At 60.3% G+C, this 57,671-nt stretch carries 44 protein-coding genes (1 of these 44 running past the window's edge); 22 read left to right on the top strand and 22 right to left on the bottom strand.

Going from position 1 to position 57,671, the window contains the following annotated elements; translation table 11 throughout:
• The first annotated feature begins 143 nt into the window (after window positions 1–143).
• Window positions 144–1,166, top strand: a complete 1,023-nt coding sequence (gene rlmF, locus SOP95_RS09265; RefSeq protein ID WP_274074295.1) for a 23S rRNA (adenine(1618)-N(6))-methyltransferase RlmF — start codon at window positions 144–146, stop codon at window positions 1,164–1,166.
• A gap of 76 nt (window positions 1,167–1,242) precedes the next feature.
• Here rlmF and SOP95_RS09270 read toward each other — a convergent pair whose 3' ends face one another.
• Window positions 1,243–1,524, bottom strand: coding sequence for an HU family DNA-binding protein (locus SOP95_RS09270; protein ID WP_007905514.1), 282 nt, complete (start codon window positions 1,522–1,524; stop codon window positions 1,243–1,245).
• 395 nt (window positions 1,525–1,919) lie between these two features.
• Between SOP95_RS09270 and yejK the strand changes: the two genes are divergently transcribed.
• Window positions 1,920–2,924, top strand: a complete 1,005-nt coding sequence (yejK, locus tag SOP95_RS09275) for a nucleoid-associated protein YejK (RefSeq protein ID WP_274074294.1) — start codon at window positions 1,920–1,922, stop codon at window positions 2,922–2,924.
• Window positions 2,924–3,274, top strand: a complete 351-nt coding sequence (locus SOP95_RS09280; RefSeq protein ID WP_323606902.1) for a glutaredoxin family protein — start codon at window positions 2,924–2,926, stop codon at window positions 3,272–3,274. Before yejK ends, SOP95_RS09280 begins: the two co-directional genes overlap by 1 nt.
• Before the next feature lie 110 nt (window positions 3,275–3,384).
• Here SOP95_RS09280 and SOP95_RS09285 read toward each other — a convergent pair whose 3' ends face one another.
• From SOP95_RS09285 to SOP95_RS09315, 7 genes are all read right to left on the bottom strand, one after another.
• Window positions 3,385–4,320, bottom strand: a complete 936-nt coding sequence (locus SOP95_RS09285) for a glutathione S-transferase family protein (protein ID WP_323606903.1) — start codon at window positions 4,318–4,320, stop codon at window positions 3,385–3,387.
• An 88-nt stretch (window positions 4,321–4,408) separates the two neighbouring features.
• Window positions 4,409–4,720: a GIY-YIG nuclease family protein gene (locus SOP95_RS09290; protein WP_323606904.1), complete on the bottom strand. Its 312-nt coding sequence runs from the start codon at window positions 4,718–4,720 to the stop codon at window positions 4,409–4,411.
• Window positions 4,721–4,760: 40 nt separating this feature from the next.
• The gene (locus SOP95_RS09295) at window positions 4,761–5,231 is read right to left on the bottom strand and encodes a nuclear transport factor 2 family protein (RefSeq protein WP_274074290.1); all 471 of its coding nucleotides are present in this window, start codon (window positions 5,229–5,231) and stop codon (window positions 4,761–4,763) included.
• 100 nt (window positions 5,232–5,331) lie between these two features.
• Window positions 5,332–6,630, bottom strand: coding sequence for a CynX/NimT family MFS transporter (locus SOP95_RS09300; RefSeq protein WP_323606905.1), 1,299 nt, complete (start codon window positions 6,628–6,630; stop codon window positions 5,332–5,334).
• A complete protein-coding gene (locus SOP95_RS09305; RefSeq protein ID WP_323606906.1) occupies window positions 6,620–7,279 on the bottom strand; it encodes a FadR/GntR family transcriptional regulator in 660 nt (219 codons plus the stop codon). The genes SOP95_RS09300 and SOP95_RS09305 overlap by 11 nt, the downstream gene beginning before the upstream one ends.
• Window positions 7,280–7,428: 149 nt before the next feature.
• Entirely contained in the window at window positions 7,429–7,770 is a 342-nt protein-coding gene (gene grxD / locus SOP95_RS09310) for a Grx4 family monothiol glutaredoxin (protein ID WP_274074287.1), read from the bottom strand.
• Window positions 7,771–7,867: 97 nt separating this feature from the next.
• A complete protein-coding gene (locus tag SOP95_RS09315; protein WP_323606907.1) occupies window positions 7,868–9,973 on the bottom strand; it encodes a molybdopterin oxidoreductase family protein in 2,106 nt (701 codons plus the stop codon).
• 462 nt (window positions 9,974–10,435) lie between these two features.
• On the opposite strand from SOP95_RS09315, the gene argF reads away from it, so the two are divergent.
• Both argF and SOP95_RS09325 read left to right on the top strand, forming a co-directional pair.
• Window positions 10,436–11,356 carry an ornithine carbamoyltransferase gene (argF, locus tag SOP95_RS09320; RefSeq protein ID WP_274074285.1) on the top strand — a complete coding sequence of 307 codons (921 nt, stop codon included), beginning with the start codon at window positions 10,436–10,438 and terminating at the stop codon, window positions 11,354–11,356.
• Window positions 11,353–12,462, top strand: coding sequence for an ABC transporter ATP-binding protein (locus tag SOP95_RS09325; protein WP_323606908.1), 1,110 nt, complete (start codon window positions 11,353–11,355; stop codon window positions 12,460–12,462). Before argF ends, SOP95_RS09325 begins: the two co-directional genes overlap by 4 nt.
• Before the next feature lie 109 nt (window positions 12,463–12,571).
• On the opposite strand, the gene ybaK is transcribed toward SOP95_RS09325, so the two are convergent.
• On the bottom strand, window positions 12,572–13,042 hold the full coding sequence (gene ybaK / locus SOP95_RS09330) for a Cys-tRNA(Pro) deacylase (protein WP_274074283.1): 471 nt from the start codon (window positions 13,040–13,042) through the stop codon (window positions 12,572–12,574).
• Between the two features lie 341 nt (window positions 13,043–13,383).
• Between ybaK and SOP95_RS09335 the strand changes: the two genes are divergently transcribed.
• The 11 genes from SOP95_RS09335 to SOP95_RS09385 all read left to right on the top strand — a co-directional run bounded on the left by SOP95_RS09335 (window position 13,384) and on the right by SOP95_RS09385 (window position 25,719).
• Complete coding sequence (locus SOP95_RS09335; protein ID WP_323607003.1) at window positions 13,384–14,235, top strand: MIP/aquaporin family protein; 852 nt, start codon at window positions 13,384–13,386, stop codon at window positions 14,233–14,235.
• A 76-nt stretch (window positions 14,236–14,311) separates the two neighbouring features.
• Window positions 14,312–15,817 (top strand): glycerol kinase GlpK, encoded by a 1,506-nt coding sequence (gene glpK, locus SOP95_RS09340; protein WP_323606909.1) that lies wholly within the window; start codon window positions 14,312–14,314, stop codon window positions 15,815–15,817.
• 95 nt (window positions 15,818–15,912) lie between these two features.
• Window positions 15,913–16,668, top strand: coding sequence for a DeoR/GlpR family transcriptional regulator (locus SOP95_RS09345; RefSeq protein WP_274074281.1), 756 nt, complete (start codon window positions 15,913–15,915; stop codon window positions 16,666–16,668).
• Between the two features lie 247 nt (window positions 16,669–16,915).
• Window positions 16,916–18,454: a glycerol-3-phosphate dehydrogenase gene (glpD, locus tag SOP95_RS09350; protein WP_274074280.1), complete on the top strand. Its 1,539-nt coding sequence runs from the start codon at window positions 16,916–16,918 to the stop codon at window positions 18,452–18,454.
• A gap of 358 nt (window positions 18,455–18,812) precedes the next feature.
• Window positions 18,813–19,727, top strand: a complete 915-nt coding sequence (locus SOP95_RS09355; protein WP_008056636.1) for a glutamate/aspartate ABC transporter substrate-binding protein — start codon at window positions 18,813–18,815, stop codon at window positions 19,725–19,727.
• Window positions 19,728–19,921: 194 nt separating this feature from the next.
• Entirely contained in the window at window positions 19,922–20,668 is a 747-nt protein-coding gene (locus SOP95_RS09360; protein ID WP_274074279.1) for an amino acid ABC transporter permease, read from the top strand.
• Window positions 20,668–21,339 (top strand): amino acid ABC transporter permease, encoded by a 672-nt coding sequence (locus SOP95_RS09365; protein ID WP_274074278.1) that lies wholly within the window; start codon window positions 20,668–20,670, stop codon window positions 21,337–21,339. The genes SOP95_RS09360 and SOP95_RS09365 overlap by 1 nt, the downstream gene beginning before the upstream one ends.
• Window positions 21,336–22,070 carry an amino acid ABC transporter ATP-binding protein gene (locus SOP95_RS09370; RefSeq protein ID WP_095197146.1) on the top strand — a complete coding sequence of 245 codons (735 nt, stop codon included), beginning with the start codon at window positions 21,336–21,338 and terminating at the stop codon, window positions 22,068–22,070. The genes SOP95_RS09365 and SOP95_RS09370 overlap by 4 nt, the downstream gene beginning before the upstream one ends.
• A gap of 72 nt (window positions 22,071–22,142) precedes the next feature.
• Window positions 22,143–24,044 (top strand): sensor histidine kinase, encoded by a 1,902-nt coding sequence (locus SOP95_RS09375; RefSeq protein ID WP_274074277.1) that lies wholly within the window; start codon window positions 22,143–22,145, stop codon window positions 24,042–24,044.
• Window positions 24,041–25,369, top strand: a complete 1,329-nt coding sequence (locus tag SOP95_RS09380; protein ID WP_274074276.1) for a sigma-54-dependent transcriptional regulator — start codon at window positions 24,041–24,043, stop codon at window positions 25,367–25,369. The genes SOP95_RS09375 and SOP95_RS09380 overlap by 4 nt, the downstream gene beginning before the upstream one ends.
• A 20-nt stretch (window positions 25,370–25,389) precedes the next feature.
• Complete coding sequence (locus tag SOP95_RS09385; protein ID WP_323607005.1) at window positions 25,390–25,719, top strand: GlpM family protein; 330 nt, start codon at window positions 25,390–25,392, stop codon at window positions 25,717–25,719.
• Window positions 25,720–25,728: 9 nt separating this feature from the next.
• On the opposite strand, the gene SOP95_RS09390 is transcribed toward SOP95_RS09385, so the two are convergent.
• Window positions 25,729–26,763 carry an alpha/beta fold hydrolase gene (locus SOP95_RS09390; protein ID WP_274074275.1) on the bottom strand — a complete coding sequence of 345 codons (1,035 nt, stop codon included), beginning with the start codon at window positions 26,761–26,763 and terminating at the stop codon, window positions 25,729–25,731.
• 207 nt (window positions 26,764–26,970) lie between these two features.
• Between SOP95_RS09390 and SOP95_RS09395 the strand changes: the two genes are divergently transcribed.
• Window positions 26,971–32,169, top strand: a complete 5,199-nt coding sequence (locus SOP95_RS09395) for a dermonecrotic toxin domain-containing protein (protein ID WP_323606910.1) — start codon at window positions 26,971–26,973, stop codon at window positions 32,167–32,169.
• A 42-nt stretch (window positions 32,170–32,211) separates the two neighbouring features.
• Here SOP95_RS09395 and metE read toward each other — a convergent pair whose 3' ends face one another.
• Window positions 32,212–34,524 carry a 5-methyltetrahydropteroyltriglutamate--homocysteine S-methyltransferase gene (gene metE / locus SOP95_RS09400; RefSeq protein ID WP_323606911.1) on the bottom strand — a complete coding sequence of 771 codons (2,313 nt, stop codon included), beginning with the start codon at window positions 34,522–34,524 and terminating at the stop codon, window positions 32,212–32,214.
• Between the two features lie 106 nt (window positions 34,525–34,630).
• Here metE and metR point away from each other — a divergent pair, with 106 nt between their 5' ends.
• A complete protein-coding gene (metR, locus tag SOP95_RS09405) occupies window positions 34,631–35,551 on the top strand; it encodes a transcriptional regulator MetR (RefSeq protein WP_323606912.1) in 921 nt (306 codons plus the stop codon).
• 11 nt (window positions 35,552–35,562) lie between these two features.
• Here metR and SOP95_RS09410 read toward each other — a convergent pair whose 3' ends face one another.
• Genes SOP95_RS09410 through SOP95_RS09420 form a run of 3 tightly spaced genes read right to left on the bottom strand, consistent with a single transcriptional unit; the run spans window position 35,563 to window position 37,159 of the window.
• Window positions 35,563–36,060: a GNAT family N-acetyltransferase gene (locus SOP95_RS09410; RefSeq protein ID WP_323606913.1), complete on the bottom strand. Its 498-nt coding sequence runs from the start codon at window positions 36,058–36,060 to the stop codon at window positions 35,563–35,565.
• 2 nt (window positions 36,061–36,062) lie between these two features.
• Complete coding sequence (locus tag SOP95_RS09415) at window positions 36,063–36,701, bottom strand: LysE family translocator (protein WP_274074270.1); 639 nt, start codon at window positions 36,699–36,701, stop codon at window positions 36,063–36,065.
• 23 nt (window positions 36,702–36,724) lie between these two features.
• Complete coding sequence (locus tag SOP95_RS09420; protein WP_323606914.1) at window positions 36,725–37,159, bottom strand: NUDIX hydrolase; 435 nt, start codon at window positions 37,157–37,159, stop codon at window positions 36,725–36,727.
• 120 nt (window positions 37,160–37,279) lie between these two features.
• Between SOP95_RS09420 and SOP95_RS09425 the strand changes: the two genes are divergently transcribed.
• Window positions 37,280–38,899 carry an FMN-binding glutamate synthase family protein gene (locus tag SOP95_RS09425; protein WP_323606915.1) on the top strand — a complete coding sequence of 540 codons (1,620 nt, stop codon included), beginning with the start codon at window positions 37,280–37,282 and terminating at the stop codon, window positions 38,897–38,899.
• 24 nt (window positions 38,900–38,923) lie between these two features.
• Here SOP95_RS09425 and SOP95_RS09430 read toward each other — a convergent pair whose 3' ends face one another.
• From SOP95_RS09430 to SOP95_RS09440, 3 genes are read right to left on the bottom strand one after another with little or no spacing between them, the layout of a single operon-like run.
• Complete coding sequence (locus tag SOP95_RS09430; protein WP_323606916.1) at window positions 38,924–40,432, bottom strand: glucosyltransferase domain-containing protein; 1,509 nt, start codon at window positions 40,430–40,432, stop codon at window positions 38,924–38,926.
• Window position 40,433: 1 nt separating this feature from the next.
• Window positions 40,434–41,375 carry a glycosyltransferase family 2 protein gene (locus SOP95_RS09435; RefSeq protein WP_274074266.1) on the bottom strand — a complete coding sequence of 314 codons (942 nt, stop codon included), beginning with the start codon at window positions 41,373–41,375 and terminating at the stop codon, window positions 40,434–40,436.
• The gene (locus SOP95_RS09440) at window positions 41,372–41,746 is read right to left on the bottom strand and encodes a GtrA family protein (RefSeq protein WP_274074265.1); all 375 of its coding nucleotides are present in this window, start codon (window positions 41,744–41,746) and stop codon (window positions 41,372–41,374) included. Before SOP95_RS09440 ends, SOP95_RS09435 begins: the two co-directional genes overlap by 4 nt.
• Window positions 41,747–41,998: 252 nt before the next feature.
• On the opposite strand from SOP95_RS09440, the gene SOP95_RS09445 reads away from it, so the two are divergent.
• On the top strand, window positions 41,999–43,126 hold the full coding sequence (locus tag SOP95_RS09445) for an OpgC family protein (protein WP_274074264.1): 1,128 nt from the start codon (window positions 41,999–42,001) through the stop codon (window positions 43,124–43,126).
• 470 nt (window positions 43,127–43,596) lie between these two features.
• Here the strand turns inward: SOP95_RS09445 and SOP95_RS09450 are convergent, their stop codons facing one another.
• Window positions 43,597–45,018, bottom strand: a complete 1,422-nt coding sequence (locus SOP95_RS09450) for an amino acid permease (RefSeq protein ID WP_274074263.1) — start codon at window positions 45,016–45,018, stop codon at window positions 43,597–43,599.
• Between the two features lie 482 nt (window positions 45,019–45,500).
• On the opposite strand from SOP95_RS09450, the gene SOP95_RS09455 reads away from it, so the two are divergent.
• Complete coding sequence (locus tag SOP95_RS09455; protein ID WP_323606917.1) at window positions 45,501–48,623, top strand: transglycosylase domain-containing protein; 3,123 nt, start codon at window positions 45,501–45,503, stop codon at window positions 48,621–48,623.
• Window positions 48,624–48,726: 103 nt separating this feature from the next.
• Window positions 48,727–53,817 (top strand): NEL-type E3 ubiquitin ligase domain-containing protein, encoded by a 5,091-nt coding sequence (locus SOP95_RS09460; protein ID WP_442967736.1) that lies wholly within the window; start codon window positions 48,727–48,729, stop codon window positions 53,815–53,817.
• A gap of 51 nt (window positions 53,818–53,868) precedes the next feature.
• Here SOP95_RS09460 and SOP95_RS09465 read toward each other — a convergent pair whose 3' ends face one another.
• The 4 genes in view from SOP95_RS09465 to SOP95_RS09480 are tightly spaced (at most 50 nt apart) and all read right to left on the bottom strand, a layout consistent with a single transcriptional unit that may run on beyond the window.
• The gene (locus SOP95_RS09465; protein ID WP_323606919.1) at window positions 53,869–55,119 is read right to left on the bottom strand and encodes a hypothetical protein; all 1,251 of its coding nucleotides are present in this window, start codon (window positions 55,117–55,119) and stop codon (window positions 53,869–53,871) included.
• A 50-nt stretch (window positions 55,120–55,169) separates the two neighbouring features.
• Window positions 55,170–55,670 (bottom strand): CS1 type fimbrial major subunit, encoded by a 501-nt coding sequence (locus tag SOP95_RS09470; RefSeq protein WP_323606920.1) that lies wholly within the window; start codon window positions 55,668–55,670, stop codon window positions 55,170–55,172.
• Window positions 55,671–55,674: 4 nt separating this feature from the next.
• Window positions 55,675–56,415 (bottom strand): molecular chaperone, encoded by a 741-nt coding sequence (locus SOP95_RS09475; protein WP_323606921.1) that lies wholly within the window; start codon window positions 56,413–56,415, stop codon window positions 55,675–55,677.
• A gap of 42 nt (window positions 56,416–56,457) precedes the next feature.
• A protein-coding gene (locus SOP95_RS09480) for a hypothetical protein (protein ID WP_323606922.1) crosses the window boundary here: on the bottom strand, window positions 56,458–57,671 show its 3' portion. The gene runs 43 nt beyond the window's last position; only the last 1,214 of its 1,257 coding nucleotides appear in the window; its start codon lies beyond the right edge, outside the window — the gene reads right to left on this strand; the stop codon is at window positions 56,458–56,460.

The following is a 57,671-nucleotide window of genomic DNA, read 5'->3' on the forward strand; positions in this document are numbered from 1 at the left end:
CAGGCTGCGATCTTTTGATCTTGCTTTTAAAAACAAAATCAAAAGATCGCAGCCTGCGGCAGCTCCTACAGGGGGCACACCGATTGTGACAGGATGTGGGACAATGCCCGCCACTTTCAGCCATACCCGAATCGATCACACCCATGACCGCCCCCCGCACACCCAGACCTGCGCGCAAGAAGCCCGAATCCGCGACCCCGGCCAAGGCTGTGGAGCCACGTGAAAAGGCCAGCCTGCACCCGCGCAATCGCCACCAGGGTCGCTACGACTTCCCGGCACTGATCAAGAGCACGCCGGAGCTGGCGAAGTTCGTGATCATCAACCCGTACGGCAAGGAAAGCATCGACTTCGCCAGCCCGGACGCGGTGCGGGTGTTCAACCGGGCGCTGCTCAAGGCGTTCTACGGCATCGCCCACTGGGACATTCCCGCAGACTACCTGTGCCCGCCGGTGCCGGGTCGTGCGGACTATGTGCACTTTCTCGCAGACCTGTTGGCCAGCATCAATAACGGCGTCATCCCCCGCGGTGCGGCCGTGAAGGTGCTGGACGTGGGCATGGGCGCGAACTGCGTGTACCCATTGATCGGTCACAGCGACTACCGCTGGCAGTTCCTTGGCTCTGAGATCGACGCCACCGCCATTGCCGCCGCCAAGGCCATCATCCAGTCCAACGGCTTGAACAAGGCCATCCAGGTTCGCCAGCAGGGCAACCGCAAGCATATTCTGCTGGGTCTGCTGGAGAGCGCCGAGCGCTTTGACCTGACGATGTGCAACCCACCCTTCCACGCCTCGCTGGAGGAAGCCACCCGGGGCAGCAGCCGTAAATGGCGCGCGTTGGGCAAGGCCGATCCGAAACGCAAACTGCCGGTGCTGAATTTCGGCGGTCAGGCGGCGGAATTGTGGTGCGAAGGCGGCGAGGCACGGTTCGTCACGCAACTGATCAGCGAGAGCGCGCAGGTGGGCCAGCAGGTGTTGTGGTTCAGCACCTTGGTGTCGAAGGCCTCGAACCTGCCGGCGATTCAGACCGCCCTGAAGAAGGCCGGTGCCCTGCAAAGCCAGGTGGTGGAAATGTCCCAGGGTCAGAAGCAGAGCCGATTCGTCGCCTGGACCTTCAAGACCCCCTCCGAACAGCAGGTATGGCGCGAACGTTGGGCGCAGAAAAGCTGAGCCACTGCCTGGTAAATCGCGGACACAAAAAAACCGTGCCCGGATCGCTCCGGCGCACGGTTTTTTTTAACAAGTCTTACTTGTTAACAGCGTCGGTCAGGCCTTTGGCCACAACCAGCTTGATCACTTTCTTGGCAGCGATTTCGATGGCAGCGCCAGTCGAAGGGTTACGGCCAGTACGGGCAGGACGCTCAGTCACTTTCAGTTTGCCGATACCTGGCAGAGTGATTTCGCCGCCGTTTTCCAGCTGATCAGCAACGATTTGGCCCAGTTGGTCCAGAGCGTTACGCGCGGTAGTTTTCGGCGCGTCGATAGCTTCAGCGATGTCGGCGATCAGTTGGTCTTTAGTAAGAGCCATGTAGTGTTCCTTCCCTATCAAATTCATATGGATTGCAGAGTGCAGTGTCAGCCATCGAGCCCGATCTTCTGGATCTGGCACCCTCGGTTGAATAACCACGGGATCGGGGTTATAGATTCCGAAATCAGGGTTTGGTTCGACCTGACAAATGCTGAATGCACGCTTAACGCAGTGACTACGCGTAAGACCGGGCAAAACTAGCACAGAGACGGGGAAATATCCGCCTCTAGCTACCCAATTGGTCAGCTTTATTGCTCTAAATCGGGAAAAAAACGCATAAGCACCACCGGTCGCCCTGGAAATGCCCTTCGCACCGCGCCAAATCCAGTGGTTGCGGTACACTGGGCGCTTTTTCGGGGAGCGCGCCCTCCCGTCTTCAATCAGCCGAGAAGCCCATGCCGATCCGTCATTGCATCGTCCACCTGATCGACAAAAAACCCGACGGCACACCAGCAGTTCTGCACGCTCGCGACTCCGAGCTGGCCGAGTCGAGCGCCATCGAGAACATGCTTGCCGACCTCAACGAAAGTTACAACGCGAAACAAGGCAAGGCCTGGGGTTTCTTCCATGCTGAATCCGGGGCGCATCCGTTCAGCGGCTGGCTGAAGGAGTACTTCGAGGGCGGCAAGGATTTCACCGCCTTCAGTCGCGTGGCGGTCGAGCACCTGCAAAAACTGATGGAAGAGTCCAACCTCTCGGTCGGCGGCCACGTCCTGTTCGCCCACTACCAGCAAGGCATGACCGATTACCTGGCCATCGCCCTGCTGCACCACAGTGAAGGCGTTGCGGTGACCGAACAGCTGGACGTGACCCCGTCCCGGCACCTGGACCTGGGCCAATTACACCTGGCGGCACGGATCAACGTGTCCGAGTGGCAGAACAACAAGCAGTCCAAACAGTACATTTCGTTCATCAAGGGCAAGAACGGCAAAAAAGTCTCGGAGTATTTCCGCGACTTCATCGGTTGCCAGGAAGGCGTCGACGGCCCCGGCGAAACCCGCACCCTGCTCAAGGCCTTCAGTGACTTCGTCGAAAGCGAAGACCTGCCCGAAGACGACGCTCGCGAAAAAACCAAGACCCTGGTGGACTACGCCAGCAGCCAGGCAAAGCTCGGCGAGCCCATGGGCCTGGAAGAGTTGTCCGGGTTGATCGACGAAGAACGCCCGAAAGCCTTCTACGACCACATCCGCAACAAGGACTACGGCCTGTCGCCGGAGATCCCGGCCGATAAACGCACCTTGAACCAGTTCCGCCGCTTCACCGGCCGTGCCGAAGGCCTGTCCATCAGCTTCGAAGCGCACCTGCTGGGCTCGAAGATCGAGTACGACGAAGAAGCCGGCACCCTGATCATCAAGGGCCTGCCGACCTCGCTCACCGACCAGCTCAAGCGCCGCAACTGATGCTGGGCAGCGTACTGAAGAAATGCCTGCTGATCCTGCTGGTGGTCGTGGTCTATCAGAACTGGGGCAAGATCGAGCGGGTGTTCAACCCTTCGCAAGTGGTGTCCGAGCAGACCCAGGCCAAGGCCAACGTCGTGCTCTACGCCACCGAGTGGTGCGGCTACTGCAAGCTGACCCGGCGCTTTCTCGATCAGAAGGGTATCCCTTACAAGGAGTTTGATATCGAGAAGGATGCCGAGGCGCGCGAGGCCTATCAGGCGCTAGGGGGCGGTGGGATTCCGATCATCGATGTGAACGGGACGTTGATTCGCGGGTATGACCCGGATGCGATTCTGGCAGCCTTGAAATGACCTGTAGGAGCTGGCTTGCCAGCGAATGCGGTGGTTCAGCCGGTACATTTGTCGACTGAACCACCGTCTTCGCTGGCAAGCCAGCTCCTACAAGGTCGTGTATGGCGGGGTTATTGTGCTTCGATGCGGAAGCCGAATCGCGGAACGTGCACATGCACCACGCCGCTGCGCTCGTCTTCTCGACGCACAATCAATTCCTCGCTGCCAGCGAACAGCAGCTTACCCGAGACAGGATCGACGCCGTAGTCAGTGGCGGCGATCACCACTTGCTGCCCCACCTTGAAACCATTCGGTTCTTCGAACGCTTCATCCGGCAATGCAGCAGGCATCGCATCGCGGGCCACGTTCAGCGCTTCCTCGGAAGTCATGTCACTCGGCGCACCGTGGCCAAACCCCAGCACCCGCGCCAACCACGCCGAGACCGCCGGATAGTTATCCACAAGCGGCGAGGTCACGGGCGTTGCCTTGAGGAACCACAGCGGGTGAGCCATGGCAAAGTCGGCAATCGACGGCTCGCCGAACAGGTAATCCCCCTCTTCGCGCTGCAGCTGCTGCTCCAGGCGCGCCATGATCGTCGGCCATTGGTGCCTGGCCTGCTCGGCGGACAAGCGGGTGGCACTGCCGCCACTGAACAGGCCCGCCCGGTCGGCGATGAACGCCTTGATCGCTTCCGGCGGCATATTGCCGAAACGCACCGCTATCGATTCCGGCTGGAACACCAGGCTGACCGCATGCTGGAACACCACCGAATCGGCCCACGCCGCGAAGGACGCGGCGATCATTTCCTGCCCCTCGGGGAAGAACGCCGGCAGGGTTTTTTCCTGCTCAAGGCGACGGGCGATCATGGCGGTGTCGCAATAGATGTCCGCGCCGATCTGCAACACCGGAGTCTTGCGATAACCACCGGTCAAGGCGGTGAGATCGGGCTTGGGCATCACGGGCGAGATCGTCACCGAGCGCCAGGACAACCCCTTGAAACCCAGGAGCAGCCGGGCTTTTTCGGCGAAAGGGGACGTCGGGTAATGATGCAGAATCAACTCGGACATGCTCGGCTCCGCCGCAAAGATCAGGAATCCGCAGCTTAGCGCGCATTCGCAGGGCAGCCTACAGATCCACCTGATGGGAACTTATCAGTCAGATTGATAAGCCGGCGGCGGCGCTGGCCACCAGACATTCCTTCGCGCTCTTCCTGAGTTTCTTGATCAGCCGCTCCTGGCGCAGCGCGTCGCTTTTATCGCGGCAGAGTTCGGTATAGACCAGCGCCACGGCCGGGCTGGAGAGAAAAAAGCGCGCGCCCTTACCGCTCTGGTGAGTGGCGAAGCGGCGCACAGGATCGTCACTGATCCCGCAGTAGAGCGATCCGTTGGCCGCCCGCACGAGGTAGACGAACCAGGGTTTGCTCACCGGTGAATCGGCGTCGGGAGGATTTTCGCTGAGGGTGGTCACGGCACGATCGAGGCTTGAAAGGAAACAAGCCGCGATCTTATCAGCGACTGGCCTGGAATGCCTTCAGCCCCTTTCGGGCCTGCGCGCGGACGGCGTTGCGCACCAGCGGACTCCAACCCAGCAGCAGGCCTTTGAAACCCAGCGCCTGACGCGACCACTTCCACAAATCAAAGTGATCGTGATGCTCGCAAATCTTGCCGTCGCGAAAGACGAATCGTGCCTGGATGTCGTTGACCACGGTGTTGCCAGTCTGGCTGAACAGGTACGTCGCCACCCAATGAGCAGCACCGGTGCGCTCATCTGCACGAACGTCATCGAAGGTCAGGGAAAAATCCTTGGCCCGGGTGGTCAGCATCCGCCACATATCACCCGCATCGCGCCCGCGAAGCTCGCCGAACGCCGGATCACTGAACACCACGTCATCGGTATAGCAGGCGCTCATGGCCTCGGCATCCAGCCGTTGGAAGGCTTGGTAGAACTGGGTGATCAATGCGCTGTGGGCATCACTCATGGGCAGGCTCCGTTCAATCGATGGATGGCCTGCACGATAGTCTGCAAATACGCCGAACACTATCGGCATTCGCCAGGCGAATACCGACAGTGCGCAGGGGTCAGACCTTTTCGCTTTCGACTTGTACGTACAGTGCGCGCCCGGCACCGAGGCCGGCGATGATCGCACCCAGGCCGATGACGCCGAAGATCCAGCCCACGGCGTTCCAGCCACCGGTCCAGTCATGCACGATGCCGACCGCGAATGGCCCCATCGACGCCAGGGTGTAACCGAAGCCCTGGGCCATGCTCGACAGGTTCGCCGCCACATGGGAGTCCCGCGAGCGCAGCACGATAAGGGTCAACGCCAGGCTGAACGTGGCGCCCTGCCCCAGGCCCAGCACGATCGCCCAACCCCACAGGCCTTCGATCGGCGCGTACAGGCAACCGAACAGACCACCCAGGGTCAGCGCCATGACGATCACGATCGCCAGGCGCTGGTCCTTGCCGCGCGTCGCCAACCAGGGCGCGGCGAGGGAGCTAACCAACTGAACGATCACCGAACCCGAGAGCACCAGGCCGGCCTGGGTCGGGGTCAGGCCACGACCGATCAGGATCGACGGCAACCAGCCGAACACGATGTAGGCCAGGGACGATTGCAGGCCCATGTACAAGGTCACTTGCCAGGCCAGCGGGTCGCGCAGCAGGCCGCGAACCCGATAGGCCACGTTGTGCGCGCCGTGTTTCTGCCCGACCTGGGGCAACCAGAAAATCGCCGCGACCAGCGCGGGAATCACCCAGAAACCGAGGCCCATTGCCCAGCTCTTGTCGAAGTGTTCGCTCAGCGGCACCGTCGCGCCCGCCGCCATGGCCGCACCGAGGCACAGGGCCATGGTGTAGACACCGGTCATGGTCCCGGCCTGTTTGGCGAAGTCACGCTTGACGATGCCAGGCAGCAATACACCGATCACACCGATGCTGGCGCCGGCCAGTACGCTGCCGGCGAACAGGCCGATCTCGCCAAAGGAACTGCGCAGGATGATCCCGCCCGCCAGGGTCAGGAGAATGCCCAGCACCACCCGCTCCGCGCCGAAACGACGCGCCAGCACTGGCGCCAGCGGCGCGAACAGGCCGAGGCAGAGCACCGGCAAGGTGGTCAGCAACCCGGCCTGCGACGCCGACAGACCCAGGCTTTTCGACACCTCGCTGAGCATCGGCGCCATGCTCGACAGCGCCGGGCGCAGGTTCAGCGCCACCAGGATCAATCCCAGCAGCAATATCCACGGCCGAACCAGGAGCGGCTGGGTTTGCTGGACCTGTTCGTCATCGGCCTCGGCGTCGATCAGCAACTCTTCCAGCTCTGCCGTGCGCTTGGGGGATGTGAGATCTCTGGACATGGTGTTCTCGGTTTCAAGGTTCATTGATCAACTGCCTCGACAGGGCCTTGGCCCGTTCCGGGTCGCGTTGCTCCACGGCATCGAGCAGTTCGACGTGCAGGTCGAAGACCTCCTGGCGCCGTGGCGTGATGTTCAGGCAGTGGCGCAATTGCTCGCCGACAACGCTGGAGAAATAGCGATACAGCTCGCTGAGGGTCGGGTTGTGCGCGGCGTCCACCAGGCGGCGGTGGAACACCAGGTCACAGGCAATGTAGGTATCGAGATCGCCGTGATAGTGGCTGCCGCTGACGCCCAGTGCCTCGCGCAATGCCACCAGGTCCTCATCGGTACGACGCAGGGCGGCCAGCCCGATGGCCTCGACTTCGAGGATGTGCCGGGTTTCCCGCGCCTGCTCGAGCGAGCAGCGGGACAGCGCCTTGAGGGTGTCCAGCGGGTCGACCAGGGCCCGCAGGTAACTGCCGTCGCCCTGGCGAATCTCGATCAACCCGGAAAACGCCAGCACCCGCATGGCTTCGCGCACCGTGTTGCGGCTGATGCCCAGTTCGGCGGAAAGCTCGGGTTCGGTTGGCAGGCGCTGCCCCACCGTCCAGGCGCCCTGGTTGATGCGCAAGCGCAGCTGCTCCAGGGCCTGATCGACCAGGGAGCGTTTAACTAATGGAGCAATGTCTGACATAGGATTCGCCCTGTCATCCAATCATAGGATGAATTTTCTGACATGTTAGTCAGCTTCATCCAATAGGACAACCCTCCCCGCTCCCACAATTTGCAGGCGAAAAAAAACCCTTCACGAATAACCGTGAAGGGTTTTTCGATGCCCGAGTATCAGGCTTCGGTCTTGGCTGCCGCAGCTTTGGCCGCCGCGTCCTTGATCAGGGACTGCAGCGAACCGTCAGCGGACATCTCAGTCATGATGTCGCTACCGCCGACCAGCTCGCCCGCTACCCACAGTTGCGGGAAGGTTGGCCAGTTGGCGTATTTGGGCAGGTTGGCGCGGATTTCCGGGTTCTGCAGGATATCCACGTACGCAAATTTTTCGCCACACGCCATCACGGCCTGCGATGCTTTCGCGGAGAAGCCGCACTGCGGGGCATTCGGCGAGCCTTTCATGTAAAGCAGAATGGTGTTGTTGGCAATCTGCTCTTTAATCGTTTCGATGATATCCATGGAGCACCTCGGCTGAACTTTCCGACTCATGGGTCGGCACGGTGGCGCATTGTAACGGAAAGCCGAGCGCCCTGCTCGGTCTCTCCGTCAGATGCGATCAGGCCGCTACCACGGTCACCGGCACACCGTTCAACGCCGCGTTACCCGACAATTCATCGAGCTGACACTCGTCGGTCAGGTCATTGGCGCTGGAACCCGGCTGGCCGCTGGCGATGCTCATTTGCACCCCCGGCCGCGCGTGGCCCCAACCGTGCGGAAGGCTGACCACTCCTTTCATCATATCCAGGCTGGCCAGGACTTCCACCTCGATGACCCCGACCCGCGAACTGACCCGCACCCGCTGCCCGTCGGTGAGCCCGCGACTGGCCAGGTCCTCTGGATGCATCAACAACTGATGACGCGGCTTGCCCTTCACCAGACGGTGATAGTTATGCATCCACGAGTTGTTGCTGCGCACATGTCGCCGGCCGATCATCAACAACTCATCGGTGGTCGGCGCCTGCAATGCGGCGAAGCGCGCCAGGTCGGCGATTATGGCGCCGGGGGCCGCCTGGATTCGCTGGTTGGCGGTTTTCAGCCGGGACGCCAGGTTGGATTTCAGCGCGCCCAAGTCAATCCCATGAGGATGATCGAACAGGGTGGCCAGCGACAGCTTGTGCGGCGACGCATCGCCGTACGGCCCCATGCGCAGACCGCGGTCGATCATCTGCGCCGGGGCGATGGTGGGCTTCAACTCCTTGCCCGTCCTGATCGCGAACGCCTTGGCCAAGCCGACAAAAATCTCCCAGTCGTGCAAGGCGCCTTCAGGCTTGGGCAGGATGGCGCGATTGAAACGGCTGACGTTGCGCACCGCGAACATATTGAAAGTGGTGTCGTAATGATCGTTTTCCAGCGCCGAGGTCGACGGCAGGATCAGGTCGGCATAACGCGTGGTTTCATTGATGTACAGGTCAATGCTGACCATGAACTCCAGGCCGTCCAGCGCCTGTTCCAGCTGGCGGCCATTGGGCGTGGACAACACCGGGTTGCCCGCCACGGTGATCAACGCGCGAACCTGCCCTTCGCCTTCAGTCAGCATCTCTTCGGCCAAGGCCGACACCGGCAGTTCACCCCCATACTCGGGACGCCCGGACACCCGGCTCTGCCACAGATTGAAATGCCCGCCCGAGGTCGAGGCCACCAGATCCACCGCCGGCTCGGTGCACAAGGCACCACCGACGCGGTCGAGGTTGCCGGTGACCAGGTTGATCAACTGCACCAGCCAATGGCACAGCGTGCCGAACGCCTGGGTCGAGACGCCCATGCGGCCGTAGCAAACCGCGCTCGGCGCTGCGGCAAAATCCCGGGCCAACTGGCGGATCTGCTCCGCAGGCACCGCGCACAATGGACTCATGGCTTCGGCACTGAAACCTGCCACGGCTTCGCGTACCTCATCCAGACCGTCCACCGGCAAATGACTGTCGCGGGCCAGGCCTTCGGCGAACAAGGTATTGAGCAAACCGAACAAAAGCGCCGCATCGCCGCCGGGACGCACGAACAGATGCTGGTCGGCGATCGCCGCCGTTTCGCTGCGACGTGGGTCGACCACCACCACTTTGCCGCCCCGGGCCTGGATCGCCTTCAAGCGTTTTTCCACATCCGGCACTGTCATGATGCTGCCGTTGGAGGCCAGCGGATTGCCGCCGAGGATCAGCATGAAGTCGGTGTGATCGATGTCCGGTATTGGCAACAGCAGACCGTGGCCGTACATCAAGTGACTGGTCAGGTGATGGGGTAACTGATCGACCGACGTCGCAGAAAACCGGTTGCGGGTTTTCAGCAGGCCAAGAAAGTAATTGCTGTGGGTCATCAACCCATAGTTGTGCACGCTGGGGTTGCCCTGGTAAACCGCCACCGCGTTTTGCCCGTGGTGCTCCTGAATCGCCGCCAGGCGTTCGGCCACAAGGTCGAAGGCGGCGCCCCACTCGATCGGCTGCCATTCGCTGCCCACCCGCAGCATCGGTCGATGCAGGCGATCCGGATCGTTCTGGATGTCTTGCAGGGCCACCGCCTTGGGGCAGATATGGCCGCGGCTAAACGTATCCTGGGAGTCGCCCTTGATCGAGGTGATCTGCAGGTGGCCTTCGAGCTCAGTGGTTTCGATGGTCAGGCCGCAGATGGCTTCACACAAATGGCACGCACGGTGATGGAGAGTCTTGGTCATGGCCAGTCTCTGTCTTGTTCTGGGCGGGCAATAGCGACCGCGGGAACAAAACTATGGCGCCTGCCCTGCCACCGCGCCAGCGACGTTCGTCTTGTGAATCGGCGGCCATCAGGCCTGCCGATAACCGCCGGCAATCAGCTCGACGGCAGTCCTGGCGGCACCTGGAAACCGACTGTCCCAACACCATTACCGTCCCGCTTGTTTGCAAACCTCCACGGCGCCGGTGTACAAATGCTTGGCTGCAGTCAGGAAACAGGCTTCAAAAGCGCTATCGCGGTCACCCCATAGCCCCTCCGAATCCCCTAAAAACCGTAGCCCTATTGGTAAGACGCGACATTTAATTATAAGATCGCGCCTTCCCCTATTTCGTCGCCCCGTGCGGCTTACGCCGCAGGTCTCGCCCGTTGTTCCGTTAAACAAGGCTTTGAGCATCTGCGGTTTGTAGCAAAAAGGTAGTCAATGATGAGCGCAAGGCACTTTCTCTCCCTGATGGATTGCACGCCCGAAGAGCTGGTCAGCGTGATCCGTCGAGGCGTTGAGCTCAAAGACCTGCGTAACCGCGGCGTACTGTTCGAGCCCTTGAAAAACCGCGTGCTCGGGATGATTTTCGAAAAGTCCTCGACCCGCACCCGAATTTCCTTCGAAGCCGGCATGATCCAGCTCGGTGGCCAGGCGATCTTCCTGTCGCCTCGCGATACCCAGCTGGGCCGTGGCGAGCCGATCGGCGACTGCGCGATCGTCATGTCGAGCATGCTCGACGCCGTGATGATCCGCACCTTTGCCCACAGCAACCTGACCGAATTCGCCGCCAACTCCCGCGTGCCAGTGATCAACGGCCTGTCCGACGACCTGCACCCGTGCCAGTTGCTGGCCGACATGCAGACGTTCCTCGAACACCGTGGCTCGATCCAGGGCAAGACCGTGGCCTGGATCGGCGACGGCAACAACATGTGCAACAGCTATATAGAAGCGGCGATCCAGTTCGACTTCCAGTTGCGCGTTGCCTGCCCGGAAGGCTATGAACCCAATCCAGAATTCGTGGCCAAGGCCGGCGATCGGGTCACCATCGTTCGCGATCCGAAGGAAGCCGTGCGGGGTGCACACCTGGTGAGCACCGACGTCTGGACCTCCATGGGCCAGGAAGAGGAAACCGCCAAGCGCCTTCAGCTGTTCGCCCCGTATCAGGTCAACTGCGCCCTGCTCGACCTGGCCGCTGACGACGTGCTGTTCATGCACTGCCTGCCAGCACACCGTGGCGAGGAAATCAGCGTTGACCTGCTCGATGACAAACGCTCGGTGGCCTGGGATCAAGCCGAAAACCGTCTGCATGCGCAAAAAGCCCTGCTCGAGTTCCTCGTCGAACCGGCGTACCACCACGCATGAGCCAGCCATTACTGCTTAACCTGCGCAACCTCGCCTGCGGCTATCAAGACCAGCGCGTGGTGCAAAACCTCAACCTGCACCTGAACGCCGGTGACATCGGCTGCCTGCTGGGCTCTTCAGGCTGCGGCAAGACCACCACCCTGCGCGCCATCGCCGGCTTCGAACCGGTGCACGAAGGGGATATCCAGCTGGCGGGCGAGACCATCTCCAGTGCCGGTTTCACCCTCGCGCCGGAGAAACGCCGGATTGGCATGGTGTTCCAGGATTACGCGCTATTCCCGCATTTGACCGTGGCCGACAACATCGCCTTCGGCATTCGCAAGCATCCGAACAAGGATCGCGTCACCGAAGAACTGCTCGAGTTGGTCAACCTGAAAAACCTCGGCAAGCGCTACCCCCACGAGCTTTCCGGTGGCCAGCAGCAACGGGTCGCCCTGGCGCGTGCATTGGCGCCCGAACCGCAATTGCTGCTGCTGGACGAACCCTTCTCCAACCTCGACGGTGAATTGCGCCGCAAGCTCAGCCACGAGGTGCGCGACATTCTCAAGGCCCGTGGCACCAGTGCGATCCTGGTGACCCACGACCAGGAAGAAGCCTTCGCAGTCAGCGATCATGTCGGCGTGTTCAAGGAAGGCCGGCTGGAGCAGTGGGATACGCCCTACAACCTCTATCACGAACCGCTGACGCCCTATGTGGCCAGCTTCATCGGCCAGGGTTACTTCATCCGCGGTCAGCTGAACAGCCCGGAGTCGGTGCAGACGGAGCTCGGAGAATTGCGCGGCAACCGTGCCTACACCTGGCCGGTCGGCGGTGCCGTGGATGTATTGCTGCGTCCGGACGATATCGTTTATGCGCCCGACAGTGCCTTGAAGGCGCGGATTGTCGGCAAGTCTTTCCAGGGCGCCTCGACGCTTTATCGCCTGCAAATGCCGACGGGCGCGCAACTGGAATCGATCTTCCCGAGCCATGTCGATCATCTGGTCGGCGCAGAGGTCGGCATTCGTGTCGCGGCGGAACACCTGGTGCTGTTCCAGGCGTCCGGCAGCATGGCGGCGCAGATTCCGCCGGTTGATTCAGGGGTGCGGCGCTACAGCCCCGCGCACTGATCCCCCCTGTAGGAGCGAGCTTGCTCGCGATGGTGGTCAACGATAACGAGGGCTGCCTGAATGCACGCGGTGCCCTGACGTCCATCGCGAGCAAGCTCGCTCCTACAGTTCAAGCACGGCCAATCTCGGCAAATTTCGCCTGGGTATGCTCCGCCAGCACCGCCGGTGCCAGTTCGACTTCCAGCCCCCGCCGTCCCGCACTGACAAAGATGCTCGCCAACGGCTGCGCCGAGCTGTCGATAAAGGTGCGCAAGCGCTTCTTCTGCCCCAGCGGGCTGATACCCCCCAATAGATAACCGGTGGAGCGCTGGGCCGCCGCAGGGTCGGCCATTTCGACTTTCTTCACCCCGGCCGCATGCGCCAGCCCCTTCAAGTCCAGGCTTCCGCCAACCGGCACCACCGCCACCAGCAACTCGCCTTTCTCACTGGCCGCCAGCAGGGTCTTGAACACCTGCGCCGGGTCCAGTCCGAGCTTCTCCGCGGCTTCCAAGCCATAGGAAGCCGCCTTCGGGTCATGTTCATAACTGTGCACGCGGTGTTCGGCCCGAACCTTTTTCAGCAAATCCAATGCGGGTGTCATGACAGCTCCAGACTGGGTGGCAGTGGAAAAATCCTGCGCCGGATTCTAAGACATTGATCCAAAAAAGGCTCTATCGCCGAACCGTTGCAAAAAAGCGCCCCGGCCACTCGCTGACGCGGTCATTCACACAACTTATAGATTATTTGTGACCGATGGTTCACTTTCGACCTTTGACAGCAGCGTTTCTTGTCTATATTTTTTCGTTTCTGAATCTGAATGAAAAGTCCTACCGCAGTGCCCAGCTGTAAAACGGGAACAGGATGGGGATCCTGCCTCAATCAAGAACGCGCTTTGACCCTGCTGGAATGAAAGCGTCAGACAAGAAAAACAATGAGGTTTCAATGACAACTGCTCTACAACAACCGTCACTCTCGAGCCAATGCATGGCCGAGTTCCTGGGAACTGCGCTGCTGATCTTCTTCGGCACTGGGTGCGTTGCCGCGCTCAAGGTCGCGGGTGCCAGCTTTGGCCTGTGGGAAATCAGCATTATCTGGGGTGTCGGCGTGAGCATGGCGATCTATTTGACCGCAGGGGTTTCCGGCGCTCATCTGAACCCTGCCGTGAGCATCGCGCTGAGCATTTTTGCCGACTTCGAAAAGCGCAAACTGCCTTTTTATATCATCGCCCAGGTGGCTGGCGCCTTTTGCGGCGCCTTGCTGGTGTACACGCTGTACAGCAACCTATTCTTCGATTTCGAACAAACTCACCAAATGGTTCGCGGCTCCGCAGCCAGCCTTGAGTTGGCGTCGGTGTTTTCCACATTCCCCAACCCAAGCCTGTCCACCGCCCAGGCATTCCTGGTCGAAGTGATCATCACCGCCATCCTGATGGGCGTGATCATGTCGCTGACCGATGATAACAATGGCCTGCCCAATGGCCCGCTGGCACCGATCCTGATCGGTCTGCTGATTGCGGTGATTGGCAGTTCGATGGGGCCACTGACCGGTTTCGCGATGAACCCGGCACGGGACTTCGGCCCTAAACTGATGACTTTCTTCGCCGGCTGGGGTGAAATTTCCTTCACTGGCGGCCGCGATATTCCGTACTTCCTGGTTCCGGTATTTGCACCGATTGTCGGTGCCTGCCTGGGGGCTGCCGCCTACCGCGGCTTGATTGCCCGTCACCTGCCTGACGCCGCACCTGCTACAAAGGATGCAACACCAGCCATTGACGGCAAGCCCAGAACCTCTTGATACCCTTGGCGCGCGACCCTGCCCCTTTTGCTCGCGCGCCAGGCTTCACTCCCCTATTTCGTCCAAGGCAATCGACATGACCGACTCTCAGAACAAGAACTACATCATTGCCCTCGATCAGGGTACGACCAGCTCGCGCGCGATCATTTTCGATCGCGACGCCAACGTGGTCTGCACCGCCCAGCGCGAGTTCGCGCAGCATTATCCGCAAGCCGGCTGGGTCGAACATGACCCGATGGAAATCTTCGCCACCCAGAGCGCGGTGATGGTCGAGGCCCTGGCGCAAGCGGGACTGCACCACGACCAAGTCGCGGCCATCGGCATCACCAACCAGCGTGAAACCACCGTGGTCTGGGACAAGAACACCGGCCGACCGATCTACAACGCGATCGTCTGGCAATGCCGACGCAGCACCGAGATTTGCCAGCAGCTCAAACGCGATGGCCACGAGCAATACATCAGCGACACCACGGGCCTGGTCACCGACCCGTACTTCTCCGGCACCAAGCTCAAGTGGATTCTCGACAACGTCGAAGGCAGCCGCGAACGCGCGCGCAACGGCGAGCTGTTGTTCGGCACCGTCGACAGCTGGCTGATCTGGAAATTTACCGGCGGCAAGGTGCACGTCACCGACTACACCAACGCCTCGCGCACCATGCTCTTCAACATCCACACCCTGGAGTGGGATGCGAAGATGCTGGAAGTGCTGGATATTCCGCGGGAAATGCTGCCGCAAGTGAAGTCGTCGTCGGAAATCTACGGCCACACCAAAAGCGGCATCGCCATCGGTGGTATCGCCGGCGACCAACAGGCCGCGCTGTTCGGTCAGATGTGTGTCGAGGCCGGGCAGGCGAAAAACACCTACGGCACCGGTTGCTTCCTGTTGATGAACACCGGTGACAAAGCCGTGAAATCCAACCACGGCATGCTCACCACCATCGCCTGCGGCCCCCGTGGCGAAGTCGCTTACGCGCTGGAAGGCGCAGTGTTCAACGGCGGCTCCACCGTGCAATGGCTGCGCGACGAGTTGAAGATCATCAACGATGCCCACGACACCGAATACTTCGCCAACAAGGTCAAGGACAGCAACGGCGTGTATCTGGTGCCGGCCTTCACCGGCCTCGGCGCGCCATACTGGGACCCCTATGCCCGTGGCGCGCTGTTCGGCCTGACCCGCGGCGTTCGCGTCGATCACATCATCCGCGCCGCGCTGGAGTCGATTGCCTACCAGACTCGCGACGTGCTCGATGCAATGCAACAGGACTCCGGCGAACGCCTCAAGGCCCTGCGTGTGGACGGCGGCGCGGTGGCGAACAATTTCCTGATGCAGTTCCAGGCCGACATCCTCGGCACTCAGGTCGAGCGCCCGCAGATGCGCGAAACCACAGCACTCGGCGCCGCTTACCTGGCGGGCCTGGCCTGCGGTTTCTGGGGCAGCCTGGACGAACTTCGTGGCAAGGCAGTGATCGAGCGCAAGTTCGAGCCGACGCTGGATGAAACGGCGAAGGAAAAACTCTACGCAGGGTGGAAAAAAGCGGTCAGCCGCACCCGCGATTGGGCAGCTGAAGACGAAGCTGAATAAACCGCGATACAGGCTCGTATCTGTATGTAACTGGTAGGGAGCAGATTCCTGCGGCATCATGGGCAAATTTTGCACGGCAGCCCAAAGGACGCCCCATGAATCTGCCTCCCCGTCAGCAGCAAATCCTCGAACTGGTCCGTGAACGCGGTTATGTCAGCATCGAGGAAATGGCCACGCTGTTCGTTGTTACCCCGCAGACCATCCGCCGCGATATCAATCAACTGGCGGAAGCCAATCTGTTGCGCCGCTACCACGGTGGCGCGGCTTACGATTCCAGTGTTGAAAACACCGCCTACGCCATGCGCGCCGATCAGATGCGCGATGAGAAACAGCGCATCGGCGAAGCCATCGCCGCGCAGATCCCCGACCACGCCTCGCTGTTCATCAATATCGGAACCACCACCGAATCCATTGCCCGCGCCCTGCTCAACCACAATCACTTGAAGATCATCACCAACAACCTGCATGTGGCCTCGATGCTCAGCGCCAAGGACGACTTCGACGTGCTGCTGACCGGGGGCAATGTGCGGCGTGACGGCGGTGTGGTCGGCCAGGCCAGCGTCGATTTCATCAACCAGTTCAAGGTCGACTTTGCCCTGGTCGGCATCAGCGGCATCGATGAAGACGGCAGCCTGCTGGATTTCGATTATCAGGAAGTGCGGGTATCCCAGGCGATCATCGCCAACGCCCGCAAGGTGATTCTCGCCGCCGACTCCAGCAAGTTCGGGCGCAACGCCATGATCCGCCTGGGGCCGATCAGCCTGATCGATTGCCTGGTCACCGACCAGGAGCCGGTGCCGGCGCTGACCCAGTTGTTGAATCAGCACAAGATTCGCCTGGAAGTCGTTTAACCCTTCTCAACATCAAAAGATCGCAGCCTTCGGCAGCTCCTACAGGTTTTGCATATCCCTGTAGGAGCTGCCGAAGGCTGCGATCTTTGCTTTTATGTTCGAATATTTTCCTTTAACCGCCCTTCGATCAGTTTTTTCAATCGAATGCGACTGGCTGTGGGCGTCTTTATGGGCTAAGATTTTCGCAAATGAACATTAATGTTCGAATTCAAATACAGAAAATCAAAGAATTCCGAGGCCTTAGCCGATGCCCACTACTACTTTGCCTACGCCGCCTCTCGCCGAGGTCTACGATATCGCCGTCATCGGTGGCGGCATCAATGGCGTAGGGATCGCGGCAGATGCCGCCGGTCGCGGCCTTTCGGTGTTCCTTTGCGAAAAGGATGATCTGGCCAGCCACACCTCGTCGGCCAGCAGCAAGCTGATCCACGGCGGCCTGCGCTACCTCGAACATTACGAATTCCGCCTGGTTCGCGAAGCGCTGGCCGAGCGCGAAGTGCTGCTGGCCAAGGCCCCGCACATCGTCAAGCCGATGCGCTTCGTGTTGCCCCATCGCCCGCACCTGCGCCCGGCCTGGATGATCCGCGCAGGCCTGTTCCTTTATGACAACCTGGGCAAACGGGAAAAACTGGCGGGTTCGAAAAGCCTGAAGTTCGGCCCGGACAGTGCGCTGAAAAGCGAAATCACCAAAGGTTTCGAATACTCCGACTGCTGGGTCGACGATGCGCGTCTGGTGGTACTGAACGCCATGGCAGCCCGGGAAAACGGCGCCCACGTCCACACCCAGACCCGTTGCGTCAGCGCGCGCCGCACCAAAGGCCTGTGGCACCTGCACCTGGAACGCGCCGATGGCAGCCTGTTTTCGATCCGCGCCAAGGCGCTGGTGAACGCGGCCGGCCCCTGGGTCGCCAAGTTCATTCGTGACGACCTGAAAATGGAATCGCCGTATGGCATCCGCCTGATCCAGGGCAGTCACCTGATCGTGCCGAAACTGTACGAAGGCGATCACGCGCACATCCTGCAAAACGAAGATCAGCGCATCGTCTTCACCATTCCGTACCTCAATCACTTCACCCTGATCGGCACCACCGACCGTGAGTACACCGGCGATCCGGCCAAAGTGGCGATCACCGAGGCGGAAACCGAGTACCTGCTGCAAGTGGTCAACGCCCACTTCAAGAAGCAGATCAGCCGCGACGATGTCGTGCACAGCTATTCCGGCGTTCGTCCGCTGTGCAACGACGAGTCCGACAACCCGTCGGCCGTCACCCGCGACTACACCCTGGCGCTGTCGGGCAGCGGCGAGGAAGCGCCCCTGCTGTCGGTGTTCGGCGGCAAGCTGACCACTTACCGCAAGCTGGCCGAATCGGCGCTGGCGCAACTGGCGCCACACTTCCCGCAGATCAAGCCAGGCTGGACCGCCACCGCCACCCTGCCGGGCGGCGAAGACATGAGCACACCGCAGGCACTGAGCTCGCTGATCCGCGACAAGTATGACTGGATCCCCAGCGAAATCTCGCGCCGCTGGGCCACCACCTACGGTAGTCGCACCTGGCGCATGCTCGAAGGCGTACAAAACCTCAATGACATGGGCGAACACATTGGCGGCGGTCTCTACACCCGTGAGGTCGATTACCTGTGCAGCGAAGAGTGGGCGACCAGCGCCCACGACATTCTGTGGCGTCGCAGCAAACTCGGTTTGTTCACCACCCCTGAGCAACAACAGAGGCTCGCGGATTACCTGAGCAAGGTCGAGCAGAACCGCAGCAAGATCGAAGCGGCCTGATTTCCCCTCCTTTGTAGAGCCCGGCTTGCCGGCGAAGGCGTCCTCAAGACTTGCGCCAGTCTGTCGGGCGCCTTCGCCGGCAAGCCGGGCTCCTACACATGCGCGTTCGGCTTTCCGAACGCGACTTGGTGGTCGATTCGGTAAACCGGATATCTTCTGCCCCACAATGCCCTCCATAAATATTTAATCTCCTTATAAATCAACAAAATATGTCCTACTGCCTGGCCTGGCACGAGTCATGCTCTACACTCTTGGACGAATGCCTGTTGCGCCAACACTTCAGGAGCCGTCAGGCATTCGAAGCACAAAAGGGCCGAACAACTGGCTCCATAAAAAAAACAATGTCGAGGAAAATTTGATGCGCATCGTTCCCCATATCCTGGGCGCAGCCATTGCTGCCGCTCTGATCAGCACGCCAGTTTTCGCCGCCGAACTCACCGGCACCCTGAAGAAGATCAAAGAGTCCGGTGTCATCACCCTCGGGCATCGTGACGCTTCCATTCCTTTCTCCTACATCGCGGACGCCTCCGGCAAACCGGTCGGCTACTCCCACGACATCCAGCTGAAAGTCGTCGAAGCCCTGAAAAAAGACCTGGACCTGCCGAACCTGCAGGTCAAGTACAACCTGGTCACCTCGCAAACCCGTATCCCGCTGGTGCAGAACGGCACCGTGGACCTGGAATGCGGTTCGACCACCAACAACGTCGAGCGCCAGCAACAAGTCGACTTCTCCGTCGGCATCTTCGAAATCGGTACTCGCCTGCTGTCGAAGGCAGATTCCAAGTACAAGGATTTCCCGGACCTGGCCGGCAAGAACGTCGTGACCACCGCCGGCACCACGTCCGAGCGCATCCTCAAGGCGATGAACGCCGACAAGCAGATGGGCATGAACGTAATCTCCGCCAAAGACCATGGCGAATCGTTCCAGATGCTGGAAACCGGCCGTGCCGTGGCCTTCATGATGGACGACGCCCTGCTGGCCGGTGAAGCGGCCAAGGCCAAGAAGGCCAGTGACTGGGCCGTGACCGGCACTCCACAGTCCTACGAAATCTACGGCTGCATGGTGCGCAAAGGCGACGAGCCGTTCAAAAAGGCCGTGGATGACGCCATCAAGGCCACCTACGCGTCGGGCGAGATCAACAAGATCTACGAAAAATGGTTCATGCAGCCAATTCCGCCAAAGAACCTGAACCTGAACTTCCCGATGAGCGACGAGCTCAAGGCCCTGATCGCCAATCCGACCGATAAAGCGGCTGACGACAAGAAATCCTGATTTCTGACTAACCTTATCTCCTGGGAGGGCCCTGGCCCTTTCAGGAGGTGGTCACTTCCTGCTGGCATTTTTGGGAAACACTCGAACCGGTGGCTGTCGAGCCGGGAGCGTGTGCCTGATCGTAAAGATCAGGCGGGAACGGAGCTTCCCCCAAGCGGGTACCTGTACATCGATCGATCTGAGGGGAGACCCTAATGAATTACAACTGGGACTGGAGCGTGTTCTTCAAGTCCACCGGCGTGGGCAGCGAGACGTATCTCGACTGGTACGTGTCCGGTCTGGCCTGGACCATCGGCATCGCCATCGCGGCCTGGATCATTGCCCTGACACTGGGTTCGATCCTGGGTGTCATGCGTACCGTGCCGAACCGCATCGTATCGGGCATCGCCACCTGCTACGTCGAACTCTTTCGTAACGTGCCGCTGCTGGTTCAGCTGTTCATCTGGTACTTCCTGGTACCCGACCTGCTGCCAGCCGACCTGCAGGAGTGGTACAAGCAGGACTTGAATCCGACCACCTCGGCTTTCCTCAGCGTCGTCGTGTGCCTGGGCCTGTTCACCACCGCCCGGGTTTGCGAACAGGTGCGCACCGGTATCCAGGCGCTGCCCCGCGGCCAGGAATCCGCTGCCCGCGCCATGGGCTTCAAGTTGCCGCAGATCTACTGGAACGTGCTGCTGCCCCAGGCCTACCGAATCATCATTCCGCCGCTCACCTCGGAATTTTTGAACGTCTTCAAGAACACCTCCGTGGCCTCGCTGATCGGTCTGATGGAGCTGCTCGCGCAGACCAAACAGACCGCCGAGTTCTCCGCGAACCTGTTCGAAGCCTTCACCCTGGCCACGCTGATCTACTTCACCCTGAACATGAGCCTGATGTTGCTGATGCGCCTGGTCGAGAAGAAAGTCGCCGTGCCTGGCCTGATTTCCGTAGGGGGTAAATGATGGAATTCGACTTCTCGGGCATCGTCCCGGCCATTCCCGGCCTGTGGAACGGCATGGTCATGACCCTCAAGCTGATGGTCATGGGCGTGGTCGGCGGGATCATCCTCGGCACCATCCTGGCGTTGATGCGCCTGTCCCACAGCAAACTGCTGTCGAACATTGCCGGTGCCTACGTCAACTATTTCCGCTCGATCCCGTTGCTGCTGGTGATTACCTGGTTCTACCTGGCGGTGCCGTTCGTGCTGCGCTGGATCACCGGCGAAGACACCCCGATCGGTGCGTTCACCTCCTGCATCGTGGCGTTCATGATGTTCGAAGCGGCGTACTTCTGCGAAATCGTCCGCGCCGGTGTGCAGTCGATTCCCAAGGGGCAGATGGGTGCCGCCCAGGCACTGGGCATGAGCTATGGCCAGATGATGCGCCTGATCATCCTGCCGCAGGCGTTCCGCAAGATGACCCCGCTGTTGCTGCAGCAGAGCATCATCCTGTTCCAGGACACCTCGCTGGTGTACGCCGTCGGCCTGGTGGATTTCCTCAATGCTTCGCGCGCCAGTGGCGACATCATTGGCCGCTCCAATGAGTTCCTGATCTTCGCAGGTCTCGTGTACTTCATCATCAGCTTTGCCGCCTCGCAGCTGGTCAAGCGTCTGCAAAAAAGGTTCGCCGTATGATCTCTATCAAAAACATCAACAAGTGGTATGGGGACTTCCAGGTGCTGACTGATTGCAGCACCGAGGTCAAGAAAGGCGAAGTGATCGTGGTGTGCGGGCCGTCCGGTTCCGGCAAATCGACCCTGATCAAATGCGTCAATGCCCTGGAACCGTTCCAGAAAGGCGACATCGTGGTCGACGGTACGTCCATCGCCGACCCGAAGACCAACCTGCCGAAACTGCGTTCGCGGGTGGGCATGGTGTTCCAGCATTTCGAATTGTTCCCGCACCTGACCATCACTGAAAACCTGACCATCGCGCAGATCAAGGTGTTGGGCCGCAGCAAGGAAGAGGCCACCAAGAAAGGCCTGCAACTGCTCGAACGTGTCGGCCTCTCAGCGCATGCCCACAAGCACCCGGGCCAACTGTCCGGCGGTCAGCAGCAGCGCGTGGCGATTGCCCGTGCGCTGGCGATGGACCCGATCGTCATGCTGTTCGACGAACCGACCTCGGCGCTGGACCCGGAAATGGTCAACGAAGTGCTGGACGTGATGGTGCAACTGGCCCACGAAGGCATGACCATGATGTGCGTGACCCACGAAATGGGCTTCGCCCGCAAAGTGGCCGACCGCGTGATCTTCATGGACCAGGGCAAGATCATCGAAGACTGCAAGAAAGAGGAGTTCTTCGGCGACATCAGCCACCGTGCCGAGCGTACGCAGCACTTCCTCAACAAGATTCTGCAACACTAAGAAAACACCGCTCCCACATTGGGTCAGCGGTGATTTCAAGATTTGTGTTGTGGTTGACCCAAGGCATCTGTGATGAAATGCGACCCCACTCTCTATCGCGCCACGTCGCCATCACTCGCCGTGAAACCCCGCCTGATTCGCCATCTGTTCCTGCCGCCGCTGATCATCGCGCTGATGATCGGACTGGGTTATATCGGCTTCTGGACCAGTGAACACTATGGGATCCGCAGCCTCGGCGAAAACGGCCAGCGCCAGCTGGAACTGCACGCCCGCGCCGTCGAAAGCGAGATCAGCAAGTACACCTACCTGCCCAGCCTGCTGGAACTCGAAACCAGTGTTTCCAGGCTGCTGGCCGACCCGACGCCGGAACACCGGCAGACCGTCAACGATTACCTCGAAGGCCTGAACCGGCGCAGCCGCAGCCGGGCCATCTACGTGATGGACACCACCGGCCGTGTCATGGCCACCAGCAACTGGCGCGATGTCGACAGTTACCTGGGCGAAGACCTGTCCTTCCGTGCCTATTTCCAGAACGCCGTGCGCGGCCAGCCCGGACGCTTCTATGGCATCGGCAGCACCAACGGCGAACCCGGTTACTACCTGGCCCATGGCTTGGAAGAACACGGCAAGATCATTGGCGTCGCGGTGGTCAAGGTGCGCCTCGAAGCCATGGAAGAACGCTGGCAGCGCGCGCGCCTGGAAGCCTTCGTCAGCGACGAGAACGGCATCATCATTCTCTCCAGCGACCCGGCGCGACGCCTCAAGTCAGTGGTGCCGCTGAGCGAAGACACCAAGGAAAAGCTCGCCCGCAGCCTCCAGTACTACTGGTTTCCGTTGAACGAATTGCAACCGCTGGCCCGGGAAACCCTGTCCGAGGGCGTGGAAAAACTCACCTTCCCCGCCAACAGCGAACTGGTCTCCGATGATGAAAACATCAGCTACCTGTCGCAAACCCGGCCCTTGAGCGATACACCGTGGAATTTCACCCTGCTCACGCCACTCCAGGATTTGCGCAGAGAAGCGATCAACCAGGGGATTCTGGTCGCCGTGGCATTTGCCCTGGTGGCGTTCCTGCTCATTGCCTGGAACGAGCGGCGCAAGGTGATCGCCACCCGCCTGGCCGCCCGGGAAGCCTTGCAGGAAGCCAACAATCAACTGGAGCGTCGGATTACCGAACGCACCACCGACCTGCGCGCCAGCAACGAACGGCTCAAGGGTCAGATCCGCGAACGCCGCCAAGCCGAAGAGACGCTGCGCCGTGCCCAGGATGAACTGGTGCAGGCTGGAAAACTCGCCGCGATCGGGCAGATGTCCACTAGCATCGCCCACGAATTGAACCAGCCGTTGGCGGCGTTGCGCACCCTGTCCGGCAACACCGTGCGTTTTCTCGAGCGCGGTCAGCTTGACGTGGCCAGCACCAACCTCAAGACCATCAACGAATTGATCGACCGCATGGGCCGGATCACCGCCAGCCTGCGCTCCTTCGCCCGGCGCGGTGACGACAAGGGCCAGGCCTGTCTCGGCAAAGCCGTGGACGCCGCCTTGCAATTGCTCGGCGGGCGCTTGGAAAGCGCCCATCTGCAATTGCATCGGCACTTCGACGATGTGCAGGTGCGGATCGACCAGACCCGCCTCGAGCAAATCCTGGTCAACCTGATCGGCAATGCCCTGGACGCCATGCAGGCGCAACCGCAGCCGGAACTGTGGCTCGAAGGCGAAGTATTCGATGGTAAATATCGGCTGCGCGTACGGGACAATGGCCACGGCATCGATGCCGAAGCGCGCAAGCACCTGTTCGAACCGTTTTTCACCACAAAGCCCGGCGAACAAGGCCTGGGCCTCGGCCTGACACTCTCCGCGAGCCTGGCCGCCGCCACTGGCGGTCACCTGGGTGTCGAGCACCCGGCCAGCGGTGGTACCGCTTTCGTCCTCAGTTTACCGTTGGTAAGCCCCACTCCCGCTGAGCCAATATGAACAACGACCTTAGTGTATTGATCGTCGAAGACGACCCCCATGTGCTGCTCGGCTGCCAACAGGCGCTGACCCTGGAAGACATTCCCTGCATCGGTGTCGGCAGCGCCGAGGAAGCCCTGGAACGGGTTGGCGACAACTTCGCCGGCATCGTCATCAGTGACATTCGCCTCCCGGGCATCGATGGCCTGGAACTGCTGAACCGACTCAAGGCCCGCGATCGCAGCCTGCCGGTCGTGCTGATTACCGGTCACGGAGACATTTCCATGGCCGTCGGCGCCATGCAGAAAGGCGCCTACGACTTCATGGAGAAACCCTTCTCGCCCGAACGCCTGGTGGATGTCGCCCGTCGTGCCCTGGAGCAACGCAGCCTGGCACGGGAAGTCTCGTCGTTGCGCCGGCAACTGGCCGAGCGCGACTCCCTCGAAGGGCGGATCATCGGCCGCTCGCCGGCCATGCAGAACCTGCGCGAATTGATCGCCAATGTCGCCGATACTTCAGCCAACGTGCTGATCGAGGGCGAGACCGGCACCGGCAAGGAACTGGTCGCGCGCTGCCTGCACGACTTCAGTCGTCGCCACACCCGGCAATTCGTCGCGCTCAACTGCGGCGGCCTGCCGGAAAACCTCTTCGAAAGCGAGATCTTCGGCCACGAAGCCAACGCCTTCACCGGCGCCGGCAAACGGCGGATCGGCAAGATCGAACACGCCGACGGCGGCACGCTGTTCCTCGACGAAGTGGAAAGCATGCCCCTGCCCCTGCAGATCAAACTGTTGCGGGTGTTGCAGGAGCGCACCCTCGAACGTCTCGGCTCGAACCAGAGCGTGGCGGTGGACTGCCGGGTGATCGCGGCCACCAAATCCGATCTTGACCAGTCGAGCAAGGCCGGTGAATTTCGCAGCGACCTGTATTACCGCCTCAACGTGGTGACCCTGGAACTGCCGCCCCTGCGCGAGCGCCGCGAAGACATCCTGCAATTGTTCGAGTACTTTTTGCAGCAGTCGTCATTGCGCTTCGACCGCGCCGCGCCGGAACTCGACAACCAGACCCTGTCAAACCTGATGAGCCACGACTGGCCGGGCAACGTGCGCGAACTGCGCAACGTCGCCGAGCGCTTTGCCCTGGGCCTGCCGGCGTTCAAGAAACCCGGTGCGGGCGGCAGCGCCCAAGGCCTGGCCTTCGCCGAAGCGGTGGAGGCCTTCGAGCGCAACCTGCTGAGCGACGCCCTGCAACGCAGCGGCGGCAACCTGACCCAGGCCAGCCTGGAACTGGGCATGGCCAAGACCACGCTGTTCGACAAAGTGAAAAAGTACGGCCTGAGCCATTAAGCGAGACCTGTGTGGACCTGATACTCAAAGCAACCCTGGGCGCGGCGGTGGTGGTGATCCTCGCCGCCCTGGCCAAGACCCGCAACTATTACATCGCCGGGCTTGTGCCGCTGTTCCCGACCTTTGCGCTCATCGCCCATTACATCGTCGGCAAGGGCCGTTCGCTGGATGACCTGAAGACCACCATCGTGTTTGGCATGTGGTCGATCATTCCGTACTTCATCTACCTGGCGACCCTGTATGTGATGGTCGACCGCTTGCGCCTCGAGGCATCGCTGGCCGTCGCGGCCGTGGCGTGGTTGATCGCGGCGACGGCATTGGTCAGCGTCTGGGTTCGCCTGCACGGCTGATCCGGTGCGCTAAAGAAGGTTGTGGTCAGCCACAGGCTCGATCTGCGCCCAATGCGAAGTGTCCTCGCGATGCGCCCGCAGATAGGGCAACACGGCTGCCAGCAATGGCGCCTTGAACGCTTCCTGAAAACGATGCGCCAGTCCCGGTATCAACTTCAACTGGCTACCACGCAGATGCGCCGCCAGGTGCACGCCATGCATCACCGGCAACAACGGATCGGCCGTGCCATGCACCACCAGCGCCGGCACCCGTAGCTGATTGAGCAATGCCACTCGGCTCGGTTCGGCCAGGATCGCCAGGATCTGGCGCTTGGCGCCCTCGGGATTGAAGGCCCGGTCGTACGCCTGTGCCGCCTGCTGCAGCAACGCCTGGCGATCATCAGTCACCGCCGGACTGCCCAGTGCCGCCAGCAGGTCCGCCTGCTGCTCCAATGCAACTTCACGGTTGGGCGCACCCCGACGCGCCAGCAACTGCAACAGCGCCGCACTTGGCGCGGGCAAGCCTTCGGCTCCTGAAGTGCTCATGATCAGGGTCAGGCTCTCGACCCGTTGTGGCGCCATCGCTGCCATGTGCTGGGCAATCATTCCGCCCATGCTCGCGCCCAGCACGTGAAATTGCTCGATGTGCAACGCATCCATCAGCCCCAGTCCGTCGTCCGCCATATCGGTCAGGGTGTATGGCGCCGACACAGGCAAGCCGAGCTTGTAGCGCAGCACTTCGAAGGTCAGGTTGGCCTCGGCCGGCGTCTGCCGCCAGGTCGACAGGCCGACATCGCGATTGTCATAACGAATCACCCGGAAACCTTGCTGACACAGCGCGACCACCACCTCGTCGGGCCAGTGAATCAACTGCCCGCCCAGCCCCATCACCAGCAGCAGTGCCGGGTCGGACGCACGGCCAATGCTCTGGTACGCCAGGCTTACCTGGGCCAGATCAACCCGTTGGGTTGCAACATTGACGTCACAGCGAGACGCCGCCAGAGACGGCAGGCCGCACAACAGTGCGGCCAGGAAAACCATTCGTGAAAAGAACCAAGCACCCATGGAAAAACACCAAAACGCAGAACCCCAGTAGAGCGCGAGTCTGATGAAGTTTGTTCAAGCGCGCTGCCACAGTTGCGTGACAGTTTCATGAATGCCGCTCAATGGTCGATGCGATAACTATGTAGTGCCACCGGCACAGGGGATTTTTCTTAAATGGCGCTTGATCAGGAGTGGACCCGCCGCTCCTCATGGATGAGCCACGCAATCATGACCGAAAGACTCCCAACACTCGCACCCTCCTCGCCGACCGCCATCCCCGAGTTTTCAACGCTGACCAGCAATCCCCACCAGAGCCTGTTGCAAAGCGCCTTGGCGAGCTGGCAAGCCTGTCAGGAAAGCTTGCAGGCACTGTTCGCAAGCGCGCCGCTGGATGAAGGCGCGACGGCCTATTGGCAGGCCCGTGCCCCGGGTACACCGCTGTCGCGCCGTGATCGGGCCGAGCAGCTATACCGCGCTCACATTGAATCAGCGGCGCAACTGGGGTTCGCCCTGAGAACCCTGGGTGCCGAACAATTGAAACCGCTTTGGTTGATGCTGGACGCCGGGACCGAGACGGTGCATCTGGACGACCAGCCCATCCATTGCGAACAACTGGCGCTGAAGTTGAGCGACAACAGCCTCTGGAAAATCCCGGCGGCCTGGGTGATCACCGTGGGCAACCAGCAACCCGTCGCGCAATTGCTCTACCTGCCCTCTCGCCCGGTTCCCGTCCAGGCCTTCGAGGAGCGCAGCGACATGGAGCATTGGCTGTCCGCGCAACTACTTGCTCCGCCCGAGTTACCCAGCCATTACAGTTTTCAGTACACGACCACTACCGGGCCATTGACCACAGGCATCAGCGACCTGTTTGCGCCCGAACTGCAAGCCCGGCGTGCCGGAGCGTTTGCCCAGGCGCCAAGCCTTGAGAGCCTGGAGTTGACCGAAGGCTTTGGCGATGAGGATCGATCAGCGCTGTTCGATAGCCTGTCTGCCGATATTCCCCTGGCCATGCGCCTGACCTCGCTTCGCCAACAGCAGGCGGCGCTGGAAACACTGCTGGGAGAGGACAGCGCTACTGACCTTCAGCGGATATTCGAGGACACCCTCAAGGCTCTGGAAACGGCGGAACAGGCTGCCGACAGGGCCGCATCCGCCCTGCTTTACCGATCGCGCGTCCTCGACCTGACGACTTTCAACCGAGAGTCCAGCGCGCTTTATCAGGCCCACAAGGACGGGTTGCAGGCCGAGGCCAAGTTGCAAAGGTCGCTCAATCAGCTCGACAGTTCCCAGTTCGACATGCTCCAGGCCATCCTGGAACCGTCTGCGGCTGACGAAGCCGACTCCGATGTCGTGGCGGCCAGTCTGTCGTTGATCGAACACACCAGCGGCAACCAGACCCAGGCGTTGGAGGGGCCGTTTGTCATCACCCGCTCCCAGGTGCTGCTCGATCCCGCCGCGCCTCACAGCCTGCTGATTTACTGGCCCGGCATTGGCGGCGGCTTGCAACGCTTCGCCAGTCGCAGGGACCTGGAGCTGGAACTGTTCAAGATCCGCGAACAGGATCCGGAGCTGACCCTGCAGCTGACAAAAATCAGTTGCGATCCGTTGCTTTACAGCCAGGATAAACAGATCAGTCGCTTTGAAGAACAGGCCGCGCAAGTACGCCAGCGCCATGCCGACCCGGCGCAGGCGGCAGAACGCGCCGATGAACTGGAAAAGCTGCGGCGCAAAACCCTGGCCAAGCTGCAGGTCCCGGTTAACCCAGCCCGTCATCTGGCTCTGGGGCAGCGCCTGGAACAAAGCCGCAGTGCCGCCATGGCTTCGCGTCTGCCCACCTGGCTCGCGACATTGTCGGTGTCAGCCGGCGCCGAGCTGAAAAAGCTGATCGAGGCCTATATCCAGGCCATGCATCGCAGTCACGCACAACTGGAAGCAGCCCTGGCGCCCCGTGACGCATTCACCCGTCAACACCTCCAGGTGCGGTTGCGCGATGACTTCTCGATTGAAGGGGAGTTTGACATCCAGCTGGACCTGCCGGATTCGGTCAAGCTGGAAAAACAACTGGCCGACGGCGCGGCCCCAGGCACTCCGCAAAAACTGGTGGCGGTGCCCAGTGCCACGCGCAGCCGAATGTCCCTCGAGGAGCTGGCCCAGCTCAATATCGATAACACCCCGTCCATGCAGCTGGAGCCTCTTTCACTGCGACTGGCCCAGATGCGGGTGCACGTCAACGCAACGGACGAAAGCGAACGCCAGGCACTGGTGACCGGCATCACAAACACCTACCTGCGCAAGGTCCTGCCCGAGCTTGACCTTGCACAGCGCTACGAAGATCTGATCCGTAATACCTTCATGGGCTCGGCCAGCGAAACGCCCTTCGTCAGGGAGCATCGCCGCGAATGCCTGGTCGAGCCCTGGCGCCTGATGCTCAAGTTGCAGGGTCAATGCGCACACCTGCAAAACCAGATCAACCAGGACCAGCTACAGGTCCTGACCATTGCCATCGATGCCCAGACCCGTGAGGCCTGGCAAGCGAACGGCAAACGTATCGTACTGTTCCCGGCCTACCTGAGTGCCGGCGGCAAGGACACGCCAAACGAAGGCCCGACCACCCTGTCCGGCGTGACCTTCATTGAAGAGCAGGTCAGCGGGATGACCCTGCTGTATCTGCCCGACAGCCCCGACGGCCAATGCCTGCGCCGCTACGACAGCCTGGAGAGCGCTCGCCGGGCCTTGTTCAATCTGTGCCTGCGCAGCGAGATGGTCAGCTACCTGGCCGGCCGAGCCTTGAAAGGCAGCGAGGCGGCCCACGCAAGCCGCATCAACCAGGCCGTGTTGAAGCATTTCGACGCCATGATCGGCGTTGGCCTGGCGTGGCCATCGACGACTTCGCTGGCCGAACATTTGCTCAATGCCCACATGGGCCGCCTGATCGAAGCCCATCGCGACACCTCGCGCTCGCGCACCGATCTGTATCTGGAACGCTACGCACTCAGCGGTGCGAAAGCGTTCAACTACATCAAGATGGCGATAGGCCTGGTGCCCTTCGTCGGTGCGGGAGTTGCGCTTTATGATGCCTGGAGCAGTGCCAACAACGCGGTCGCTGCTCTGTCGCATGGCGAGGTGGCTGAGGGCCTGGCAGAGATAGAGTCGGTGTTGTTGTCGTTGATCGATGCCGCCATGGACATCGCCGGTACTTCGCCGGCCACCCGCTCGACCACCGTCGTCCGCTCGCTGGCGCGTGCTCGTCAGTTGATGGCGCTGGGCAAAGGCGCCACGGCATTGCGGTCGACGTCAGCACGCCACGCACGACATATCGCCCAGCGCTTCGCCGGATACGAGTATGAAAAACCGATTTCCCTGGCCGGCTTGCAACCGCTCGAGCACGGGGTCTATCGCAATGTCTACCGGCATGCCGATGGCGACTTCATCACTCGCCAGGGCCGCATCTTCCAGGTTGAACCCAGTGCGGACTCACGCGGCTTGAGACTGAGCGGCACGCGGAAAAAAACCTACCGGCAACCCATCGCGCTCGATGAAGCCGGCCAATGGGATACCTGGTTCGGCGTCTACGGGTCGACCTTCGAAGGCGGCGGGCTGGGTGGCGGCGGCGTGCTCGGGCATCTGGCCGATGCACTTGACCCGATCTGGCCTGCTGCCATTCGCGAACGCCTGCCAAGGTGGTGGGCCGATCGGGTGTTTCGTCGTCACAATGCACTGACCGACGCCGCCGACAACCTGGCGCCGCAAATCGATGCTCGGGTCTCGCGCACCAATGCGGCACTGGAAAAGTACAACAGTGTTGCCGCAGAAGCCCGTCCGGCCCTGATTCAGGAGACCGAAGCAGCCTGTATCGGCGACATCGAACTGGCCAGCGGGCATTACCAGACGCTGGTCGAGCTGGCGCCCCTGGCACATGGCAACAAACGACGCCTGCTCAGTGAAATGCAAAGTCATGACGCCCTGATAATCGCCGACAGGCAAAAGCAGAGGGTTTTCTTTGCCAACCATCGGTCTAATCCGCTCACCGACCGAATTGACGCTCTAATCGATCAACTGGACGAACTACCAGACAGTGCGCTCGCCGAACGCGTTCGGATTCTGCACGACATTCGAAAGCTACGCCTGGAAGTCATCGGCCACCTGGAACAGATTGAAACGGCAATGCGCGACCTCAACCGGTGGTACGAGCGCATTACGGTCAGAACCGAAAAGGCACAAATGACATCCGAAGTAGAGGCGTTGAACGGACGCCTCAACGAGCCCACTCTGCTTTACCTGAGAACAGCTCATCTTCTGGAGACCGTCAATCGCTTTAACACGGTACGGGATCTGTCCTGGTTCCATCTACAGACCCAAGCCGAAAGCCTGCGCATCAACGTCGACCGTGCATTGTTCACTCAATTCAGCCTGCAGGAGGTCCCTGCCACCCGAGCCCAACGCAATCAGATTTTCCAGGAATGCCTCGAGCACTACAGCCAGTTCCGTCGCGGCATGAATGCCTGGACCGCCAGCGATCCCCAGCACTTCTATCTCGACGCGGTCGCGCCCTTGCTGGAGGGTATCGAAAAAATGGCCCAACGGGCACGCAAGGGCATCGACCAACCAGCGCCAGTCGTGCCGGCCGGGCAGCGCAGCAAGAAGGTCTTCATCACCGAAGACGACCACTTGTTGATCGGGGGGGAGCGCTTGGAACCAACGACCCAGAAACGTCAATACATCCTGACCGGGAAGGGTGGCGTCGAGGAAATATGGGAACAGGGTGCAAACGGCAAGTCTCGCTTGCTCAATCCTCCCGAGCCAATCGCTCGCCCCGTGCAAAAGGACGCGGCTGCCATGATCGAAGATGCGCGTAATCGCCTGCAGTCGCAGCCGGCCTACCGGTCGAGGATTCAAGCCTATGCAGCGCAGGATATGCTCCCGGTCGATCTGGAGCACATGATGGTCAACGAGTCCAACGAACTGACGCGCCGGGCGCTCGATATCGAAGCCATTGCCCCACAGAGCCCCGTCATCGAGCAACTGCGGAACAAGGCAGTGGAATTGATTGCCACCGGACGTCGGATGCGCACCCGTCAGTCACTGCGCAGCAAAAACCCTACGGATGGAATGCTCGATGATCTGATCAGCCAAAATGCCGCAGAGATACGCAAGACCAGTGCGCTGAAAACCCTGGGCAAACGTCCTGATCGGCGAACCGATTACTTGCAGGAATACGAAATATGGGACATGACGGCAACACCTCCCACGCTGTTGTGGTATGCCCATTTCCACTATGCCAAGCCGGCCCCCGCCTTTCTCGAGTTCGAGAAAGCGCATCTTAAGTTGCCTGAACATCGTGCCTTGACCCACGCCGATAACGCCAACCTGCCTTACGCCGATATCGGCAAGAAATCAGCGGCGCTCAGACATTTCGATCAGGGCTGACAGGCCGCACGGGAGCGGTCAATCCGCTCCCGTGCAGGTTCCTCAAGCCAGTTGGCTTCGCAGCTGGCGTGCCGCGGCCACCATGTTCACCAGCGCCGCCTCAGTCTCCGGCCAGGCGCGGGTCTTCAACCCGCAATCGGGGTTGACCCACAACCGCTCGGCCGGGATCCGCTTCACCGCCTTGCTGATCAACTTGACCATCTCGACCGTGTCCGGCACCCGTGGCGAGTGGATGTCATAGACACCCGGACCTATGTCGTTGGGGTAGTCGAACGCTTCGAAGGCCTGCAGCAACTCCATGTCCGAACGCGAGGTTTCGATGGTGATCACATCGGCATCCATCGCCGCGATCGCCTCGATCACGTCATTGAATTCGCTGTAGCACATGTGGGTGTGGATCTGCGTTTCATCACGCACACCGCTGGCGCTCAAGCGGAATGCCTGCACCGCCCATTCCAGGTATTCCTGCCATTGTGCCCGACGCAGCGGCAGGCCTTCGCGGAATGCGGCTTCGTCGATCTGCACGATCTTGATGCCGGCCGCTTCCAGGTCGAGCACTTCGTCGCGCAGGGCCAGCGCCAGTTGCTGTGCCTGGACTTTGCGCGACACGTCTTCGCGGGGGAAGGACCACATCAGCATCGTCACGGGACCGGTGAGCATGCCTTTCATGACCTTGTCGGTCTGGCTCTGGGCATAGGTGATCCAGTCGACCGTCATGGCTTTCGGGCGGCTCAGGTCGCCGTAGATGATCGCCGGTTTCACGCAGCGTGAACCGTAGCTCTGCACCCAGCCAAAACGCGTGAACAGATAGCCATCGAGTTGCTCGGCGAAATACTCGACCATGTCATTGCGTTCGGCTTCACCGTGCACCAGCACGTCCAGCCCCAGGCGTTCCTGGATTTGCACGGCGTGGCGAATTTCGTGGTGCATGGCGTCGGTGTAGTCGTTGGCCGACAGCTTGCCTTGCTTGAAAGCCTGGCGCGCCAGGCGAATCGATCCGGTCTGCGGGAACGAGCCGATGGTGGTGGTCGGGAACGTCGGCAGTTTCAACCGTGCACGCTGTTGCTCGATGCGTTGGGCAAACGGCGATTGGCGCTGGCTGTCCGCTGTGCCAATGGCATCGATGCGGGCTTGCACCTGGGCTTTATGGATGCGCGGCGATTCGGCGCGACTGGTGGCAATGGCACGGCTTTCGGCCAGCGCGGCTTGCACCTTGGGCGCTTGCGGATCGTTCAGGGCATCGCGCAGTACGGCAATTTCGCCACACTTTTGTACGGCAAACGCCAGCCAGCTTTTCAGCTCGGGATCGAGTTTGTCTTCGCGTTCCAGGTCCACCGGGCTGTGCAGCAGCGAGCAGGAGCTGCTGACCCAGAGGTTGTCGCCAAAGCGTTCCTGGGCAAATTGCAGTTGCGCCAGCACGGGCTCCAGCTCGCAGCGCCAGACGTTGCGGCCATTGACCAGGCCCACTGAGAGAATCTTGTAGGTCGGCAGGCGATCGAGCACGTGCAGCAGTTGATCCGGCGCGCGCACCGCGTCGATGTGCAGGCCTTGCACCGGCAGGCCGACGGCCAGGCCTAGGTTGTCCTGCAGGCCGCTGAAGTAGGTCGCCAACAGCTTTTTCAGCGGCGAGTATTGGAGGATGTGGTAGGCGCGTTCAAAGGCGTTTTTCCATTCCTGCGGCAGGTCGAGGGTGAGGATCGGTTCATCGATCTGTACCCACTCCACCCCTTGGGCAGCGAGGCGCCCGAGGATTTCGTTGTAGACCGGCAGCAGGCGTTCCAACAGGTCGAGTTTGTCGAAGTCGTCGCCCTTGACCTTGCCCAGCCACAGGTAAGTCAGCGGGCCGATGATGACGGGCTTGACGGTGTGCCCCAGGGCCTGGGCTTCGCCCACTTCGTCGAACAGCTGCTCCCAGCTCAGCTTGAACTGTTGGTCTGCGCTGAATTCCGGGACCAGGTAGTGGTAGTTGGTGTCGAACCACTTGGTCAGTTCCTGGGCGTATTGCGCCTGGCCGTGCTCGCTGCCGCAACAGCTCACGGTGGCGCCACGGGCCATGGCGAACAAGGTGTCCAGGGTCGGCAGGCCGCGTTCGTCCCGGGTGCTGTCGAAGCGCTCGGGGATCACACCGAATGCCAGGGAATGGGTCAGTACCTGGTCGTACCAGGCGAAGTCGCCGACCGGCAGCAGGTCGATGCCGGCGTCTTTCTGCAATTGCCAGTGGGTGTTGCGCAACTGGCGACCGACGCTGTGCAGCGCCTGCTGGTCAAGGTCGCCCTTCCAGTAGGATTCGAGGGCTTTTTTCAGTTCGCGGTCGGCACCGATGCGGGGAAAACCAAGGGTGTGGGCTACGGCCATGTCGAATTGCTCCTGTAAAAGATGGCGCTATTGTCGACAGCCAGGGCATCATGAGACAAACTCAACCTTTTCGTGTTGATCACAAGTTTTCCTCATGGAGCCCCCGGTGCTTGAAATCCGTCACCTGAAGACCCTGCACGCCTTGCGCGAAGCCGATAGCCTGGTGGATGCGGCCGACCGCCTGCACCTGACCCAGTCGGCGCTGTCCCATCAGTTCAAGGAGCTTGAGGAACGCATGGGGATGCCGCTGTTCGTGCGCAAGACCAAGCCCGTGCGTTTCACCAGCGCCGGTTTGCGCCTGCTGCAACTGGCCGATGCCACCTTGCCGCTGCTGCGCGCGGCCGAGCGCGACATCGCGCGGTTGGCCGGAGGCACCGCCGGGCGCCTGCACATGGCCATCGAATGCCACAGTTGCTTCCAGTGGCTGATGCCGACCATCGACCAGTTCCGCGATGCCTGGCCGGAGGTCGAGCTGGACCTGGCGTCGGGCTTCTCTTTCGCCCCCCTGCCCGCCCTGGCCCGTGGCGACCTGGACCTGGTGGTGACGTCCGACCCGGTGGAGCTGGTAGGCATCACCTATGTGCCGCTGTTTACCTACGAGGCCATGCTCGCGGTGGCGAACCAGCACCGCCTGGCCAACAAGGCCTACATCGTCCCGCAGGACTTGCTCAGCGAAACCCTGATCACCTACCCGGTGGAACGTGACCGGCTGGATATCTTCACGCGCTTTCTGGAACCGGCCGACGTCGAGCCGGCCCAGGTCCGCACGTCGGAACTGACGGTGATGATGATGCAGCTGGTGGCCAGCGGTCGCGGCGTGTGCGGCATGCCCCATTGGGCGCTGCATGAATACAGCTCACGGGGCTACGTGAAGGCCAAGCGCCTGGGCGAGAAAGGCTTGTTTGCGACGCTGTATGCGGCGATTCGGGCCGACATGCTCGATGCGCCGTACATGAGGGATTTTTTGCTGACGGCCAAGGACACGTCGTTTTCGACGCTGGATGGGGTAAGCGCCGTTCGTTTTTGATCGGGGCGGATTTAGAGTTCGCGCCACATGTGGATCTTGTCGAAGTATTCCTCACCCACCCGCACCGCCATCGGCTCCAGGCCGAACTGGACGAAGCCGCAGCGCCGATAGAGGTTGAATGCGGCATCGTTGCCGGCGGTGACGGTCAGTTTGATCACCCGCAGATGTTGATGGGTCCGCGCCTCGGCCAGCACCGCCTGCACCAGTTGCCTACCGAGCCCGCGCTGGCGCACGTCGGCGGACACGTACATGCCAAACAGCGTCGCCTTGTGCCGGGCCTTTTCCCGGGGCTCCAGCGCCAGTCCGGCGATGCCGGCCAACCGGCCCTCGTCGAAAGCGCCGAGCACCACATCCAGCTTGCCGGTCAGGCGCGACTCCCACCAGCTCAAGGGCATCGTTGCACGTTCGCGCACGCTGGAGGTGAACGCCCGGGGGTGCCGGTCGTAAGCTTCGAGCGTCATCGTCCGATAGTCCAGCGCATGGCTGGCATCCAGTCGCTGAATCAACATGTTCAGGCCATCCGTTTTTGCTCGAGCATCAAGCGCAACGCCAGCGCCGACAAGACAAAGCCCATGAAATAACGCTGCATCGCCAGCCAGGTCGGATTGCTGACAAACCATGAGGCGATGCCGGCCGCGAACAGGGCGATCATCAGGTTCACGCAGAAACTGACGCTGATCTGGGTCAGGCCCAGGACGATACTTTGCGTGAACACCGAACCGTGCTCGGGGCTGATGAACTGCGGGAACACCGACAGGTAGAACACCGCAATCTTCGGGTTCAGGGCGCTGGTGAGAAAACCCATGGTAATGAGCCTGCGCGACGAGTCCGGTGGCAGCTGCTGCGCTTCGAACGGCGAACGCGCACCCGGCTTGACTGCCTGCCAGGCCAGCCACAACAGGTACAGGGCGCCGGCCCACTTCAACACTTCATAGGCCATCGGCACCGCCAGGAACACCGCGGTCAAACCGGCCGCGGCGGCGAACAGATGCACGAAGAAACCCGCGACCACGCCAAGCAACGAGGTGACCCCGGCCTTGCGTCCCTGGCAGATCGAACGGGAGATCAGGTAGATCATGTTCGGCCCCGGTGTCAGCACCATCAGCAACGCGGCAGCGGCGAAAATCAGCAGGTCTTGAAGCGGGATCATGGGCGAAGTCCCTTGCGTAATGATCAGGCGATAGCGGTCAGCGAAGCTCGATAAAACGGCAGGATCAGGTCCCGTGTCAATGGCGCCAGAACGACACCACCGTCGCTGGCCGGATCGATCCAGATCACTTCTTCGATCTCGGCAGCCGGGGTGACTTCGGCATCGATGGTCAGCAGAAACAGTTCGGCCTGCACGACAAAACCCGGCTCATTGGCGGCGGGGGCCAAGAACTGCCCGAGGAACGTGGCATGCGCCGTATCGATCAGCAGACCCAACTCTTCTTCCAGCTCCCGGGCCAGTGCGCTGACCGGTTTTTCATCGGCCTCGATCTTGCCACCCGGTTGCATGAATGCCTGGGTACCGCGCTTGCGCACCAGCAGGGTTCGCCCGTCGGGACCGATCAACAGGGCGGCGGCGATGTGGATAAGGGCAGAGGGCTGGGCAACAGACGTTGACATAAAAAAGGCCTTTGACTCAAAAACGCCATTATATTCGACATTGATGTTGGCTGACGCACCGCCATCGCGAGGTGGTTTGTGTATTGCCAAAGTTTTTGAGTCCGAACCCAAGGAAACCGTATGAGCCTGTCACTCCTGAGCCGCTACGCCTTCTTTGCCGTCTGCGTGATCTTCACCCTCGCCAGCCTGCCCTTCCTCGAGCACGACTGGCTCTGGCCCATCACGGCCGTCACCGGCGTGCTCAGCCTGATCGGCCTGTTCGATCTGCTGCAAAGCCCCCACGCAGTGCGCCGCAATTACCCGATCCTGGGCAATATCCGCTATCTGGTCGAAGGCATTCGTCCGGAAATCCGCCAATACCTGCTCGAATCCGACAGCGACGCCCTGCCCTTTTCCAGGGCCCAGCGCTCACTGGTCTATTCCCGGGCCAAGAATGAAAGCGCCGACAAACCGTTCGGCACCTTGATCGACGTCTACCAGTCGGGTTTCGAGTTCATCGGCCACTCGATGCGCCCGGCGCCCTTGAGCGACCCGAGCGGTTTCCGGGTCACGGTCGGCGGCCCGCAATGCACCCAGCCGTATTGCGCGTCGGTGTTCAACATTTCGGCCATGAGCTTCGGCTCGCTCAGTGCCAATGCCATCCGCGCGTTGAACCAGGGAGCCAAGCTCGGCAACTTCGCCCACGACACCGGCGAAGGCAGCATAAGCCCTTATCACCGCGAACACGGTGGCGACCTGACCTGGGAACTGGGCAGCGGCTACTTCGGCTGTCGCACCAGCGATGGCCGCTTCGACCCCGAGCGTTTCGCCGCACAGGCCCGAACGCCCCAGGTGCGGATGATCGAAATCAAGATGAGCCAAGGCGCCAAACCCGGCCACGGCGGGATCCTGCCCAAGCACAAGGTCACCCGCGAGATCGCCGACACACGCGGCATCCTGATGGGCGAAGACTGCATCTCGCCGTCCCGCCACAGTGCGTTTTCCACGCCGATCGAGATGATGCATTTCCTCCAGCAACTGCGCGAGCTGTCCGGTGGCAAACCGGTAGGCTTCAAGTTTTGCCTGGGTCACCCGTGGGAGTTCATGGGCATCGCCAAGGCCATGCTGGAAACCGGCATCCTCCCGGACTTCATCGTGGTCGACGGCAAGGAAGGTGGCACCGGTGCCGCGCCTGTGGAATTCACCGACCACATCGGCGTGCCGATGCGCGAAGGCCTGCTGTTCGTGCACAACACCCTGGTCGGCCTGAACCTGCGGGACAAGATCAAGCTCGGCGCCAGCGGCAAGATCGTCAGTGCGTTCGATATCGCCAGCGTGCTGGCCATCGGTGCCGATTGGGCCAACTCGGCGCGCGGTTTCATGTTCGCCATCGGTTGCATCCAGTCGCAAAGTTGCCACACCAACAAATGCCCGACCGGCGTCGCCACCCAGGACACCCTGCGTCAGCGTGCGCTGGTGGTGCCGGACAAGGCCCAGCGCGTCTACAACTTCCACCGCAACACGCTCAAGGGCCTGGCCGAGATGCTCGCTGCCGCCGGCCTTGAACATCCGTCGCAACTGTCGGCCAAGCACCTGGTGCGGCGCATGTCGGCCACCGAGATCAAGCTGTTCTCACAGCTGCATGTGTTCCTCAAGCCGGGGGAGTTGCTCACCGGTGAAGTGAATGGCGAGTTCTACTCGCGGATGTGGCAGATGGCGCGGGCGGACAGTTTCGAACCCAACGAAGAGGCTGCGGCCTGACCTTCACGGCTCCGACATTGCGCTTTACCAATGAAGCGATTTGATCGGGGCCGGTTCTTTCATCACGATAAATCCGTAATCGCCAATCAGGTAAATCCGGTAGAACTGGCTCTCCACCAAGGGCGTGTAACCTAGATAACCCACCCGCGTCGCATTGCGCCGCTCTTTCTCCGCCACCACGTTGGTGATGCCGACTTTCGGCAGGTTTTCCGCCAGCATGTAGAAGTCGACGTTCAGCAGGTAATGCAACACCGGCATCTGCTTGAACGAACCTGCCGCCCCCAGCAGCCAGTGATCGGAATAGGTCACCGACATGTAGATGCGCTTGGCGTCACGCAAGGGTTGATGGCTGGCGATGTTATGTTCAAGGCTGCTCAGCGCGCTGCCGGCGAAGGCTTTCTGCACCGTCAGGACCCGGCCATAGGCGAATGACAACGACAACATGGCCAGCAGCGGCACCAGCAACAACAGCGGCAAGCGTTCGTGGAGTGTGGCCAGGGCCAGGTGACTCAAGTAGAACAGCAGCACCAGCAACACCGCGAATCCCATCAGGGTCCTGGCGCCTTCGTTGAAGTCGCGAAAGACCAGCGCGACGCCGGACACCAGCAACACCACGACCGGCACTGTCAGCAAACACAGCAGGCCGATCAGCAGTCTCTTCGGCCCGCTGTCCTTGCGCTCGATAACCTTCAATCCCAAACACACTGCACCGGCAATGGCACAGAGCACCAACCCGGCCGCCACCCAGGCAAATCCGCCATGGAACAGCAGCACGACTTTTTCCAGCACCCGCGCAATGTTGATGTGGATCTGCAGCAAAGGCTGCGCTGCCCAGTCCAGCAACACCGTGCGACCCTGCCCCATGAAGGGGTATGCACTGACAAGGTAAATCAGCCAACCGAGAAACAGCTGGGCAATTCTCCAGCCGATCAAACCGCCCCAGCGCGGCCAGGCCACTTTGTCATTGACCGCCCTGAGCACTTCAAGACAGCACAGGCCGAGAAACACATTGACGCTGATTTGATACAGGCCCAGCGCCAGCGCAATCAGGAAAGAAGGCACCAGCCATTGCAGGCTGCGCGAAGGGTGACGAAAGGTGATGGCGTAGATCACCGCCACCACACTCAAGGTCATGACCGGGCCGTCGTATTGATAGGTCAGGTTTTGCAGGAAGAACGGGCTGTACCAGAGCGGCAACAGCACCAGGCAGCAGCCGAAGGTCGGTTCGCGGAAGTGATGAAAGGTCAGGCTTGTCAGTGCCCAGGACATGGCCAGGGTGGCGATCAACAACGGCAGCGGAAAAATGTTCGGCGCGCCACTGCTGAAGGTCAGCGCGTTGTAGAACAACTCGGCGAACAGACGCCCTTCCTTGGCCCAGGCCATGCCGGCCGACAGCGAGCGCCAGTTGTCATCGATGTAGGGATAATCCGCAAGGATCAGCGGCAGCACGTACACCAGGGTCGCCAGCAGAAAAAACAGCCAGGCCTGGCGTCGAGTGAGTTCCTTGGTGAAGAAATCGCTGAACCTGCCCATGCTAGGGTTTGCGCCTGTCTTTGCCGCCGACGATGTCCTTGACCACATAGCGCGGCCGGTGCTTGGCTTCGATGTAGATCCGCCCGACATACTCACCGAGGATGCCGATGCCGATCAGTTGAACGCCGCCGAGAAACAGAATAGCGGTCATCAACGAAGGGTAACCGGGCACGCTGTTACCGAAGAAAATCTTGTCCAGCACCATGTACACCGCATAGAGCACGGCAAAGATCGACACGCATCCGCCGACGTACGTCCATAACCGCAGCGGTACCGTGCTGAACGAGGTCACGCCTTCCAGCGCCAGGTTCCACAGTTTCCAGCCGTTGAACTTGCTATCCCCCGCCACCCGCCGGGCGCGTTCGTACTCCACCACCACGGTGTTGAAGCCGGCCCACGACAGCACGCCCTTCATGAACAATTGATGCTCGGGCAAGGTGCGAATCACGTCCACCACCTTGCGATCCATCAGCCTGAAATCCCCGACGTTTTCCTCGATCCGGGTGTAGGAAATTCGATTCAACAGGTGGTAGAACAGCGCTGCGCTGTGGCGTTTCAAGTAACTGTCGGCGGCGCGGTCGCGGCGCTTGGCCAGTACCACATCCGCGCCTTTTTGCCATTGTTCGATCAACAACGGGATGACGCTGATCGGGTCCTGCAGGTCTACGTCCATGGGGATCACCGCATCGCCGCTGGCATATTCCAGCCCGGCAAACAGCGCCGGTTCCTTGCCGAAATTGCGCGAGAAATTGATCAGCAGGACCTGTTCGTCCGCCTGCGCCAGGGCCGCCACCTGTTCGGCCGTGCCATCGGAGCTGCCGTCATTGATGAACACGATCTCGACTTCGGTCGCGTCGAGTTTCAACTCTCGTCGTACCGCCTGGTAAAACAGATTGATCGCCTGTTCTTCGTTAAACACCGGGACGATAAGCGAAACCTTCATACGTCACGCTCACGGAACACCACGTACTTGGAAAACAGGAAACCGAACACCAGGCTCAACGCAGAAAACAGCGCCACGGTCAGCAACCCATGCAACCGCCAGACATCGCCGACATGGCCGACGCCCAGGCTGAGCGCCCCCATCGCCAGCATGAACAACAGGTAACCGCCGACTGACGCCTTGGCATCAAAGGTATAGAGCGCATTCATATAAAAGGAAAACGAGGCCGCTACGCAAAAGGCTGCCAGGTTGCTGGCCGCTTGCGTCAAGCCGAAGCCCACGCTCAAGAGAAAAAAGATCTGCCAGTGAATCAGCGTATTGGCGACGCCGATCACGGTGTAGCTGGACAAGCCCTTGTATGAAAGTCTCACGTGACGCTCCTGCGATTGAACGCTGCTCACACAAACATTTGAGCTTGTCTACTGTCAGAAATCGCAGGAATACCGACCTTTCAGACCAGCGGTCGGGCTCTGCGCCCACCTCAGGAGACATCCCGCAATACCCCGCCTTTGCAATTACCAGCGAATCAGTCCACCCTGCGCGCCGCCAATAGGCGGCAAGCAACTTTTTGCGCCTTCGGCTCATCCTTTGTTCAATACCTGTTTACCAGCGAGCCTGCCGTCATGACGTTAGCGCGCGATCACCGGATCGATTTTTTTCGCGGCCTGGCACTGATCTTCATTTTCTGGGATCACGTGCCCCACAACCCCTTGGGTCAAATCACCCTGCGCAACTTCGGCTTCAGCGATGCCGCCGAAGTCTTCGTGTTCCTGGCCGGTTACGCGGCCGTCCTGGCCTACGGCAAAGTCCTTGCGCGGGAAGGTTTGCTGATCGCCTGGGTGAAAATCCTGCGCCGCGCCTGGGTGCTCTATGTGGTGCACATCTTCCTGCTGGCGATGCTGATGGGCATTGTGTTCTTCGCCAACAGCCATGTGGAAACCCGCGACCTGGTGGAAGAAATGGGCATGCACCATTTCATCAGCGACCCCCAGCAGGCCTTGATCGATGAGCTCCTGTTGCGCTTCAAACCGAACCTGATGGACCCGCTGCCGCTGTACATCGTTCTGCTGGCGGGCCTGCCGCTGGTGCTGCCGATACTGGTGCGCAAGGTCTGGCCGGTGGTGGCGGTGTCCTTTGCGCTGTACCTGACCGTACCGTTGTTTGGCTGGAACCTGGCCGCGATCAAGGATGGCGTGTGGTACTTCAACCCCGTGGCCTGGCAACTGCTGTTTATCCTCGGCGGCGCGGCGGCGATTCATGCGCAACGCCCACGTTTGCCCGACACCCGGCCGCTGGTGCGCCAGCCGTTGTTCATGACGGCGGCGGTGTATGCATTGATCGCCGCGGTGCTGACGGTCGCCTGGCGCTGGCCGCAGATCCACGACGCCCTGATGCCTGCGAGCCTGAGCAATCTGCTGTACCCGATCAGCAAGACCAACCTGTCGCCTGTTCGGCTGTTGCACTTTCTCGCGCTGGCCTACGTCGCCGCGAAACTGTTGCCCGACACCGGCTGGACGCAAAACTGGCTGGCACAGCAATGCTGCCGCATGGGGCGTTTTTCCCTGGAGATCTTCTGCCTGGGCGTGTTGCTGGCGCCCCTGGCGGACATGCTCAATGCGCTGACGGACGACGCGTTCGCCATGCAGGTCTTCACCGCGTTGGTGGGGGCCGGGTTGATGGCGTTGCTGGGGGCGTGGCTGGAATTCAACAAGCGCTTGAATCGACCGGCTCCCGCCGTCGCCGCCTTGTAGGAGCTGGCTTGTCGAGTCGCCGCATCGCAGCGAAGACGGCCTTGAGTGTTACGCTGGTCTTCCGGGCACCTTCGCTGCCAAGCCAGCTCAGGTTGATTGGCGTCGTGCCCAAGATCTGTGCGCGCTGGTGATCCCCTGTGGGAGCGAGCTTGCTCGCGAAAGCGGTGGGTCAGATGACATCTTGATTGACTGATCAGCAGTCATCGCGAGCAAGCTCGCTCCTACATTTTGATTGGCGCCGTGCACAAGATCTGTGTGCACTGGTGATCCCCTGTGGGAGCGAGGACAGCCACGGATCCGTGCCAAACATAAAACATTGTAGGAGCCCGGCTTGCCGGCGAAGGCGGTCTTGAGTATTGCGCTGGCCTTTCGGGCTTCTTCGCTGCGATGCGGCGACCCGACAAGCCAGCTACAGGATGAAAAAAGCCCCGATCATTTGACCGGGGCTTTTGCATTTCAGGCGTTACGACTTACGAAGCCGAACCCACCGCACCTTGCGTCGCATTGGTCGGTTGCAGCTTGAACACATAGAACAACACCGTCAGCAGCACCAGGAACGCCGGGCCCACATATAGCGCCACGCGGGTGTCCGGGAAGTACGCCATCAGGCCGACCACCAGCACCAGGAACGCCAGCGCCAGGTAAGAGCTGATCGGGAACAGCCACATGCGGTACTTGAGGCCGGCACGCTCGCTGGCGCTCAGGCCTCTGCGGAACTTGAGCTGGGCCAGCAGGATCATCACCCAGGTCCAGATCGCGCCGAAGGTGGCAATCGCCGTCACCCAGACAAACACCTTCTCAGGCACCAGGTAATTAAGCAGCACGCCCAGCAGCAGGGCGCCGATCGATAGCAGCAAGGCGCGACGCGGCACGCCGTTGCTGGAGGTCTTGGCGAAACCGGCTGGGGCCTGGCCGTTCTGCGCCAGGCTGTAGAGCATGCGCCCGGTGCTGAAGATGCCGCCATTGCAGGACGACAGCGCGGCCGTGATCACCACAAAGTTGATGATGCCAGCGGCGGTCTTGATGCCCAGGCGCTCGAAGGTCATCACAAACGGACTGCCCTGGGTGCCAATTTCGTTCCACGGGTAGATCGACAGGATCACGAACAACGCGCCAACGTAGAACAGCAGGATCCGCCAGAACACCGAGCCGATGGCGCTGGGAATGGTCTTCTGCGGGTTTTTCGCTTCACCGGCGGTCAGGCCGATCATCTCCACGCCGAGGTAGGCGAACATGACCATTTGCAGGGACATCAACACGCCCTGCACGCCGTTTGGCATGAAACCACCGTGGGTCCAGAGATTGGAAATCCCCAGGGCCACACCGTCGTTGCCGAAACCGAAGGCGATGATGCCGATACCACCCAATACCATCGCAATGATGGTGACGATCTTGATCAGGGCGAACCAGAATTCGAATTCACCGAAGGCTTTCACCGCGATCAGGTTGATCGAGCCCATGCTGACCAGCGCGGCGAGCGCCCAGATCCAGCGCGGCACATCGGGGAACCACACGCCCATGTACACCGCCACGGCGGTGATTTCCGCGACACAGGTCACCAGCCACAGGAACCAGTAGTTCCAGCCGGTCAGGAAGCCCGCCAGCGGGCCGAGGTAGTCCTGGGCGTAACGGCTGAACGAGCCGGCGACCGGGTTGTGCACGGCCATTTCGCCGAGCGCGCGCATGATCACCAGGATGGCCAGGCCGCCAATGATGTAGGACAGCATGATGGCCGGGCCAGCCATTTCGATGGCCTTGGCCGAACCCAGGAACAGACCGACGCCGATACAGGCACCGAGCGCCATCAAGCGAATATGCCGTTCGCCGAGTTCGCGTTTGAGCGGGCCGCCTTGAGCGGTCTCGCCGTGGGGCAACTGATTGCCTACGGGCATGGGGTACAACCTCGTCTTGTTATTGGATATATCCACCGAGCGGCGAAGCGTTGACCGATAAGCCAGCGCCTCCCGTAACCGACCCTGCTTCATGGGCAGAACCGTCTTGCAGGGCAAAACCTGCGCGATCAGCGGGGGGTGCAGTATAAAAAGCTCGCGACAGAGATTTTCACTCTATAAATCACAAAAATCAGGTGTAAATCTCGGTAAAAGCGCTATCTACGGAGATGGATTGCCTAGGCTTTGTAGGATTTTTCGCTTTTGAAACGGCGGCGAGTATTGCACGGTATTGGTGCGTCGTCATGTTTCGGTAATGCTCTGGACGCCTCTGGATCGGCCCTGTAGGAGCTGCCGAGTGCAACGAGGCTGCGATCCTTTGACTTTGTTGTGTGAAAGCAGGATCAAAAGATCGCAGCCTGCGACAGCTCCTACTAAGCTTCAGACAAGTCCGATCAATCTGCGCGTGAATGGATCAATCGACTATGGGCGCTTTAGAACAAACCGATTCGAGTAAAAACGTGGTCCAGACTGAACCTGTGGATGAAGCGCCAATACCTGAAAAACCTCCTCGCAGTCGCGTCAAGCACGGCTGGAAAGCGTTTTGGCTGTTAGTGGTGATCATTGCAATTGTCCTGGGCCTCGCGGCGTCCAAGGAGATGCGCACGTCACGGTTTCAAGCTCGGGAAGCCAGCAAGTTCGCCAAGACCCTGAGCTATGAACTCAAACCCGGTCCCACCGACTCGATCCGCTACCCTGGCGCTGGCCCCTTCGATTTGCGCCTGGGTTACAGCTCGCTGGGCGAGTTCCTGCCGCGCCTGCTCAAGCGTGATTACGTGATTTCCGCCCAGACCCGGTTTTCTCCTGCCCTGATGGACTACACGGGCAAGGGCCTGTTCGTGCCTTATGCGGAGAAAATCCAGGCGGGATTGTCGATCACCGATTGCCGCGCCAACCCCTTGTACCAGTACAAGTATCCGCAACAGCTCTATTCCAGCTTCGAGGCGATCCCGCCGGTGGTGGTCAACAGCCTGCTGTTCATCGAAAACCGCTTTCTGCTCGACCCACGCCAGCCCCTGGCCAACCCGGCTGTGGACTGGCCGCGATTCGGCATGGCGGCCTATACCCAGGTCGCCAAGATGCTGCACCTGCCCGGTCAATCGGCAGGCGGCAGCACCCTGGCCACGCAATTGGAGAAATATCGGCACTCACCCGACGGGTTGACCGTGTCGGGCGGGGAAAAAATTCGCCAGATGGTTTCCGCCACCGTGCGCGCCTATCAGGATGGGCCGCAAACGCTCATCGCCCGGCAGAACGTGGTGCGCGACTACCTCAATAGCGTGCCGCTGTCGGCGGTGCCGGGCCACGGTGAGGTCCACGGCATGGCCGAGGGTTTGCGCGTGTGGTACGGCGCCGACTTCAACACGGCCAACAAAACCCTGGCGAGCGACGCCACGGATGCAAAGAGCCTGGCGGACAAAGGCCTGGCCCTGCGCGAAATGCTGTCCTTGATGATTGCCCAGCGCCGACCTTCCCATTACCTGACCAAAGGTCGCGATGAACTGGCCGACCTCACCGACAGCCACATTCGCCTGCTGGCACAGAACGGCGTGATCGATGCGCCCTTTGCCGCCGCGGCATTGGCGAGCAAAGTGACCTATCGCGACTGGGCCACCCAACCGACCATTCAACCGATCGAAACCAACAAGGGCATCAGCGTGGCACGCAGCCGCCTGGCCGGGCTGCTCAATCGTCCGCTGTACGATCTCGACCGGCTCGACCTCTCGGCCACCAGCACCCTGCAAGGCGACCTGCAAACCCAGGCCACCGCCTACCTCAAGCGCCTGGCCGACCCTGCCTATGCCGCTGAAATCGGCCTGATGGGCGAACGCTTGCTGACCCCCACCAGCACCACCCAGGTGCGCTACAGCTTCACCCTGTTCGAACTGACCCCGGATGGCTCGCGGGTGCGGGTGCAGACCGACAGCACCGACCAGCCGTTCGACATCAATGAAGGCAGCAAACTGGAACTGGGCTCCACGGCAAAAATGCGCGTGCTGACCACTTACCTGCAGATCATTGCCGAGTTGCACGACAAATATGCCGAGATGAGTGTCCCGGACCTGAAGAAAGTCGAGGTGCCGGAGCAGGATCGCCTGAGCCGCTGGGTGGTCGACTACCTGATCCAGAACAAGGACCACGGCCTGCAACCCATGCTCGGCGCCGCGCTGGATCGCAAGTACTCCGCCAGCCCCGGCGAAGCGTTTTTCACCGGTGGCGGCTTGCATGTGTTTCATAACTTCCGCAAGGAAGACAACGGGCGCAACCCGACCTTGCGCGATTCCCTGCGTGAGTCGATCAACCTGCCGTTCATTCGCCTGATGCGCGACCTGGTGCGCTACACCACCTATTCGGGCCCCAACAACCGGGCCGAACTGCTCAAGGATGATCGCGACCCTCGGCGCCAGGAATACCTGGCCTCGTTCGCCGACCGCGAAGGCACGTCGTTCCTGCTCAAGTTCTGGAAGAAATACAAGAACAAGGACACCCAGGCGCGGCTCGAGACCTTCCTCGACAGCATGCGCCCGACGCCCATCCGCCTGGCCGCCGTACACCGTTACCTGTTACCCCACGCCAGCCAGCAAAGTTTCAACACCTTTGTGCGTTCGCACCTCACAGGCGAAAAGTCCACCGACAAGGAGAAACTCACCGACGAGCGCCTCGAACGCCTGTACCTCGCCTATGGTCCCGGCACCTACGACTTGCCCGACCAAGGCTTCATCGCCAAGGTCCACCCGTTGGACCTGTGGATGATGGGCTACCTGCTGACCCACCCGGACGCCACGTTCAAGGACATCGTCAAGGCCAGCCAGTTCGAGCGCCAGGAAGTCTACAGCTGGTTGTTCAAGAGCCGTCACAAGGGCGCCCGTGACAACCGTATCCGCACCATCCTGGAAATCGAAGCGTTCCTCGACATCCACCAGCGCTGGCAGAAAGTTGGCTATCCATTCGATCACCTGGTGCCCTCGCTGGCCACTGCCATCGGCAGCTCCGGTGACCGGCCGGCGGCGCTGGCCGAGCTGATCGGCACCATCCTCAACGACGGTGTGCGCATGCCGACCCTGCGCATCGACAGCCTGCACTTCGCGGCGAACACACCCTACGAAACCAAGCTGATCAACGACCCGGACGTCGGCAAACGGGTGATGCCATCCGAAGTCGCCACGGCCATGCGCGAAGCCTTGTCGCAGGTGGTGGACGCCGGTACGGCCAGACGTGTATCCGGCAGTTTCATCACCCCGGATGGCAAGGCGTTGGCCATGGGCGGCAAGACCGGCACTGGCGACAACCGTATCGAAGCCATTGGCTCCGGTGGGCGAATTCTCAGCTCCAAGTCACTCAACCGCACGGCCACGTTCGTGTTCTACATCGGCGACCATCATTTCGGCACCCTGACGGCATTCGTGCCGGGGCGCTCGGCCGAGGCGTTCACGTTCACTTCGGCGTTGCCAACCCAAGTGCTCAAAGGCATGGCGCCGATCCTCACCCCTTATTTGCAACCAGGGAGTAATACACAGTGCCTGCCCGTAGAGGTGGCACGGCGTTAAGGAACCCGGGTAGTAATTAATTATTTTCGGCATGGAAAATCCCGCTGTTTCGTACGGACGAACAGCGGTTTAACAGCAAGAATTCAGACTTTTACTTTGGGCGATGGAAGATAGGCTGGTGACTTCCATTGGTACTCAAGGTTTATTAAAAGTGAATGAACTACAAGGACGTACAACCGATAATAATGGCCGCCACTACGACTTCATTAAAAATCGAATTCCTTCTGTCATCCAGGCGGCTTCCCTGCAGCGGATACAGGCACTGGACGCCGCTAAAAAGGGGCCCTCGCGCTGGGTCACGACAGCCTCGAACTACAATCACAACCGGCTGAAAAATGCCAACCTGGAACTCTGGGCAACACACAACAAGGTCGATAAGGCCCTGGACAAGCTACAAAATATTTACGAATTCGCCGAACCGCTATTAAGTGCTGCACTGAAAAAACAATACGGCGTCGATGACGACGTTCGAACAACTTACTTACATCTTTACTTGCCTAAAGAACGACCCTGGTATGCCCTCAATATCTCAAGTGGCGTCACCACTCGTACTGTTTCCCTGCTGGACGCCGCCTTGCATAACTTCGCCCTCTCCGAAACCTGCGAAGCGGATTCCGATTTCATCAGTCAGCCCGATGAACGCGGACTGTTTGACATCAAACCGATCAAACGCAAAATGTCGATTGCCCAGTTCCAGACCCTGTGTCGCGAACTGGACATCGGCGCGCAATACACCGAACACCTTGAAAGCTTTTTGCTACCCGGCGATCCGGTCGCAGAGACTTACCTGAAACGCAGCGTGGTCAAAAGCCAAAAAGCCGCGTTCACGGCGGCTGCACAACTGGCCGTGATGACTGGCGAGATTCAGCGCGACACCCTTCAGCTCGTACTCGCCATGCTCGATGGCCAGCGCAACCTCACCTTCAAGGGCAAAATAGTACAGTTCGGCGAATTGTCGATCATGGGTACGGCGCTGACCGGCATCGTGGTGATTTCGCCAGACCTTGAGCGAACCCGCGAGGTCGCGCCGATCATCGCTTACCTCCCTCATGATCCGGAACATCCCCTGAAGGAGTACCCGTCGGTCACCGACTTCCTGAACGAACTGACTCGCCAGTTGCGCGATAACGACTTCATCCCTTCCAGCGGCATGACCTATCGTCAATACTTCAGCCAGTTCGTCGATCAACCCGAGCGCGGGGCGTTTTTTGCCGGGCTGCAGCAACGTCTGTTCACAATTGAATGGCATCAGAAGGAGCCCCTGGATCAACGCCCGACATGGCGCGAGGAGCCCGTGCCTACCCCGCACCTGCAGTTTGCGGTGACACCGGTCAGCGTTGATCTCTGGGAGCATCTCTTTCAGAAAAAACTGAACAAGATCCTTAACGACGCCAAGCACATTGCCGTGTCCACCGCCGACACCGACAGCAATGCCCGCTGGGCCTGGTGGGACAATTTCAAAAAAATAGTTTCCGACATATTCAATGTCGCGCTGATGGTCCTCACCCCGTTCGTACCCGGCCTGGGCGAATTGATGATGGCCTATACCGCCTACCAGATCACCAGTGACGTTATCGAGTCGTTGGTAGACCTGGCCGAAGGCTTGTGGATCGAAGCCGCCGAACATATCGTGTCCGTGGTGACCAATGTCGTGGAGTTGGCGATTTTCGCGGCGGGGGCCGAGCTTGGGAAAATCCCCCGGCTGAGGCTCTCGGCATTCATCGAAAGCCTGAAACCTGTCGTACTCCCCGAGGGTCAGACCCGCCTATGGAACCCCGATCTCACCCCCTACGCATTACCAGACTTCAAGTTGCCGGCCGACAGCCAACCCAATGCATTGGGACTGCACACCCACGAAGGCAAGCACATCCTGGCGCTGGACAATCAGCATTACGAAGTCCAGCGGCAAGACCCGATAACACAGCGCTATCGCATCAAGCACCCACAGCGCCCGAACGCCTATTCACCTGAGCTTGAGCACAATGGCCTGGGCGCCTGGACCCATGAAGCTGAAAACCCGCGAACCTGGGACAGCCCGACGCTGATGCGTCGACTCGGCCATGGCGTGGACGGATTCAGTGACGCCGAACTCGAGCAAACCCGCATTGCCAGCGGTACAGAGGAAGGCGAGCTGCGCCGGATGTACGTCGACAACACCCCGCCACCACCGCTCCTGGCGGACAGCCTCAAGCGCTTGCAACTGCAGAAGCAGACCCGCCAAGCCATCGAAAACATCCGCACCGGCGACGCGCTAGAACCGACCGCTTACTGGTTCGAACCGCTGGCGACTTATCTGGAAGGCTGGCCCACGGAAAAAGCCCTGAAGGTCTACGAAAACGCCGATCTCACAGGACACTCTCGTCACTATGGCAATGCCGAGGCTACACCGGCGCAAACCCTGTCCGTCAGCCTCTCTCACATCACCAGCGGTGAACTGCCACAAAGCCTTGTGGATTTTCTGAGTAACGAAGAACTGCGCGACTTGATCGGCAGTCACCCCGCCAAGCAGGAGCAGATCAAGGCCTTGCGCAATCGCCTGGCTGATCTGGCCAACAGCCTCGAACCGGATATTTTCGATCAGCTCTACCGGGCTGCGCAAAGCTCCGACACCCCCTCCGTTCAACTGCTTTGCACCACGTTCCCGGACTTGCCGGCCAATGTGGCGCAGACGCTGCTGACCCGTGCCAGCGCCACCGAGTTTGAACGCATGACGGACCATCAACAGATACCGTTGCGCCTGAAATCCCTGGCCCGTGAAGCAGCCTTCGAAGCACGAACCAGTCATGCCTACGAAGGGTTCCAGGATGATGTGCAGATGGTGGCGGACACGGAACGATTGGTGCTGAACACACTGAGGGTTTTCACCGACTCGTTCGGTGATTTGCGTATCGAAGTCCATGACGGCACGTACGACGGTGACTTGCGTTGCAGTGTTGGCCCTGAGGACGCTTCGACTCTGCGCAAACTGATCAGGGAGCAGCCGGGAAAATATGCCGTTTATGACGCTTCAAACACCCCACTGCATGCAGCCGATGATTTTTACCAGGCAGTCCTCAACGCGCTACCCGCCGACCAACGTGCTCGCCTGGGTTATCGACCCGGCCAGGGCGCGCAGTTCAAGCAGTGGGTGATGGTGAAAACCGAGGCACCGGCTGAACGTCGGACCGTGCTGGCCGAGCCACCGATTCGCGCGACCCAGGATTTGCAGACCGAACGGTTACTGCGTGGCCCGAGCCTTTCTACCGTTGCAGAGACGCCGGAAGAACGGGTGCGAGAGATCTATCCGCATTTCAATGAACGGGAGGTCGCGGTATTTGTAGATTCGCTGGGCGAGCCAGACGAAGCGCTCGAGACGCTCAAACGCCTGGAACGCGAACAGTACGAGCTGGGTGAAATTCTCGACAAATGGCGCGACCAGCAACCGGAGCACTGGGGCCCTGACAGGAACGGGTTTTTAAACGGTGGTGGGCAGCATATTGCCGACCGGCTCATGCAATGTTTCGAAAGGAAGTCGACCGTGTTCGGCGAGCGCAGCACGCGCCTTGAAGACGGCTACGTATTGGACCTCTCAGCCGAATTAAGCCGCTACGATCTCGAGTTGTGGTGGAAAAAGCTGCCGGATATCCAGCGCTTCCTCGATCAGATAGAAACCCTGAACCTGGATCGCACGACGTTTTCCGCCAACGCCGGCGGCCTGCTGAAAAACTTTTCGAAACTACGACAATTGAGTGCCAGGGGCTGCCAATTGACGCAACTGCCGGAAGGTATCGGCGCCATGCACTATCTGCGAACCCTGCGCCTGATGAGCAACCGGATCAGGTTGACGCCGCGCGCTGTCGAGCACCTCAAGCACCTGACGCGCATGGAAACCATCAGGCTGGACGACAACCCGCAGCTGGGATTGATGCCAAACGTGGAGCGCATGCCAAAACTGAAGATCCTGAGCTTGAGCAATACCGGCGCGACCACTTGGCCTGAGGGCCTGCTCAACAAGCGCCGGCCGCGGGGTTTTCTACTGGACCTGATGCAAAACCCGCTCACCGAGATTCCAAGCGTGGTACCGGGTTCCGATGACGCGCGCCTCGTGGCGCGGGCACGGCTCTATGTGAAAGACCTCTCGGACGCCAATCGTATCGCCTACCAGGACTACAGGCGCTCGGTAGGCCTGAATGCCGAGCAGGTCTATTCGGCCATGGCCGATCGAGCGATCGATCAATGGCCCATGTCGGACGACTCCCAGTGGTGGAGCGACCAGGCGACCGGTTTGGGGACTTTCAGAGTGGAAGCCTGGCACGACTTGATGAACGAGCCGGGCGCCGAAGATTTTTTCGCCTTGATCCAGAAGCAGACGCGGTCTGCCGATTATCTTGCGGGAGGTGACCTGCGCCAACAACTCAGTGATAGGGTGTGGCGGATGATCGAAGCCATGGACCTGGACAGTGACCTGCGCACAGAGCTGTTCGAGATGGCAACATCGCCTACCACCTGCGCCGATGCCGGGGCCCAGGTGTTCAACCACATGGGCATCAAGGTGCTCGCAGCCGAAGCCTATGCCTTGTCGACGTCGGCCACCGTCCTGGAAAGCCAACTGGTCACGCTGGCAAAAGGTGCCGCGCGCCTGATGCGGGTCGATGACATCGCCCGCGCCGATTTCGGCAGTCGTACCGGTACGCCCGATGAAGTCGAAGTGTTCCTGGCCTATGAAACCGGACTGGCTGAGCGCCTGGGTCTGCCGTGGCAATCGCAGGCAATGCTTTATCGAGAAGTTGCCGGTGTCAGTGCCGAGACCCTCGACACCGCTTTTGATACGGTGATTTCGATGGGAGAAGGCGATGGCTTGATCAACGACATGCTCACCCAGACATTCTGGGAAACCTACCTGCGCAACACTTACCCGCGTGAGTTCCAGCGTAATGCCCGAAATTTCGAGCTCAAAAACGATCTACTCGAAGAACTGCGGGACGCACAACGCGCCTGGTCTGAATCGCCAGGATCGTCGATTGAGCAACGACAAATGAGCAAGCAAAGGTTGCTGGACCTCGCCACGCAACTCAATGTTGCGCCAACCACCGTGCTCACCGCAGAGCGAATGAGCGACGCGGTGTACGAAGGGTTACAAAACGACATCGGTTACGAGGAACAACAACTGAGCAGGCGGTTGACCCGTGAGGCCCTGCAACGCGCCGGGCAGTAGTCGATCCCTGGCCAGGATACGCCCCTGAAGGTCACCTTCAGGGGCGTGCATTCATACCTCCGAATCCCAGATGACATTGACCCAACCCGAATATTGTCGGGGCTGTCGCGGCTTGATCATCTCCCCGACTTCGTCCGGGGCAATCTCGAAATGCAGCGTTCCCGGTTTGCGGTCCACATAGATGCCTGGCTGAAACAATTCGGTACCGCTGCCATCCATCAACAACCGACGGCGATTGACGGCTAACCCGTCAGCGTCGGTCAACCCATGGGGCAGGCTCACGCTGACCAACAGCGGGACGGTATGACCGGACAGGGGTTCATACAACGAGCAGGTCTTGCTGTCTTGGGAGTGCTGGCATTCCAGGCTCATCTTGAACCGTGAGCTGGCGGAGATGTTGAACGTCTGGTCGCGCAACAGACGCGTCGGCTTGCGCCCCTGGGTGAGCCAGGATTGCCAGCCACCCTGGGGGACCAGCTCCACGCGATTACCGCCGGGGGGAGTTTCGACCTTAAGGGTATGCCGAACATCCAGGGTGAAATTGAGCGTCAGCTGGGTGTCATCTGGAATCATGACATCGCCCATATCAAAATCCTTGTGAGGACCGACCGAATAGGTAATCGAGCCCCTGTATTGTCCTGACACCATGTTCAACGGGGTAGGCGTACGCAGTTCATAGGCGTAAACAAAATAGAGATACCGGAAGGCCAGTGGAATATCGAAAAGCGCCTTTTTACTGCATACCCCCGCTCCGACGGGCACTCTCCAGAAACTGTTGTAGCCCCGGGGTCCATGGGTAAACCAACCAACGCCTTGACATGGCGCCGGTGCATACGCCCATCCGCCTTGCTCCCAGAGATCGTTCCAATACCCACCGCCCGTCAGTTCGGCAACCGGCAGTGGCACGGCCGACTCATGACCGATACCTCCAATCCGTATGGATAGCACCTTGGAGTCACCCGACTCATGGGTCACGCGAACGTCTCTCCATTCCGAGGGTACTCGGGCCATCCCCCCCTGACGAGGATCTGTATGGTTGGCCTGGATGGGCGCATTGGCAGTGAATGAAATTCGCCCGATGAGACTGAAAAGCTCAAAAGGTTTGCAGGCTTGCGGGACCTGAAGACAGAAGCCCTCGGATGGCGTGGTATTGACGAATTCATTCCTTTGCGGCTGGCCCGAGTCGGGCTCGAACACTGCCGTGATCTCGGCTACCACTGCGTGCGCCGGCAGTGCGAACAGGGTGCCTAGCAGACTGATCAAACCCCAGATACCCAGCGATCGCCCAAGCACAAAACCCATGGTTATCCCCTTAAAAGTCTGTCTCGATAGCACAGGGACAGCTCGGGGGCTCAGGCCCCCGGCATCACTGCATTGAAGATCAAATTGACGCTGCCAAAATAGCTGCCGGGTTTGTAGACTCCATCGGCAGGTGGCATGGGCAGGATTTCCAGCAACACCCGTTTACCCGGCGCCGCATCGCTCAGGGAAACCACTTCGCTGCTTTGCAGTTCGCTCAAAGCCGTGCCGTTGAAGAGCACCTGCAAGCCGATGTCATGGGCCGCGAATCCGTTGGACAAATAGGGCCGACCTTCAAGCCTGGCCTCTATGGCGCCCGCTTCGTTCTTGACGTCGAAATACTTGCGCAAGCCGCCCAGCGTCGAGGCGCTCAGGTTCCAGGGCAGTTGTTGTTCGCGGTGGATCCAGCCGGGGTCAGCGGGAATGACGTAAAACCCCAGGGTCGGAATGGTGACGAACACGTCGAACGTTTGCACTTCCCGGGCCGCAAACACCGACAGGCTGGCCCACGCAAAGGTCGTAGCAACAAGCACCCGTGAAAGTTTCTTGAACATGGCGTTATCCCTTCACATCAAGTTTTTTGCTGCTCTGGCCTTCCACCAGCGTGAAGTGGTACTGACGACCCGCCTGTTTTTCGAAGGTGAACGTGCGGCCCGCGAGAATGTGGTGTTTGGTGGTGGGTTGGCAGTCTTGTTCGTTCTTGATCGAGCAGTCGCGAAACTCATCGACCACCACGACGGAGTTGCCGTTGTTGCGGATTCGATAGTTGCCCGGGTCATTCTCGATGGCACTGTTGAAAACCGTGTCCTTGGGCCGGACAAAAAACACCGCGCCATAACCGGCCAACACGGTGACCCCGGCGGACAATTCCTTTTTATAGTCATCGCGCTCTTCACTTGAGACCGCGAACTCATCCTCTTTCTCGGGCACCACCGGCACGAAACGCACGCGGAAATAGCGCTCTTTGTCACGCTCGCCCATGAACAACAGGCGGGTGCCCTGCATGCCGTTGGCCGGCACGATCAGCCTCGCCGGGCTGGCCATCAGGCCATCGCGGGAATTGCCGTCGGCGTGGGTCTTGAGCGGCACTTCCTGTGATGTGCCATCGGCGCTGTAGAGAATCTCGAGGATGTTGACCTTGACGAACGCCGTACTGTCGCCGCCATTGAAAACGCGTTTCAAGAAGGTACTTTTGTCTCCGTCCAGATAGTCATACACGGTGCCGATATTGATGTTCGGGGCGGCCTGGGCCACCTGGGTGAGCAGACAAAAACCAACAGTTGCCAACAGACGTTTCATCGTCCTGTACCTCGTCGAATGGATGTGCAATAACGCAAAGACCTAGACTTCGGAGTCCCAGATAATCGTGACCTGGCCCGAGTAATGCCGCAGTTGTCGCGGCTTGATCATTTCCGCAACTTCGTTCTGGGCAATCTCGAAATGCAGCGTTCCCGGTTTACGGTCCACATAGATGCCTGGTTGGAATAGTTCGGTACCGCTGCCATCCAGCAATAACCTGCGGCGATTGATGGTTTGCCCGTCAGCGTCGGTCAACCCATGGGGCAGGCTCACGCTGACCAATAGCGGTACCCCATGTCCGGACCGGGGCTCATACAAAGAGCAGGTCTTGCTGTCTTGTGAGTACTGGCATTCCAGGTTCATTTTGAAACGCGAACTGGTGGAAATACTGAATGTCTGGTCGCGGAACAGACGCGTCGGTTTCAGGCCTTGTTGCAACCAGCTCTGCCAGCCATTCTGGGGTTCCAATTCAACGCGGTTACCACCAGGAGGAATCTCAACTTTCAATATGTGTTCAACATCCAGCACAAAGTCGAGCACGATCACGTTGTCTTCGGGCTGCATGATGTCGCCGAGATCAAAATCCTTATGGGGACCTACTTGAAACACGTGCTGGCCGGTGTACTGACCCGCGACCATTTGCAGCGGGTTGGGGGTCGTCAGCTCATAGGTGATGTCGAATGTCAGATAACGAAAGGGCTGTGGGATATTGACGAGCGCACGCTTGGCACACACCCCGGCACCCACCGGGTGTCTCCAGAAGCTGTTGAAACCAATGTCATCGCCCGCCCCGTCAAGACCTGTGCAAGGTGGCCCCGCGTGCATCCAGATTCCGTGTTCCCACACAAAATTGTGCCCGGCCCCATCCGTCAATTCCGGTGCGGGAAGTGGCAGCATGTAGGCGACGCCCATACCTGCAACCCGGAATTTGACAACTTGCGGCGGCGCGGTGGGATGCGTCACAACAATGTCCTGCCAGTCCGAGGGTATGTTGAACATGGCTCCCTGGCGTGGATTCGAATGCAGTCCCTGGATCGTGGCAATCGAATGGGAAGGAATCGGTAATCGGAGGCTGAATAAATTAGCTTCGCGGCATTGCGATGGGTTATCCAGGCAAAATCCGCTGTTCGGGGTTTTGTTGATGAATTCGTTGTACTGCGGGTTTGTCGGATCCGGCCGGAAGGTGGCGCTGATTTGCTGAGTCACCGCCCCCACGGAAACCGGCAGCAGCATCGCCAAGCTGAAAAAACACGCGG

It is taken from the genome of Pseudomonas sp. YuFO8 (assembly GCF_035065025.1).
In the GTDB taxonomy this organism is placed as follows: Bacteria; Pseudomonadota; Gammaproteobacteria; order Pseudomonadales; family Pseudomonadaceae; genus Aquipseudomonas; species Aquipseudomonas putida_AE.

Excerpts from the sequence above, each read along its gene's own strand:
- rlmF (WP_274074295.1), top strand. The coding sequence starts at position 144 with ATGACCGCCCCCCGCACACCCAGACCTGCGCGCAAGAAGCCCGAATCC.
- SOP95_RS09270 (WP_007905514.1), bottom strand. The coding sequence starts at position 1,524 with ATGGCTCTTACTAAAGACCAACTGATCGCCGACATCGCTGAAGCTATC.
- yejK (WP_274074294.1), top strand. The coding sequence starts at position 1,920 with ATGCCGATCCGTCATTGCATCGTCCACCTGATCGACAAAAAACCCGAC.
- SOP95_RS09280 (WP_323606902.1), top strand. The coding sequence starts at position 2,924 with ATGCTGGGCAGCGTACTGAAGAAATGCCTGCTGATCCTGCTGGTGGTC.
- SOP95_RS09285 (WP_323606903.1), bottom strand. The coding sequence starts at position 4,320 with ATGTCCGAGTTGATTCTGCATCATTACCCGACGTCCCCTTTCGCCGAA.
- SOP95_RS09295 (WP_274074290.1), bottom strand. The coding sequence starts at position 5,231 with ATGAGTGATGCCCACAGCGCATTGATCACCCAGTTCTACCAAGCCTTC.
- SOP95_RS09300 (WP_323606905.1), bottom strand. The coding sequence starts at position 6,630 with ATGAACCTTGAAACCGAGAACACCATGTCCAGAGATCTCACATCCCCC.
- SOP95_RS09305 (WP_323606906.1), bottom strand. The coding sequence starts at position 7,279 with ATGTCAGACATTGCTCCATTAGTTAAACGCTCCCTGGTCGATCAGGCC.
- grxD (WP_274074287.1), bottom strand. The coding sequence starts at position 7,770 with ATGGATATCATCGAAACGATTAAAGAGCAGATTGCCAACAACACCATT.
- SOP95_RS09315 (WP_323606907.1), bottom strand. The coding sequence starts at position 9,973 with ATGACCAAGACTCTCCATCACCGTGCGTGCCATTTGTGTGAAGCCATC.
- argF (WP_274074285.1), top strand. The coding sequence starts at position 10,436 with ATGAGCGCAAGGCACTTTCTCTCCCTGATGGATTGCACGCCCGAAGAG.
- SOP95_RS09325 (WP_323606908.1), top strand. The coding sequence starts at position 11,353 with ATGAGCCAGCCATTACTGCTTAACCTGCGCAACCTCGCCTGCGGCTAT.
- ybaK (WP_274074283.1), bottom strand. The coding sequence starts at position 13,042 with ATGACACCCGCATTGGATTTGCTGAAAAAGGTTCGGGCCGAACACCGC.
- SOP95_RS09335 (WP_323607003.1), top strand. The coding sequence starts at position 13,384 with ATGACAACTGCTCTACAACAACCGTCACTCTCGAGCCAATGCATGGCC.
- glpK (WP_323606909.1), top strand. The coding sequence starts at position 14,312 with ATGACCGACTCTCAGAACAAGAACTACATCATTGCCCTCGATCAGGGT.
- SOP95_RS09345 (WP_274074281.1), top strand. The coding sequence starts at position 15,913 with ATGAATCTGCCTCCCCGTCAGCAGCAAATCCTCGAACTGGTCCGTGAA.
- glpD (WP_274074280.1), top strand. The coding sequence starts at position 16,916 with ATGCCCACTACTACTTTGCCTACGCCGCCTCTCGCCGAGGTCTACGAT.
- SOP95_RS09355 (WP_008056636.1), top strand. The coding sequence starts at position 18,813 with ATGCGCATCGTTCCCCATATCCTGGGCGCAGCCATTGCTGCCGCTCTG.
- SOP95_RS09360 (WP_274074279.1), top strand. The coding sequence starts at position 19,922 with ATGAATTACAACTGGGACTGGAGCGTGTTCTTCAAGTCCACCGGCGTG.
- SOP95_RS09365 (WP_274074278.1), top strand. The coding sequence starts at position 20,668 with ATGGAATTCGACTTCTCGGGCATCGTCCCGGCCATTCCCGGCCTGTGG.
- SOP95_RS09370 (WP_095197146.1), top strand. The coding sequence starts at position 21,336 with ATGATCTCTATCAAAAACATCAACAAGTGGTATGGGGACTTCCAGGTG.
- SOP95_RS09375 (WP_274074277.1), top strand. The coding sequence starts at position 22,143 with ATGAAATGCGACCCCACTCTCTATCGCGCCACGTCGCCATCACTCGCC.
- SOP95_RS09380 (WP_274074276.1), top strand. The coding sequence starts at position 24,041 with ATGAACAACGACCTTAGTGTATTGATCGTCGAAGACGACCCCCATGTG.
- SOP95_RS09390 (WP_274074275.1), bottom strand. The coding sequence starts at position 26,763 with ATGGGTGCTTGGTTCTTTTCACGAATGGTTTTCCTGGCCGCACTGTTG.
- SOP95_RS09395 (WP_323606910.1), top strand. The coding sequence starts at position 26,971 with ATGACCGAAAGACTCCCAACACTCGCACCCTCCTCGCCGACCGCCATC.
- metE (WP_323606911.1), bottom strand. The coding sequence starts at position 34,524 with ATGGCCGTAGCCCACACCCTTGGTTTTCCCCGCATCGGTGCCGACCGC.
- SOP95_RS09410 (WP_323606913.1), bottom strand. The coding sequence starts at position 36,060 with ATGTTGATTCAGCGACTGGATGCCAGCCATGCGCTGGACTATCGGACG.
- SOP95_RS09415 (WP_274074270.1), bottom strand. The coding sequence starts at position 36,701 with ATGATCCCGCTTCAAGACCTGCTGATTTTCGCCGCTGCCGCGTTGCTG.
- SOP95_RS09420 (WP_323606914.1), bottom strand. The coding sequence starts at position 37,159 with ATGTCAACGTCTGTTGCCCAGCCCTCTGCCCTTATCCACATCGCCGCC.
- SOP95_RS09425 (WP_323606915.1), top strand. The coding sequence starts at position 37,280 with ATGAGCCTGTCACTCCTGAGCCGCTACGCCTTCTTTGCCGTCTGCGTG.
- SOP95_RS09430 (WP_323606916.1), bottom strand. The coding sequence starts at position 40,432 with ATGGGCAGGTTCAGCGATTTCTTCACCAAGGAACTCACTCGACGCCAG.
- SOP95_RS09435 (WP_274074266.1), bottom strand. The coding sequence starts at position 41,375 with ATGAAGGTTTCGCTTATCGTCCCGGTGTTTAACGAAGAACAGGCGATC.
- SOP95_RS09445 (WP_274074264.1), top strand. The coding sequence starts at position 41,999 with ATGACGTTAGCGCGCGATCACCGGATCGATTTTTTTCGCGGCCTGGCA.
- SOP95_RS09450 (WP_274074263.1), bottom strand. The coding sequence starts at position 45,018 with ATGCCCGTAGGCAATCAGTTGCCCCACGGCGAGACCGCTCAAGGCGGC.
- SOP95_RS09455 (WP_323606917.1), top strand. The coding sequence starts at position 45,501 with ATGGGCGCTTTAGAACAAACCGATTCGAGTAAAAACGTGGTCCAGACT.
- SOP95_RS09460 (WP_442967736.1), top strand. The coding sequence starts at position 48,727 with ATGGAAGATAGGCTGGTGACTTCCATTGGTACTCAAGGTTTATTAAAA.
- SOP95_RS09465 (WP_323606919.1), bottom strand. The coding sequence starts at position 55,119 with ATGGGTTTTGTGCTTGGGCGATCGCTGGGTATCTGGGGTTTGATCAGT.
- SOP95_RS09470 (WP_323606920.1), bottom strand. The coding sequence starts at position 55,670 with ATGTTCAAGAAACTTTCACGGGTGCTTGTTGCTACGACCTTTGCGTGG.
- SOP95_RS09475 (WP_323606921.1), bottom strand. The coding sequence starts at position 56,415 with ATGAAACGTCTGTTGGCAACTGTTGGTTTTTGTCTGCTCACCCAGGTG.